The sequence below is a fragment of the Adhaeribacter sp. genome (assembly GCF_057359045.1).
This window is the reverse complement of the sequence record NZ_JBMQUD010000142.1, coordinates 1-40,430: the sequence shown is the minus strand read 5'-3', so window position 1 is coordinate 40,430 and position 40,430 is coordinate 1. Positions and strand designations below refer to the sequence as shown.

General features: G+C 42.8%; 30 protein-coding genes and 1 rRNA gene. 17 read left to right on the top strand and 14 right to left on the bottom strand.

What is annotated here, in order from left to right; translation table 11 throughout:
- On the top strand, positions 1-247 hold a 247-nt coding region (locus ACO1R6_RS22200), incomplete at its 5' end, for a hypothetical protein (RefSeq protein ID WP_486267431.1).
- 214 nt (positions 248-461) lie between these two features.
- Here the strand turns inward: ACO1R6_RS22200 and ACO1R6_RS22195 are convergent.
- The 4 genes from ACO1R6_RS22195 to ACO1R6_RS22180 all read right to left on the bottom strand — a co-directional run bounded on the left by ACO1R6_RS22195 (position 462) and on the right by ACO1R6_RS22180 (position 4,492).
- Entirely contained in the window at positions 462-896 is a 435-nt protein-coding gene (locus ACO1R6_RS22195) for a hypothetical protein (RefSeq protein WP_486267429.1), read from the bottom strand.
- Between the two features lie 419 nt (positions 897-1,315).
- Positions 1,316-2,068, bottom strand: a complete 753-nt coding sequence (locus ACO1R6_RS22190) for a ZIP family metal transporter (RefSeq protein WP_486267427.1) — start codon at positions 2,066-2,068, stop codon at positions 1,316-1,318.
- Between the two features lie 122 nt (positions 2,069-2,190).
- Positions 2,191-3,228: a chemotaxis protein CheB gene (locus ACO1R6_RS22185; protein WP_486267425.1), complete on the bottom strand. Its 1,038-nt coding sequence runs from the start codon at positions 3,226-3,228 to the stop codon at positions 2,191-2,193.
- Between the two features lie 232 nt (positions 3,229-3,460).
- Positions 3,461-4,492 (bottom strand): chemotaxis protein CheB, encoded by a 1,032-nt coding sequence (locus ACO1R6_RS22180; protein WP_486267423.1) that lies wholly within the window; start codon positions 4,490-4,492, stop codon positions 3,461-3,463.
- Positions 4,493-4,619: 127 nt separating this feature from the next.
- On the opposite strand from ACO1R6_RS22180, the gene ACO1R6_RS22175 reads away from it, so the two are divergent.
- The 3 genes from ACO1R6_RS22175 (at position 4,620) to ACO1R6_RS22165 (ending at position 10,572) form a co-directional block, all read left to right on the top strand.
- Positions 4,620-5,687, top strand: coding sequence for a chemotaxis protein CheB (locus ACO1R6_RS22175; protein ID WP_486267421.1), 1,068 nt, complete (start codon positions 4,620-4,622; stop codon positions 5,685-5,687).
- A gap of 205 nt (positions 5,688-5,892) precedes the next feature.
- Entirely contained in the window at positions 5,893-6,180 is a 288-nt protein-coding gene (locus tag ACO1R6_RS22170; RefSeq protein ID WP_486267419.1) for a hypothetical protein, read from the top strand.
- Between the two features lie 387 nt (positions 6,181-6,567).
- A complete protein-coding gene (locus ACO1R6_RS22165; RefSeq protein WP_486267417.1) occupies positions 6,568-10,572 on the top strand; it encodes a chemotaxis protein CheB in 4,005 nt (1,334 codons plus the stop codon).
- A gap of 308 nt (positions 10,573-10,880) precedes the next feature.
- On the opposite strand, the gene ACO1R6_RS22160 is transcribed toward ACO1R6_RS22165, so the two are convergent.
- Complete coding sequence (locus tag ACO1R6_RS22160) at positions 10,881-11,384, bottom strand: GAF domain-containing protein (protein ID WP_486267415.1); 504 nt, start codon at positions 11,382-11,384, stop codon at positions 10,881-10,883.
- Between the two features lie 1,177 nt (positions 11,385-12,561).
- On the opposite strand from ACO1R6_RS22160, the gene ACO1R6_RS22155 reads away from it, so the two are divergent.
- Both ACO1R6_RS22155 and ACO1R6_RS22150 read left to right on the top strand, forming a co-directional pair.
- Positions 12,562-13,362 (top strand): LuxR C-terminal-related transcriptional regulator, encoded by an 801-nt coding sequence (locus tag ACO1R6_RS22155; RefSeq protein ID WP_486267413.1) that lies wholly within the window; start codon positions 12,562-12,564, stop codon positions 13,360-13,362.
- A 391-nt stretch (positions 13,363-13,753) separates the two neighbouring features.
- Complete coding sequence (locus ACO1R6_RS22150; RefSeq protein WP_486267411.1) at positions 13,754-16,180, top strand: glycoside hydrolase family 2 TIM barrel-domain containing protein; 2,427 nt, start codon at positions 13,754-13,756, stop codon at positions 16,178-16,180.
- Between the two features lie 372 nt (positions 16,181-16,552).
- On the opposite strand, the gene ACO1R6_RS22145 is transcribed toward ACO1R6_RS22150, so the two are convergent.
- From ACO1R6_RS22145 to ACO1R6_RS22130, 4 genes are all read right to left on the bottom strand, one after another.
- Positions 16,553-17,761 (bottom strand): serine hydrolase, encoded by a 1,209-nt coding sequence (locus ACO1R6_RS22145; protein WP_486267409.1) that lies wholly within the window; start codon positions 17,759-17,761, stop codon positions 16,553-16,555.
- A 379-nt stretch (positions 17,762-18,140) separates the two neighbouring features.
- A complete protein-coding gene (locus ACO1R6_RS22140) occupies positions 18,141-19,127 on the bottom strand; it encodes a PorP/SprF family type IX secretion system membrane protein (protein WP_486267407.1) in 987 nt (328 codons plus the stop codon).
- 7 nt (positions 19,128-19,134) lie between these two features.
- Positions 19,135-23,178 carry a T9SS type B sorting domain-containing protein gene (locus tag ACO1R6_RS22135; RefSeq protein ID WP_486267405.1) on the bottom strand — a complete coding sequence of 1,348 codons (4,044 nt, stop codon included), beginning with the start codon at positions 23,176-23,178 and terminating at the stop codon, positions 19,135-19,137.
- A 3-nt stretch (positions 23,179-23,181) separates the two neighbouring features.
- Positions 23,182-23,622, bottom strand: coding sequence for a hypothetical protein (locus ACO1R6_RS22130; protein ID WP_486267403.1), 441 nt, complete (start codon positions 23,620-23,622; stop codon positions 23,182-23,184).
- A gap of 1,282 nt (positions 23,623-24,904) precedes the next feature.
- On the opposite strand from ACO1R6_RS22130, the gene ACO1R6_RS22125 reads away from it, so the two are divergent.
- Positions 24,905-25,264, top strand: coding sequence for a hypothetical protein (locus ACO1R6_RS22125; protein ID WP_486267401.1), 360 nt, complete (start codon positions 24,905-24,907; stop codon positions 25,262-25,264).
- Positions 25,265-25,406: 142 nt separating this feature from the next.
- Positions 25,407-25,934 (top strand): ferritin, encoded by a 528-nt coding sequence (locus ACO1R6_RS22120; RefSeq protein ID WP_486267399.1) that lies wholly within the window; start codon positions 25,407-25,409, stop codon positions 25,932-25,934.
- 29 nt (positions 25,935-25,963) lie between these two features.
- Here the strand turns inward: ACO1R6_RS22120 and ACO1R6_RS22115 are convergent, their stop codons facing one another.
- Entirely contained in the window at positions 25,964-26,266 is a 303-nt protein-coding gene (locus ACO1R6_RS22115) for a (2Fe-2S) ferredoxin domain-containing protein (protein WP_486267397.1), read from the bottom strand.
- Between the two features lie 114 nt (positions 26,267-26,380).
- Positions 26,381-26,893: a hypothetical protein gene (locus ACO1R6_RS22110; protein WP_486267395.1), complete on the bottom strand. Its 513-nt coding sequence runs from the start codon at positions 26,891-26,893 to the stop codon at positions 26,381-26,383.
- Between the two features lie 182 nt (positions 26,894-27,075).
- Here ACO1R6_RS22110 and ACO1R6_RS22105 point away from each other — a divergent pair, with 182 nt between their 5' ends.
- On the top strand, positions 27,076-29,307 hold the full coding sequence (locus ACO1R6_RS22105; protein ID WP_486267393.1) for a S9 family peptidase: 2,232 nt from the start codon (positions 27,076-27,078) through the stop codon (positions 29,305-29,307).
- A gap of 313 nt (positions 29,308-29,620) precedes the next feature.
- Complete coding sequence (locus ACO1R6_RS22100) at positions 29,621-30,367, top strand: ThuA domain-containing protein (protein WP_486267391.1); 747 nt, start codon at positions 29,621-29,623, stop codon at positions 30,365-30,367.
- 193 nt (positions 30,368-30,560) lie between these two features.
- On the opposite strand, the gene ctlX is transcribed toward ACO1R6_RS22100, so the two are convergent.
- Both ctlX and ACO1R6_RS22090 read right to left on the bottom strand, forming a co-directional pair.
- Positions 30,561-31,484, bottom strand: coding sequence for a citrulline utilization hydrolase CtlX (ctlX, locus tag ACO1R6_RS22095; protein ID WP_486267389.1), 924 nt, complete (start codon positions 31,482-31,484; stop codon positions 30,561-30,563).
- A 134-nt stretch (positions 31,485-31,618) separates the two neighbouring features.
- Positions 31,619-33,295 (bottom strand): arginine deiminase family protein, encoded by a 1,677-nt coding sequence (locus ACO1R6_RS22090; protein ID WP_486267387.1) that lies wholly within the window; start codon positions 33,293-33,295, stop codon positions 31,619-31,621.
- Between the two features lie 207 nt (positions 33,296-33,502).
- On the opposite strand from ACO1R6_RS22090, the gene ACO1R6_RS22085 reads away from it, so the two are divergent.
- Positions 33,503-33,778, top strand: coding sequence for a hypothetical protein (locus ACO1R6_RS22085; protein ID WP_486267385.1), 276 nt, complete (start codon positions 33,503-33,505; stop codon positions 33,776-33,778).
- Positions 33,779-33,839: 61 nt separating this feature from the next.
- Here the strand turns inward: ACO1R6_RS22085 and ACO1R6_RS22080 are convergent, their stop codons facing one another.
- Positions 33,840-35,564, bottom strand: coding sequence for a M61 family metallopeptidase (locus ACO1R6_RS22080; protein ID WP_486267384.1), 1,725 nt, complete (start codon positions 35,562-35,564; stop codon positions 33,840-33,842).
- 153 nt (positions 35,565-35,717) lie between these two features.
- Between ACO1R6_RS22080 and rpmH the strand changes: the two genes are divergently transcribed.
- The 6 genes from rpmH to ACO1R6_RS22050 all read left to right on the top strand — a co-directional run.
- Positions 35,718-35,876: a 50S ribosomal protein L34 gene (gene rpmH, locus ACO1R6_RS22075; RefSeq protein WP_007659000.1), complete on the top strand. Its 159-nt coding sequence runs from the start codon at positions 35,718-35,720 to the stop codon at positions 35,874-35,876.
- A gap of 42 nt (positions 35,877-35,918) precedes the next feature.
- Positions 35,919-36,323 (top strand): ribonuclease P protein component, encoded by a 405-nt coding sequence (rnpA, locus tag ACO1R6_RS22070; protein WP_486267381.1) that lies wholly within the window; start codon positions 35,919-35,921, stop codon positions 36,321-36,323.
- 27 nt (positions 36,324-36,350) lie between these two features.
- The gene (locus ACO1R6_RS22065) at positions 36,351-38,021 is read left to right on the top strand and encodes a S41 family peptidase (RefSeq protein WP_486267379.1); all 1,671 of its coding nucleotides are present in this window, start codon (positions 36,351-36,353) and stop codon (positions 38,019-38,021) included.
- Positions 38,022-38,106: 85 nt separating this feature from the next.
- Positions 38,107-38,793: a tRNA (adenosine(37)-N6)-threonylcarbamoyltransferase complex dimerization subunit type 1 TsaB gene (gene tsaB / locus ACO1R6_RS22060; protein ID WP_486267377.1), complete on the top strand. Its 687-nt coding sequence runs from the start codon at positions 38,107-38,109 to the stop codon at positions 38,791-38,793.
- A 14-nt stretch (positions 38,794-38,807) separates the two neighbouring features.
- A complete protein-coding gene (locus tag ACO1R6_RS22055) occupies positions 38,808-39,317 on the top strand; it encodes a DUF2480 family protein (RefSeq protein WP_486267375.1) in 510 nt (169 codons plus the stop codon).
- Between the two features lie 784 nt (positions 39,318-40,101).
- Positions 40,102-40,430 (top strand): 16S ribosomal RNA (locus ACO1R6_RS22050); the annotation flags it as partial.

The window sequence follows — 40,430 nt, the reverse complement described above, 5'->3', positions numbered from 1 at the left end:
TTTAACCGAATCGGCTAATAATTTAAGCAAAGTGTTTAAAGCTTCTAAAGGCGATAACGGTATTGATAATATTACTTTAAACTGGGCTTACCGGCACCTGGCCAAAGGTTTTGTACTGGAAGGCGATACCCAAACCGCCCAAGCCGTGGTTAAAGAAATGGAAGATACATTTAAAGCCAAAAACTTAAAACCTGCCGTGCAGCAAACCATTGCAGCCCAAGCCGATGCTGTTTTAAAAGTAAAATAGCTTTGGCTTACTACAGGTGCCCATAAAGTTTGTAGACTTGGTTTACCGGTAATTACAAGCATAATTTACGGGTACCTGGTGTATTAATCTGGAGCACATTTTAAAACTAAAGGCCGGGTAAGAGTTACTTTGCCAACCAAAGAAAAAGCCTTCCTGCACAGGAAGGCTTTTTTTTAGGAAATGGTAGGAATAGAGAAATATGCAGTAAGTAATATTAGCGTTGGTTCTGGCCTTGTCTTTGGCCGCCGCCGCCACCCTGACCACCACGGCCACCGCGGAACTGGGCCATGTTTGCCTCGTATTTGGTGTACTGCTCAGCGGTTAAAACGGCTTTGTACTCGGCACTATATTTTTCGTTCAGGGTTCGCATCTGGGCCATCATGGCTTCCCGATCGCCGCCGGCCTGCATTTTTTCGCGCATAGCCATTTGCTCGTTAATCCGCTTTAAATTTATAGCCTGAATTTTAGGGGTTTGTTCGGCCGTTAAGGTCAGTATTTCGTTCATGCGGTTAGTCATTTGCGTGGCCCGTTCTTCGGGGGTACCCTGCGGACCCTGACCTTGTTGCACATAAGGGGCAATATTAATATGCGCAGAGGCTACGCCGGTTCCCATAACCGCCAAAGCCAGGATTAAAATGGTTTTTTTCATGTTAAATGTTTTTAACGTTTGTGCTTGGAGCGAATAAATTACAAAAGGTTTAATTAAGTAGTTATATTTTTTATTTAAATTTTAAATTTTCAAATATTTAGCGCTAACCCGATTTTAAAGACGACTTTAGCTAGCCATCTCTGTAAATTGGATTAATTTGGAAAATACGGCTGCTTACAATCTGGCCAGGAATGCACCTGTAAATGATAATTATAATTGCAGTTGTAAGGTAAATATCAGCCAAAAAATAAAAGTAAGTAAGTAGTTGTTTTACCTTTTTATAGCGGATGTATCAACTAAATAGAGTTGAGCTATTTTGAAAAGGACAGCTTAGTTCCTGTCCTGGTTAAAGTTGCCATTAAGGCTGGTTATTTTAGCTTGCTTACCGATAAGTTTTAAACGGTTGGTATTTAACCCGTTTACCCAATTTTATTTAGAATAAAAGCCACCATAAAACCGGCTACGGTAATAAGGCCGGTAAAATCATGTACTTCTTCAAAGGCCTCAGGGAGCATGGTGTTGGCAATCATGGACAGAATAGCGCCGGCGGCTACGGCCGTGGTGCTGGCCATTACTTCCGCCGAAAAATTGCCGAAAACAGTGTATCCCAGCACCGCCGAAATACCCGAAACCAGGGCAATAATTCCCCAGAGTGTAAAAACGTAGCTGGCGGGGCGGCGCGCTTGTTTCATGCCGGCCGCACTCGATAAGCCCTCGGGCAGGTTAGATAAAAATATGGCTATAACGGTAGCTACACTAACGGCTCCGCCCGAAATCATGCCAATGCCAATTACTATCGATTCGGGAATGCCGTCTATTAATGCCCCAACGGCTAAAGCCAGGCCGCTGCCGCTGTGGTCTTGTTCAGAAGCCTGCAGGTTATTAGAGCGTTTGCGATGCTGTGCGCCCAGCCGGTTTAAGAGCCAATTGGCCCCGGTATAAATACCGGCTCCGCCAAAAAAGCCTATAGCCGTAGCCGCAAAACCACCTTGTTGGTAAGCTTCTTCTACCAGGTCAAAAGATAAAGCCGATATAAGTACGCCACTGCCAAACGCCATTATACTGGCTACTAAGCGGTTGGGTATTTGGGCGTAAAAGCCTATTGCGGCACCAAGTACCAATGCCGAGCCAGCCAGTAAACCCCAGCCGCCGGCTTGTAACCAAATGGGCATTTTTTATAAAAATATTGCTTTTGATTTTTTCAGGCAATGCAAAACAGTTTACCTGTAACACCTGGCGGTATGCACCTGCTAATTACTGGCCAGCTATAAAATATTACCCAGGGTTTTAAATATTAACCAGCCGCCTGGCGGTGCTCATTCTCTGATACGGTTGCCAATTCCAAAATATTGCGCAGCCGCTCAATATGAACTTTCATTTCCTCGGCCCGTTCCCGCTGTACGGCCGCCCATTTAGAATTACTTCTTTCGTTGTTGGCCATACTCATCAGCATACTCCGGCGTTCTTCCAGGGTGCGCATGGCTACGTACAAGGTTTCTTCTAAATTGGTGTTCATGCTGGCTAATAAACTTTCGTCGGTAAAAGCGTGGCCGGTATGGCATCGGAACCGGGGTACACGATCTTTTTCCTGGGTTAATTCCCAAAGCGTACCCCCGCAATCAGGGCAGGTGTAAGGCACCCGTTTGCCAAGTTTATCCATTTCGGCAATGCTGGCATTTGCACTATTAATCATAATACGTTGAGCAATTTGTGCTTCAAGTAAAATATCGGGGGGCACTGTTACCGAATCCTGCGAAGGCTGGTGCACCAGTGTGGTTAAAAGTTCTCCCATTTGGTTAATGGGCACCGTGTGGGTTACCTGTATATGGCGTAAAATATTCCGGGGTAAATCGGGGTACTCGGCATCGGCGGGATCTTGCACTACCGTAATACCGCCGCAACGTTGTACCGCATTCATGCCTACCAAGCCATCGGTCATAAACCCGGTTAAAATAACGCCTATGGTGTTGGAGCCATGAAAAGCCGCCGCCGACCGGAAAAGAGGATCAATAGATGGTCGGAATTGGTTCTCGCGCGGCCCTCGGGCAACTAAAATATGCTTTTCATCAATAAGTAAATGATGGTCGGGAGGGGCAATATAAATGGCGCTGGTTACAATATGAGCATGATGTTCGGCTACCACGCAACTTAATTTGGTATGATGCCTTAAGCGTTCTACCAGGTACTGAATATTTGAATCGGCCGATACGTGTTGCACCACAAAAATTGCAGCAGGCAAATCGGCCGGGAGCGGTTCCAGTAATTTTATCAGGGCTTCCATGCCGCCAGCCGATGTTCCGATTACAATAATATTACGACGCATTACCTGCATACCTCCGGGTTTAAGAGCCTAAATATATTCCCTTACGGGGTTAGGCCATTGCAGTTAAGCTGTAATGAAAGAATACGGTAATTTATATTTCAGGAAAGTCCCGAATATCCATCTTAAAACTTTATAATTTTTCGGCCACTTTATATTTTATCCAGCTACCTTTCTTTACCCTAACCAATTCTATCTAACTAATCCTATTTTTACCCCTAATTGCTAATTATTAATCACTAAATTACCAGTTTGCTGTACCGTTGCCACTTTCGCGGCCTAACAGCATAGACCGGAGCCGATCTATGTAGCGTTGGTTTTCGGCAATACGTTTTTCGAGGTTAGGTGTTTTTTCCAGCACCGCATACCCGTTTTGGGCCGGAAATTTTTGCAGCATCCGTTTTTGCTCTTCCAGCAGGCGCAGGGCGGCCCACATGGTTTCTTCTATTTCGGTACTTTTAAAAGCCATCAGCGAATCGGGGCTAAAAGCATGACCGGCATTGCAGCGGAAGCTATGCACCTGGTTGTCATGGTTTACATCCCATAAAACGCCACCGCAGGTGGGGCAGGTAAACCCCGTAGGGGTGCCTACTTCTTCTACTACTTCTATTCCGGTAAGTACGCGCTGGGCAATGGTAGCTTCCTGTAAAACATCTGTCGGAACCGGAACAACTTCTTGTTTGGCAGGCTGGTAAACCAAACCCGAAAGTACCAGGCCCATTTCCAGGGCTTTTACAATATGGTTTACCTGCATGTGCCCAATAACGGCCTGCGGTAAATCTGGGTAAGGTGCGTTTGCCGGGTCTTGTACCACCGTAATGCCCCCACTCCGGCCAATACTATTCAGGCCTTCAACCCCATCGTCGCGCATACCCGATAAAATAACTCCAATAACCTGGGAGCTAAAATTAGCCGCAGCCGACCGGAAAAGAGTATCGACCGAAGGCCGGAAGCCATTTTCCCGCGGGCCTTTGGTTATCCGGATATCTTCTTTCGTTAAAAATAAATGATAATCGGGTGGTGCCACATATACCCGGCCCGTCTGAATGGGTTCTTTATCTACGGCAAAGGCGCAGGGCAGCACACTTTTTTTATTTAACTGCCGGATAAAAGCTTCGCCCATGGTTTCGCTGGATAGGTGCTGTACCACAAAAATAGAAGCCGGTAAATCATCGGGTAAGTTCTCCAGAATAAGCGGCAATGCTTCCCAGCCGCCAGCCGAGGAGCCCATTACAATTATTGGGTGGGTAGGTTCGGGCATACGTTCGTTGGTCATGAAAATATTTGCTTCTTTACGGTAAAATCAGATTAGGGTAAACCAACTCAGGCCGGAAAATTAACTTCCTGCCCAACCCACCGTAAAACAACGTCTACGCACAACTCTACAATTAACACCAGCTACCATGCCCAGCAAAACAAAAGGTAATACCACCTCCTTAAAGCGCGATATTGTTGTTATCGGTTCGTCGGCGGGTGGAATATATGCTTTAATGGAATTTGTAAGAAGCTTACCGGTCGATTTTCCGGGCTCAATCTTTATTGTGCAGCACATTGCGCCCTACGCCGACAGCAAATTACCGCATATTTTAAACCACGAAGGCGTTTTGCCGGCGTTGCATCCGCAAGATGGCCAATCTATAGAACCCGGCCATATTTATATAGCGCCCCCTGATTACCATTTGCTGCTGGAGAAAGAAAAAATATTAATTAAACGGGGCCCTAAAGAAAACCGGTTCCGGCCTTCGGTAGATGCGCTTTTTAGGTCGGCGGCGTATGTATATGGCCCGCGGGTAATTGGGGTGGTACTTACCGGTTATCTAGACGACGGCACATCGGGTTTGTGGTCGGTAAAACGGATGGGCGGGGTAACGGTTGTACAAGACCCCACTGATGCAGCTTTTCCGGCTATGCCCACCAACGTGCTGGAATTTGTAGATGTAGACCACCAGGTACCCATTAGCCAACTGGCGGCACTTTTGGTAAAATTAACCACCGAGCCCGTGCCCCAACAGCCTAAGGTTAAAAACGATGAATTAGAAAAACTGGAAATAGAACTCGCCATTGCCCGCCACGACAATGCTTTCCGGATGGGAATTATTGAAAAAGGCGAACTTACCACGTTTACCTGCCCCGATTGCCACGGCGCCCTTACTAAATTAATTGAAGGCGATATGATCCGGTTCCGGTGCCATACCGGCCACGCTTATACCATCAGTGCCTTACTTTCCGAAGTTACCGAATCGGTAGAAAGTGCCATGTTCCAGGCCATGCGGGGTTTAGAAGAAACCACTATGCTGCTGCAGCAATTAGGTAAACATTTTAAAGAGAACGACCGGCAAAGTGTTGCCCAACTCTTTTTAACCAAAGCCCGGGAAGTAGATAAGCAAGCCCGCGTTATTCACGATTCTATTTTTCAGCACCAAATGCTGAGCGGCGATTTACAGTTTAGCGTCAAGCCCACCGACGAATAATATGCTGATTTAATTGCGCTAAAGACAGGTAAAATAATATCTTAGCGCTGTTTAAATTTTATTTCTACAACAACGTTTTTATAAAACAAAATGCAAAGAAAACAGTTAAAGATTGGGGTTGTTTAGTACCGGCCAAAACTAATTACAACTAGATAGGCCAGTAGCTCCAGCGCATATCTTTTTATCATTTTAGAGCTTTTAACTTATGGCAGGGCTGCTGGATTATATTTTTACCAACCTCGACACCAAGCCGCTTTCGCGGAATGAAATACTGGCACACCTGCGGTATTTGGAAGAAATTATTACCCCTACTATGCCGGTAACCGAAAAAGTAAAGTTTCTGGGCTACAAAATTAAACTGGGTCGTAAATTAAACGATCTCGATAAAAACAAACTCTATGAACTGGTTTACCGACCAGCCGTAAGGCAACGGCACCCATTGCTGCCCCTGGCCCGTAACTTTACCAGCAGCAGTTATCAGGCTTTTAGCTAATGCAGGTTAAAATATTATTTAAAACTATATTACATTTTAAAGCCTACTATTCCAAATTCCAGAATTTTCTCCGCTGCTTCGGGTGCTATCTTTCTAACACCACCTATAACTACTAAGTAAAAAGTAATACGGCCTTAATAAAGGTTAAGAATCTTTTTTTAAAATTACTGAAAATCAGTGTTATAATATTGGTGGTTTTGTTTTAAAAGATTTCCCCGTTTTATCATCAGGCAAGGAATAAATATATTCAGCACCCGCCCATAATTTTATACGTAGCGCGATATACGCAATTACACCAGATTCACTTCCTTTTCTTTTATATGTAAAAAAGAAATAGGTAATTTACAATTTATCTCGAAAGGCAAATGCCTTCCCACTAAGCAGCACATGAACAAAGAAGATAATCCGGGCACAAACAAAGAGAAGCAGGGCAAGAAAAAAAGTGCTGGCATTGCGCCTTTTGTGGTGGGCATTGGTGCTTCGGCGGGCGGTTTGCAAGCCTTAGATGCAATGTTCCAGAATGTGCCGCGCGACAGCGTAAGCTACGTAATTGTGCAGCACCTGGCCCCCGAACAACGCAATATGCTGGCCGAATTATTAAGCCGGAACTCGGTATTGCGTTTTCGCGAAGCCGAACAAGACCAGGCTCTGGAAACAAATACGGTCTACATTATTCCAACCGGTAAATATTTAACCCTGAAACAAGGACGGCTGCAACTCTCTGACCGTTCGCCGGACAATGTAGGTACCCGCACCATCGATACGTTTTTTAAATCGCTGGCCAAAGAAATGGGCGCAAAAGCCATTGGTATTATTTTATCCGGCACCGGCACCGACGGCACCGACGGCATTATCTCTATAAAAAAACACGGCGGGCTGGTATTGGTGCAAGACCCCGATACCGCCAAATTCGACGGTATGCCCCGCAACGCCATTAGCACCGGCCTTGCCGACCAGGTGTTGCCGCCCGAAATGATGCCGGACGAAATATTTAATTACGTAAAGGTAATTCCGCTTACCAACGAGGTTAACGAACTGCTGGCGCAAAACGAACCGTCTTTTAACAATATTCTGCACATTGTGCGGGAGCGCACCGGTATTGATTTTACGTATTACAAACGACCCACGCTTATCCGGCGCATTAGCCGGCGCATGGCCATTTGCAACGTGTATTCGCTTGTAAATTATTTAGATTACCTGCAACTGCACCCCACCGAAATTGAAATCCTGAGCAAAGAATTTTTAATTAGCGTTACCAAATTTTTCCGCGACCCCGAAGCCTTTGAAGTACTAAAAACCGACGTAGTGCCGGCATTGGTAGGCGAAAAAAGCCTGCACGACCAGTTACGCATTTGGGTAACGGCCTGCGCTACCGGCGAAGAAGCTTACTCGCTGGCCATACTGGTACGCGAATATTTAGACGAAATAAAAAAAGAGATTGAAGTAAAAATATTTGCTTCGGATATTGATCGCGATGCGCTGGATTTTGGCGGCACCGGCCTGTACCCCGAAGCCGCCCTTGCCGAAATACCGGAAACTTACCGCGAGAAATATTTTACCCCCGAAGAAGACAAGTTCCGGGTAACGGCCCGCATCCGGCGCATGGTTATTTTTGCCCAGCACAATGTTATCAACGACCCGCCTTTTAGTAAAATGGATTTGATAACCTGCCGCAATATGCTTATTTATTTAAGCCCGATGCTGCAGAAAAAAGTAATAACCAAATTTCATTATTCGCTGCAAGTAGGCGGTTATTTGTTTTTAGGCCCTTCCGAAAACCTGCACGACAACGCCGCTTTTACAGAGGTTAATAAAAAATGGAAAATATTCCGGAGCCACACGCAGGCCCGCGCTTTAGGTATCGAAAATTTTGTAAGCTCAGGTGCAGGCTATAAAAAGCCCGAAATAGAAGTACCTTCCCGCACCCGCGAATTTAATCCGCGCCACAAAATGCACCACCGCCTGGCCGAAATATTAAACGATGCGGTACTGGAAGAATTTGCGTACGCCGCCGTTTACATCGACGAAAATTACGAACTGCTACATGGCTTTGGCAATTACACCCAATATTTAACCTTACCCGACCGTCAGTTTACCTTTAATATTTTAAAACTCGTTCCGCACGATTTAGCCATGAATTTAGGTTCTATGCTGCGCAAAGCCGTACGGGATAAGGAAAAGCTGATAGCCCAGGGCATACAGGTACGCGACGGCGAAACCGTGCGCCACATAAACGTAGTAATAAAGCCTTACCTGAGCGATAAAAAACTGCACGACCGTTTTATTCTGGTTTTATTTAGCGAAGATGCCGAACAAGCCATTTCGGTAAACGAGCCCCAGATATTCCGGAGCGAAATTCATTACGAAACGCGCGTAAACGAACTGGAAATAGAGCTGCAGCACACCAAAGAAGATTTGCAGAGCGTGGTAGAAGAGCTGGAAACCGCCAACGAAGAACTTCAGAGCACCAACGAAGAATTATTATCGTCGAACGAAGAATTGCAAAGCGCCAACGAAGAGCTGCAATCTTTAAACGAAGAACTAAATACCATTAACGCCGAGCATCAGTACAAAATAAAAATGCTGATTGAACTCGACGACGACCTGAATAATTTTTTCCGGAGTACCGATATCGGGCAAATATATGTAGACCGTCATTTGATCATCCGGAAATTTACCCCGGCCACTACCGGGCAAATAAATTTAATAAACGGCGATATTGGCCGCTCTATTCTGCAAATTACCCACAATATTGAGCATCCCGGATTTATCGACGATATCCGGCAGTGTATTAACCAAACCGTTACCATTGAACGCGAAGTGCAGGACATAAATGGTACCTGGTATTTAATGCGCATATTGCCTTATGTTACCCAGGAGCGCATTATTGAAGGGGCCATTATTTTATTTGTAAATATTCATGAGCTTAAAAATATGCACCTGATTCAGGCCAGCATTTTAAATAGCTCGCCCAACGCCATTCTGGCTTTAAAAGCTATTCGCAACAGCTTGCAAATTATTGTAGATTTTGAATGCATTTTGCTCAATAACCAGGCCGAAGCTTTATTAGGTGTAGCCGAAACCGATATCCTGAACAAGCCTTTAAGCCGCGCTTACCCGCACCTGCTGCACCACGAATTAATGCAGCAATATATAAAAGTAGTAACGCTGGGCACCGTATTAAATATGGAAGAGAACCAGCAGGTTGCGGAGGACCAAAACCGCTGGATACACTTAATTGGGGTAAAACTAAACGATGGCCTGGTGCTTACCCTCCAGGAAATTACAGAACGAAAAAACTACGAACAACAACTGTTACAGCAGCAAACCGAAATAAAAGCCAGTGCCGAGCGGTTCCAGACTTTATTGGAAGCGGTGCCCCACATTACCTGGACAAACAAACCAACCGGCGAAAACGAATCGTTTAACCAGATCTGGAAAGATATTACCGGCCTGACAACGGAAGAATCGGTTGGTTGGGGCTGGACAAATGCCATCCATCCGGATGATCGGGATAGATTAATTGCGCATTACCAAGAATGTTTGGCTACCGGTAAGGTGTACCTGATAGAAGCCCGCCTTTACCGGAAAGCAGATAACACCTTTCGCTGGCATATAATAAAAGCCGTGCCTATCCGGGACGAGAATCAAAATATTTATTTATGGATTGGTACGGCCATTGATGTACAGGACCAGAAAGATGCCCAGGATGCTTACATGAACCTGCGTTTGGCCCAGCAAAAAGAACTGCTTACTACCGTATTAAAAACCCAGGAAGCCGAACGCAAGCGAATTTCCGAAGCCTTGCACAACGGCCTGGGCCAGATTTTGTACGCGGCCAAACTTAACATCGACGACCTGAAACCCCGCACCGATAACAACAAACTGGTAAAAGAACGGGTAGATAATTTACTTAAAGAAGCTATTGCCACTACCCGCCAGATTTCGTTTGAGTTAACACCCTCGGTACTGCGCGATTTTGGCCTGAAAGCAGCTATAGAAGAATTAACGCGGCGTTTCAGTCAAAGCCTGGTAGTAACCTGCGACCTGGAAGGGCTGGACGAACGTTTTTCGGATTTAATAGAAATATCGCTTTACCGGGTTATTCAGGAATTAATGAATAACATCATAAAGCATGCGCAAGCTACCCAGGCCCACATAGAACTGATTAACGACAAAGAGTTTATTAATTTACGGGTACAAGACAACGGCACCGGCTTTAAAGAAGGCGAAGCCACGCGTAAAAACGGCATTGGGTTAAGCAGTATCCGTAACCGGGTGAAATTATTAGATGGCGTACTTAAAATAGATTCGCGGCCGGGCAAAGGCACCAGCGTAGAAATAAAAGTGGCTACCCAGGCTACCCAAACGCCATCTTCCGCCATAATTTAATACCAGACTGAGGCCATTTATTTGCCTAAGCCAGGCTATTGCGTGTGTTCTCGCTGGTAATGGTAAACCCGAAAGGCCTTATTTTTCCGGCCGTTGGCCGCTATAAACTTGCCAGTGAGTTACTTTTTAAGAAAAATGGTGGCCAGCAGAAAACCTCACTCACCAGCGGGACACAGGCTAGCGCTATTAATTTAAGCGTACTTGCAATTTGATAGTGAAGGACCCGGAATATTTTTTGGTATAAGTATATTCCGGCTGCTTTACGGGCCATTTAGCAGCCCAAAGCAGCAGCTGGCGTTATGCGACAGTTAAAGCTGTTTTTTTAGGCGTTCTTCCATTTTGGCCACAATTTTTTCCGATAACTCTGCCAAAGCCATTTTTTGTTTTTCGGTAAGTTCGCGGGGTTCCGTATCAATAACGCATAAAGTACCTAATCGGTAACCATCTCCGGTTACCAGCGGGGCACCGGCATAAAACCGGATATTGGGGTCGCCGGTTACCAGCGGGTTGTTAAAAAAACGCAAATCAATCGAAGCATCGGGTATTTCCAGTACATCGTCCGTTTCAATAGCGTACTGGCAAAAAGAGGCCGAGCGGGGTGTTTCCTGTACTTTCATGCCAATTCTGGCTTTAAACCATTGCCGGTCTTCGGTAACTAAGGTAATAAGCGAAATAGGCGTTTGGCAAATAGCGGCGGCCTCGGTTACCAAAGCATCAAACTGCGGTTCGTGGGGCGTATCTAATATATTCAGATTAAGGATTGCTTGTAAACGTTCTGCTTCGGTTGAGTTATTGGTTGTAGTTGTATTCATGTTGGAATAAAAGTACGCGTAATTTAAAGCTGTAATTAAAGTAAATCTACTCACTACTGGGTGGTAAATTTTTATATTATTCACAAATGTGTCTTACATTAAAAATTTTGGTTTGATTTAGTTATTAAAGTAAAAATTATATTTGTAAAATCAAACTGTTGTCAGAATTAGTTTTACCAGCATATTTTAAATTAAGTAGTCCTATTTTTATTTAAAGCAAAAGATAAGTATTTATACGGGGTGTTTTTGGATGTTTTTCGGAAACGTTTACCAATCCTTTTAGTAACCAAAACTATTTATTGCCCCAAATGTTTTTTGTATTTACCAGAAAATAGTAACCAGTAAGTTTTTAAAGTTAGCCTTAACTTACCACCGCAATCCTGTTCGGGCCAGAGCAGTAATTATTGAGCACTTTACGTTTTTTCTAAGAGTTTAAAGGCTAACTTTTTAAGCAGTTAAAAGAATTACTCCAGGCACAGAAAAGGCTTTTTAGCATTCAAGAACAAGAATAATTTTTCCAGCTATTAACCATTAATGGGGTAAATATTTATTTGTCCGGATAAGTATTTGCTTACATAACCAGGTATTTTGCAATAGCAATTTTGGTGTGTGTTTGCTGCTTATTTAAGGTGAAATAAAATAAAGGGTAAAATAAACGCGATGTTTATTTTAAATGTACAAAAATAATGTCTCCTTTTATAGCTTAATTTCTTGATTAACAAGTTGTTGGTGTTGTTTGTTGGCAATGAAAATATTCAGTTTAATGATTTAAAATGATAGATGAGTTTAAGCTGAGTAGATAGGATTTTATATATGATTAATTTAATATTTTGGCTTTATATTGTTTAATAGAATATTTATTTTGTCATAAATATTTTATTTATGTTTTAACTTTTTATATATTTAGTTGAAATTAGAAGCGAATTTAATTCTAAGCTAAAATTTTCCCGATAAAAAGTACAAATCAAACGAAGTTAAGAAATTTTAACTGCTGGTTAGTGACTGGTGGTTAATTGTATCTGCAACCATAATCCTTACTTTAATACATCTCTTCCCCTCAAGGTAAGTTTATGCGCTTACGCTTGAACTGCCTTTACCTAATCAGTAACCTGAACTAAAAAAACACTGTTATTTTAAACCAACCTGAGTAATTAAAGTCAACTTTATGCAGGCAAGAATGGAAACTCGCATCTCGAACGAGGACATATTAAGTCAGTCTGGGCCACCGGTTTATCAGGAACTGTGCCAGTTATGGCGCAGCCAAACGTACGGTGCTGTATCCATAGACTATAATTATTACCTCGAAGAAAACCCCATATTAGCGCGCTTTTTAAATCACGGCCCTTGCATTACCTGGATTTTAGACGTTCGTACCCAAATGTTTACTTATGTAAGCCAAAATATTAAAGAAATATTAGGTTACGAGGCCCAGGAATTCAAAGAAAAAGGGTTGGCTTTTTTTAACCAGATTGCCCACCCCGGCGATATAAACAAACTCTGGAGCCTCGTAAAAAGCCTTTGGGACTTTATAGAGGTATTGTCGCCGCACCAACGTAAGCAGCAAAAGTTACATAATAGCTACCGCGTTCTACACGCCAATGGAACTTACATAAAAGTACTGGAGCAAAATTCGGTTTTACAACTCGACGACAAAGGTAATGTTACCCATATTATGGGCGTGTGCTCCGATATTACTTACCTGAAAAAGAATCAGGAGCCAAAATTGCCCGAAATGGATATTGCCGCTGCCCAAGCGGTAGATAAAAATACGCCCATGCCGCCCCAGGTTAAATTAAGCAAACGCGAATTAGAAATTTTAAAATTATTAGCGGCCGGCTACAAGAGCAAAGACATTGCAAATAACCTGTTTATTAGTTTCCATACCGTAAACACCCACCGCCAGAATATTATCGAAAAAACCAATACTAAAAATACCGGCGAACTAATTCAATACGCCATGTACCGACGATTAATTTAGGTCACCAGGTGCTTTGTTTAAGCTTTACCGGCTAGCCAATCTGGTTTAGTCCGGGCTTTACTTTTGTATTAGCGCTGTTAAAAGTATCCGGACAAAATTAGATGGCTATATTTTAATTCGAACTCTTCGTCATTCCGGCAAGAATCATCTGGTTAAAATGTAGGTAGCTCGCCAGATGCGCCCAGCGGAACACGGGCAGATTGTTTAATCTATATTGGCTCACTTTCTTAAAAATTATTTGGTTAAGGTACATCCGGCTAAGAAAAAAAGCTAAATAGCAACTTGCTAAAAGTGTATTCCGGAAAAGTAGATTTCCTTAACCAGATTAATATGCTTTTAGTATTTTGCAGTAACATCACTTTTTCCCCTGGCTAATTAAATTCCGGTATTTATGAACAGCAAATGGCTACTCTGCTTACTCTTGGGTTTTTGGTTTTTATTACCCATTCAGGCCCGGAGCCAAAACACCCGGCAAAAAATAATATTTAACGCCAACTGGAAGTTTTACCGGGGCGACGTACCCAACGGTGCCGATGTGAATTTAAACGATAAAACCTGGCGTAAGTTAAATTTGCCACACGACTGGAGCATAGAAGGTCCGTTTAGTAAAGAGTGGGCCAGTGGTACCGGCTATTTGCCCGGCGGCATTGGCTGGTACCGGAAAAGCTTTAGCCTGCCAACCAATTTACAGGGTAAAAAAGTATTTCTTTATTTCGATGGCGTTTATAAGAACAGCGAAGTTTGGGTTAACGGCCATTTGTTGGGCAAGCGGCCCAACGGGTATATCGCTTTCCAGTACGAAATTACGCCACATCTACTTAAGAATGGCCCTAATACCCTAGCCGTTAAAGTAGACCATACCGACTTTGCCGATTCGCGGTGGTACCCGGGTTCAGGAATTTACCGCAACGTGTACCTGATTGTTACCGAACCGGTGCACATAGATGTATGGGGCGTAGCTTTTACTACGCCGGAAGTAACTACCAGCCAGGCAACCGCCCAAATAGCAGTTTCGGTAAATAACCAAACCGCCCAGAACAGCCAGGTACAAGTAAAAACCGAATTGCGGAATCAGCAGAATAAAATAGTAGCTACGGCACAAAACCAGGTTAATGTAAAAGCCAATGCCGTTACAGATGCTAATTTAACTTTTCCGGTTGCTAATCCGGAGTTGTGGTCTATAGAGCAGCCTAACTTGTATAAATTACAGGTTTCGCTTTGGATAAAAGGTAAGCAAACCGATTTTTACGAGGAGCAGGTGGGTTTCAGAAGTTTCCGGTTCGATGCCCAGGCCGGCTTTTTTCTGAATAACCAAAACCTGAAACTAAAAGGTATTTGTGTGCACCACGATGCCGGCGCTTTGGGTGCTGCCGTACCGCCCGAAGTTTGGGAACGGCGGTTAAAGGCCTTAAAAGAAGTAGGTTGCAATGCCATCCGGATGAGCCATTACCCGCACCAGGATTATTTGTACGCGCTCTGCGATAAATTAGGTTTTCTGGTAATAGACGAAGCTTTTGACGAATGGGAGATAGGTAAAAACAAATGGATTGAAGGCTGGAATGTAGGCAAGCCCGGGAAAGATGGCTACAACCAGTATTTTAAAGAATGGGCCGACCGCGATTTGCGCGATATGATTTTGCGTAACCGTAACCGGCCGTCTATTATTATGTGGAGTATTGGTAACGAAATAGATTATCCCAACGATCCTTATTCGCACGAAGTATTAAGTACCGGCCGCAATCCCCAGATTTACGGCCGGGGCTACCAACCCAATAATCCGCCCGCCAGTCGTTTAGGCGAACTGGCCCGGCATTTAGTAGCCGTAGCAAAAAAATACGATACCTCGCGCCCCATTACCGCCGCTCTGGCCGGAGTAGTTATGTCTAATTTTACCGATTACCCCAAGGTGCTGGATGTGGTAGGCTACAATTACCAGGAATATAGGTATCCCGAAGACCACGAAAAATATCCCGAGCGCATTATTTACGGCAGCGAAAACGGTAAAAACCTGGATGCCTGGCAAGCCGTAGCGAATAACCCGTATATTTCGGGGCAATTTTTATGGACCGGCTTTGATTTTATGGGCGAAGCCCGAAGCTGGCCGGCTCGTAGTAGTGGCGCTGGTATTCTGGACTTAGCCGGTTTCCCGAAACCAGAATATTATTTTCGCCAGAGCTTATGGACTGATAAACCCATGGTTTATATGACGGCGAGCAAAATAGCGGAAGGGCAAAACCATCGCAACCCACCTGGTCGTGCCACGTGGAACTGGGCTCCCGGCGATAAATTGAAGATTAGCTGTTTTACCAATACCGATGCAGCGGAGTTATTCTTAAACGGTCAGTCGTTGGGTAAGCAAATAGTAGCTGCGGCAACAGGCCGCGTTCTTTCCTGGGAAGTGCCTTACCAGCCCGGCGAATTGGTAGTAAAAGGTTATAAAAACGGCCTGGTAGCCAGCCAGTATAAGTTAAAAACCACGGGCGCCCCGGCGGCCATTCAGGTTATTACCGATAAAAAAGTATTATCTGCAGCAAGCCAGGGTTTGGCGCACCTCGAAATTAATATTATAGACGAGAACGGAAATTTAGTACCGGAAGCCGAAATCCAGGTTACGGTAAACATAGAAGGCCCGGCTACTTTGTTGGGTTTAGAAAGTGGTAGTTTAACCAGCCACGAAGATTACAAAGCTCCGCAGCGCAAAGCCTATAGAGGTAAATTATTGGCTTACATTCAGGCCCAACCTAAAGCTGGTAATATTAAGATTACGCTGGCCGCACCAGGTTTAAAAACAAATATTTTGCAAATGAAAGCTGAGTAAAATTAGCGACCGGGGCTGCCTGAACCTAAGCTACTACTTATTCCAATATTAAATCATGAGTGCGCTTCAGCCAATGCTCTCGCCAGCGTCTGGCTGGTGAGGTTTTCTGCCGGCCTCTGGCCGTTATTATTCTTGAAGATATTCAGTCGGCAAGGTTAAATCTTGTACCAATATGCTACAGGCTTACAATCGTTATTTAGAAAGACCTATGGATTAAGCACTATTACCAGTTAATGCGTAGTAACTTTTTTGTCTAATTTCTAAATAATAGCAGCTATCGGAAATCTTCTAAAAGCAAGCTTCTCTAATTCTTCCGCAGGGCAGGAGGAGCGTGCTTCTGATAGCAACAGGTTTGATACAATTCCATAAGAATTAATAATCAAATTTAAATTCAGAAAGATTAGGCCGGTGCTTTTGCCGTCGTACCAGTTCGTGCTGGTAAATAAGGTTGCCTAACCGTTGCATAAACGGCAGGCCAATTGTTTTATAATCGTACTGATCGTCGTTTAAAATCTGGTCTTCGTTGGCCGATATTACGGCGGTTAATAAAAATTCTACCTGGTTTTCAAAATCTACGATGTACGCATTGTCAATCAGGTAACCGTAAGCCCAGCCGGCTTTGCTAAATATTCGGAGATTAGGTGGCAATTTTTCTTTGGAGTCGCCGAGGAGTAAAAATTTGCCGTAGCTATCGGGGTAGGTCTGCGGGTTATAAGTAGGATATTTGCTCTCGCGGGGCAGCATCGAGAGGTACTTGCGGACAAAGCTATAATCTTGGGGCGTTAAGTTAAAACGCTTGCCCGCCGGAACCGCATCTGGGAAAATAACCGATTTAAGAACATCCTGTAAGGTTTGCAATGAAATATTATTCCGTTCCGAAAAATCCATGGGTTGCTTAATCAACTGTCCGTCCTGGTAATAGCCGTTACCCAAAGCAGTAGTTTTAAGCTGGTTGGGGTAAGTTTCGGGATTAAACTGCAAAGGTTGCTCGTAAATAGGTTTATTGTTCTGGTAAAACGTAAACGGGTTGGTGTAGCGCCCCAGTTCAGAGTTGTCGCCGACCGAGAGCCGGTGCAGCAACCGGACTTCTTTGTAGCCTTTTTGGTGCAGGGTTTGATTTAAAGTTTGTTGTCCTACAAATTCATACAGCCGGTTATAAGCGTCGTTGTCGCTTACCAGAAATATCTTTTTTATATAATGCCCGATACTGGGTTTGCCGTTGGCCGCCGAAGTATCTGTTATTACCGCCGTTTGCTTTTGGTAAGCACTATCAATTTTTAAAGGAGAATCTTTGGTTAAACCGGGTATTTGCAGGTTGTTTATTTTTTCTAAAGCGGCTAATGCGCCGGGTAGTTTTACCGAGCTGGCCGGGTAGAAATAATTATTGGCATTAACCCGGAAAGGATAAGAAGTAAACTTGGGTTTATTGTTCTTGTCGCGGTTAATCTGGGTATACAAAATTTGTACCTGGTACTTCTCCGGGTTTTGTACAATCTTTTGTAATAAGGAATCGGTAGACTGCCGCAGGATTTTTTGAAGTAAATTTTTACGGTTTTGGGCCTGAACGGAAGCAGTAGACATAATTAAAAGAACCAGACAATAAAGCGGGCAAGAAAAAGATAATATTGTCTTAAGCCTTTTTACCATGAAATATTTTAAAAGTGTGTGCCGGATCAGCGTAATAATTAATTATGTATTAGCTGTACGTTTGCAACGGGCACATAAGTTTTAACCGAACCGGTTAATATTTAAATATAATTTTCTTACGTGGTTAAAGCAAATGCTTTTACTTACAAAGGCCTTTCTCTCCACTTTATTCTCCTGGCCAGAAATGAAGCAGGTAAAATATTGCTTTCGTGTATAACTGGTTTTTATTTCTGGTTTATGAACCCCAAAAGAAAAGGCCCGCTCATTTAGCGGGCCTTTTACAAATATGAAAGAGTGGGCAAAATCTTACTGATTACCAGATGGTAATTTTGCGGCCTAAATCTTTGTGCTGTGCCGGAATAAGGTTGTAGGTTAAGGTAATTTCGTTGCTGCTCCGGTTCATGCTTTTGGCACTGCCGGCAGTTGCCTCGTATAAATAACCTACTTTTACTTGGTTTAAGCGCAAGCCAGCCGTAAAGCTGTAAGCCAAATCCTGGCGGTAGCCCATGCCGGCCCAAAAGGTATTGTAAAATACGCCTTTTAACTGCCCTTCTACGGTTTCTTTTAGTTTATTGTCGTAGCGGTATATACCGTTGGCTACCAGGCCAAAACCATCCGATAATGCTGCACGGTAACCTGCTTGCACAATGTGCTGTTGTTTGAAAGAATTAACCAGGTATTCGCCGCTGGTCATGAATTTGCTTTTAGTCGCATCACCTAAAGCGTAACCCAGGTAAAAATCTTCGCCGGTTAAAAGTAAACCAACGTTAAAATCTAAACGGTAGATGCGGTTATTGTTCCGGAGCAGATCTTGGTACTCCGGATCGGTTTCATCATCAACGGTTATTTTTTGGGAATTTAGTTTGGTAGTGCTGTAATTGGTGGCAATACCAGCTCTTAAACTCAGTTTTTCGGACAGCCGGATGCGGGAACTATAACTTAACAGTACCTGGCTTTCTTTATACGGGCCAAAAGTGTCGTGGAGCAAAGACAAACCAATGGCATTGGTGGCTGCCAAAGCTGTGGCACTTTCGCGCGGCTCAGAAGATAGGCCACCGCGGCGCCAGGCTGCTAAATCGGCAAAGTCCAGCTCGCCCGATAAGAAAAGAGTACGTGGTGCATCTTCAAAACCGGTCCATTGGTTGCGGTACAAACTCCGGATAATACTGCCATCCTGGCCGGTAAAAGCCGGGTTAAAATAAGGTTGAAAGGTGGCGAAATTGCCGATGTATTTTCTGCTTTGGGCTTGTACACCCAAAGCAGCTATTACGAATAAAAGTATGAAGGAAATCTTTTTCATTTTAAAATTATTTTTTAAGCACGGTTAAAACACCTTTTTGCGTCAGTTTTATATCTTCTATCTGAACCACGTAGAAGTAAGCGCCTTTTAATACCTGGCCGTTTTTGTCTTTGCCATTCCAGCCTTTTTCGGGGTTGGTGGTTTGGAATAACCGCACGCCAGACCGGTCGAATACTTCTACCGATATTTTGTTGTAGAATTTAAGTTCCGGTATAGTCCACTCGTCGTTTACACCGTCGCCGTTAGGGGTAAAGGTGTTCACAATCTTGAGTTGTTCCGGTGCTTTGGCGTAAGCCGATTTGGTCAGCTTAAATTCTTTCTCCAGGATATTCAGATACGGATCGGTAGTTCTTACGCGCACGGTAAACTGGGTTTTACCAGATAAGCCTTTATTTGATTTCAGGAATAATTTATCTTCTTTAATCTCGAATAAATTGTTATCAGCATCGCCGGCACCGGTTACCAACGTGTACACAAATTCAGTATCGTCGGGGTCGGTGGTGTTAAAATTGCCTACAGCTTCTTCTGCGGTAATATTCGGGCTGAAAGAGTTCTTGCTGAAGGCCAGTGCGGTTGGTACTTTATTGGGCTCAACGGTTACCGAAATCTTGGCGGCTAGATTGCTCAGGTTGGTAGTTTCGGAAGCTAAGGTTAAAGTACCGGTTAGCTCATAATCACTTGCCACCAAACCATTATAGCTACCTGTAGCCCAGGTAACCGGTCTATCCTGTTTGGTATTATCAGAATATGTTACCTCAACGGTGGTTGGCAACTTGCTGTTCAGCTGGGCAAAAGTAGTGCGGATAGGTACGTTTACCTTAACCGGCGTTTTTACCGAGATAATATTCTGCCGTACAGTAACTATTTGGGTAGCAGTAGTGGTATTGCCGGCAGCGTCGGTTGCAGTCCAAGTTACGGTGGTATTACCAGTCGGGAATTCAGCCGGAGCATTGTTGGTTACACTGGTTACAGCGCAATTGTCGGCGGTAACGGGGTTGCCCAAGGTTACGTTTGAGGCGGTATTTTTATTTGCATCAACATTAACAGTTACAGTTGCCGGTGCCGCAATGCTCGGAGCGGTTTTGTCTTCTACGGTTACCGTTGCGGTGGCAGTAGAAACATTGCCATGATTATCGGTTACGGTTAAGGTTACTTCGTTGGCACCGGTGTTGCTGCAATCGAAAGTAGTTTGGGAGAGAGCCAGTGAGGCAATGCCACAAATATCAGAGCTGCCGTTGTTTACATCGGCGGCAGCAATGGTTACCTGACCAGCGGCATCTAACGCAACAGTAATGTTCTTAGCTAGCGCAACGGGAGCTATTTTGTCTTCTACGGTTACGGTTGCGGTAGCAGTAGAAACATTGCCATGATTATCGGTTACGGTTAAGGTTACTTCATTGGCACCAACATTACTGCAATCAAAAGTTGTTTTGGAAAGCTCTATAGAAGCAATGCCACAGGCATCGGAGCTGCCGTTGTTTACATCGGCGGCTGTAATGGTTGCCTGACCAGCAGCATCTAACGCAATGGTAATATTTTTAGCCAGCGCAACTGGGGCAACTTTATCTTCTACTGTTACAATAGCAGTAGCGGTAGCGCTATTACCACTGTTATCAAGCACAGTTAAGGTAACTTCATTTTCGCCGATATTATTGCAATCAAAGGTGATTTTAGACAAAGCTAGTGAATCAATGCCACAAATATCGGAACTGCCATTATTTACATCGGCGGCAGCAATGGTTACCTGACCAGCGGCATTTAACGAAACAGTAATGTTTCTAGCCAGTGCTATAGGTGCAATGGTATCCTGTACGGTTATAGTTGCGGTAGCAGTAGCAACATTGCCATGTACATCGGTTACCGTTAAAGTAACGGTGTTCTGGCCTGCATTGCTGCAATTAAACGTAGTTTGAGATAACGTTAATGTATCAATGCCACAGGCATCAGAGCTGCTATTATTAACATCGGCGGCCGTAATGGTTGCCTGACCAGTAGCATCTAACGCAATGGTTACATTTTTAGCCAGCGCAACTGGGGCAATTTTATCTTCTACTGTTACGGTTGCAGTGGCGGTGGCCACATTGCTGTAATTATCAGTTACCGTTAAGGTAACTTCATTTTCGCCAACGTTGCTGCAATCAAAAGTAGTTCTGGATAAAGTAAATGAATCAATGCCCGATGCATCAGAACTGCCGTTGTTAACATCAGCGGCGGTAATGGTAGCCTGGCCGGCGGCATTTAAAGAAACAGTAATGTTTCTGGTCCGCACTGTGGGGGCTATATTGTCTGCTATGGTTACCTTAATTTTAGCCCGTCCGGAAGTACAGCCACTAATGGTTTGCGATACCCAATATTCTTGTACGCCAAACTGGGTAGTAGTTGGGGTAGGAGCCATAGCAGAACCAGTACCGCCGGTGGCCGCTGTGTACCATAATAAATTAGTGCCGGTAGCCTGAGCCGCTAAGCTGGTAGCCTGAGCATTCTGGTTGTAGGTAACATCGGTTACCACTGGGGCTACAACATCGTTGTAAGAAACGGTTACCGCCAGGTCAGTAGATCTCGAATCACCATCGGCATCGGTTACGGTAATAGTTAAGGTAGCCGAACCGTATTGGCCGGTGGCTGGGGTAAAGGTAAGCGTACGGTTAGCACCAGCGCCACCAAAAACTACGCTGGCCGCCGGAACTAAATTTGCATTAGACGACGTAACCGTTACGGTTAAAGCATTAGCGGCAGTTTCGGTATCACCCACGGTAAAAGGAATAGCTGGGGTAGTTGTATTCTGGCAAACTGTAACCGGGCTTATATTGCTTATAGTAGGTAAAGCTTTGGTCGCGAATTGGGTTCTGTATATATCCGAGAATTGCGGAGTATTATCTTCGTTTACAAAATGAAAATCGTAGTTTGTTGCCGAATTAAGACCGGTTAAGTTAAATATTTTTTCTACGTTGGCAGCCATACTGCCCGAACCATGGGCTGCAATAACAACACTACCGTAATTGGTACCGGCTTTAATTTGAGCAGCAGTTGGGGCTTGGGCACCACGTGGGGTAACTAACCAATAACCGGTTGCGGCCACACTAGAAGTTGCTTTAAACTTAGCCTGGCTCGAAGTAATATCTGAAATGCTACCGCTTACCTGGGCTACATCTTTAATAATATCGTTTAAATCGGCTAACTCACCGGCGGCATAATACCAGGTAAATTCATCACTGGCACCTGCGGGCAAGTCGTTCATGCGTACGTAAAAACCGTAAGAATTATCACTGGTTATGTCTATTATGCTGGTTTGAGGATTCTGGTTGATTACGTTTCGGAATCCGCAGCAGCCTTGCACAACCGTGTTGGCACGCGGAGAGTTGGTATAAAAAAGTATGCCTTCATCGCCGGTAGAAACCTTAAGAGCCGAGGCTTTTGTGCTGGCATTAGTTATCTGGGTAAATTCGCCGTTAACCAAATTGCCTTTTTGTTTCCGGGGGCTATCTGAGCCGCCGACATAATCATCGCGGGTACCCATCCACAAGCGCACATTTTCGGCTAAAACAGTGCCTACGTTCTTGATTTTTACTTTAACCTCAATAAAAGCACTATTTTGTGGTAAGGTATAGGTGTTTTCTATTTCCAGTAAAGAGTTGTCAATGGCAACTCTACCTCTCGAAACAATAATGCCATAGCCTGTGTTTGCGGCGGTGCTCACATAACGAGATTTATCGATAACCTGGTCGGTGAGAATTGGATTTTCTACGATGGTTCCGTTAATGTTCCATTCGTTTACTTTAGCACCACCTACCGCAATGGCATTATCTAACGGATAAGTGCTATAAGTTAATTTGCGCCAGAGATTTTGTACACTATTATAATAAAATAGCTGCTCTAAATTACCCGAATTATTAACTGAGTTCTGTTGCCCATTGCCAGCTCGTAGTTTACCGTTATCGAGCACGGTAATGTTTTGGGCCTGTAAGGCGGTAGGCGTAAATAGTAAGCCTGCCGGTAATAGGCATAAGGCTACTAATAAAAATTTATTAAGTTTTGTACTTATTATCTTCATAAATTATCTTTTTTCTACGGTCGATTTTTTTATTTCCCAGGTGTCGCCGGCTTTTTCTAATTCCAGGTTTACCACCATAGTACCCTCCGGCGCAGCTTGCTTGTTATAGTAGTAACTGTAAGCAACCGTGGCCTTATTGGGAGTCAGGTTAAAAGTCCAGAAAAGAAAATAGGTGTTTACATTATTTTCTTTAATGCCGGCTTTAGATAAGAATGCCACTCTTTTGCCTCCTTTCGAAACATTAGTGATTTCGGGAAACGATACGCCGTGCTGCATTACATACAATTGTGCCGGCGAGCCATTGGCTTGTTTGGGGTAATAAGTTTGTAGCGCTGGCAGGTCAATACATTTCTGTAACACCGCAGTGCGGTCGTTCTGAGACTGCGCCAGCATGGGCAATGTGCAGCCAAAAACGAGTAAGGTAAATAGAATGATTTTTTTCATAAATAATCTGTTTTCTGGGTTTGGGATTAAAACCCGCTTTAAATCCCTGCTTGTACTGGTTTAAGGTTTAGGATAAAATTGATTTAAATAAGAAGTTGAGTCTTTTTAGTACTGCTTACTGCTGCTGTAATAGTCCGGGCAAAACTGGCTGGACCAAACCAGTTTTGGTGTAAAGCAGAACTGCGGCTATAAATTTTGGGCAGTCAAGAAATATATAAGCTTGGTTTTTGGATATTTTATTGGCTGTTTTATTTAGGTTATAATATTTTATGGCCTTTTATCTTAAATAAGTACTGCTGTTAAGAAATTTGGCAATGCTAATGTATAAACTCATTTTAAAGATTTGATTTTCCAAGTATTTGCTTTGTAATTGTATATATTAAAGAGTTTGTAAAGTAGCTTTTTTAAATTTATTTATTAAATATTGTATTATGTAACGATAAAGCAAGACATAGATATTACTGAGTAGCGTGTATTGGCTACTTAAATACTGCTTTGTAGATAAATTGTGGAGTGTAATTATATTGTCATAAGCCTCTTTCTTTTCTTTTCTATAATTTGGAATAAATTACGAGTGTAAATGTATTTTTAAATTTTTGTAATTCAAATAAAATGCAATTTATTTTTTTAATTTAAAACGTTTAAGGTTGATTTTAGCAATTTTGCTGCTTATTTAATTTATAAAGTTCAATTTGATTTGTTTTCTTGGGTGCGTTGGTTTAGGTTCTATAATCTGGAATTGAGTTGAATATATGTTTGTAAAATTAGGAGTTTATTAAATATTAAGAATGTTCTTTCTGATTGTGAGTATAATGCAGAGGTGCGGAATGTTGCGTTATGGTTAAATTGTAATTTATGATAGTAGGTTGTTAAGATCTAATAAAGTGGATTGTACTAAAGTATTGAATAGGGTTTTGAATATTATGCTGTATTTGTTTTTGGAATTCTTATATTTTTAATGATTGCAGATTTTTAATAGTAAAGCAAACTGGTTTATTTACAATTGTCAGTTTCTGCTTTTTAAATATTACTTTTAAAATAAGCTGCGCAAATAATCTTTTAATCCGTTTAAAAATATCCAATGAGGTAAGTGCCCTGTTTACTTGCCTCCTGATTAACCTCTATAATGGTAATATAATGTAATATAATAAGAAGTAGAGCACAGGTGCGCACAAGCCAAAAAGGAAGAAAATGATTTTTATCAGGAGAATTTATTTGGACTAATTCTAAATTGCTTCTATATTTGCCCTAAGTAAGATGTATTAAACCAAAAATATTTGCTTTGTTAACTAAGCCAACTTGTCAGTTTCTGGAAGAAGTATTTAGCACCTCCGCCGGCAGCGTTTACCAGTGCAACCGTAAAAATTGTTTTTGGCTCCAGTTTGGCGGTAGCGCCACAGCGTTTAAGATTAACGATTTTTTGCAGCTGGTAAAGCAAGTAGAGCAGGTAGATGTTTTAGAAATGGTACAAAATGCGGCGCGGGTAGCCGATGTGGTTATTATTAACCCCTACCGCTCGGAGCGTATATTTGTGCTTACTTTAACCGAGGTACTTAGCCTGCGGGAGTTGTTGCAAGGGGCCAAAGTTATGCTGGAACTAAACAGCTTAATTTACGAGTGCCTGCACGGCATGGCGGTTTAAGAACCCATCTGACCGCTTTTAATTAATTTAGACTGAATATGTATTAGTCTGATTTTAGCTTCTATCTCAACCATTTTAAAAAATATCAGTTATATTTAGTTACAGTATTTTATTTTTTTGACCTGTATTAACTAAATATACCATGAAAGATTTACTTCGTTTAAGAACCTCCTTAACAGAAGAAATAGAAACTTTATTAAATGAACAAATAAAGGTAGAAGCCCATTCTTCGGCGGTTTACCTGGCTATGTCGGCTTGGTGTAACCGCAATGGCTTCGACAACAGTGCCAAATATTTTCAGAAGCAATCCGGCGAAGAAAGAGAACACATGCTTAAATTATTTGAGTTTGTAAACGATATGGGCGGCCGGGCCATATCGCCGGAAGTAACCAATATTCCGCAGGAGTTTGAAACTTTCCGGAGCGTTTTTGAAGCAGCCCTGCAGCAAGAGATTTACGTTACCCAGCAATTTAACCGTATTGCCGACCGCTGCTTTAAAGCCAAAGACTTTATGTCATTCCAGTTTATTCAGTGGTTTTTGAAAGAACAAATTGAGGAAGAATATGTAGCCCGCCGCGCTTTAGAGTTATTTGAAGTAATTGGCGAAGAAGGTACCGGCCGTTGGGAAATTGACAAAGCCGTTACCAAAGTTAAATACGACAACGAATAATTTAAATAATAAAGTAAACGCAAAATCCATCAGGTTTCCGGACCTGATGGATTTTGCGTTTTAGGGCCGGTAATATATTGGTTAAATATTTGTTGAGCCATGCTTTCGTTCACGTCGTGCAGCCAAATATTTTGCGGTTGTATGCTCATAACCGGGGCAAATTTACAGCGGTCGGTACAATCGGTTTTTATAATTTCAACGGTATCTTTTAAACCGGCTGTTTTAGCCATACCTCTTAACAGCTTACCAATTTCTTTGCCGCCTCTTTTTTTACATTTACTTCCTGTACAAACGTATATTACTTGCTGCGGCGTTTTAAATACTTTACTCATTTTATTTTAAGTAGGGATATCGGTCTTGTACGTACGCCAGCATATAATGCTGCTGTTGGTTTTAATTTTAATACCTGGCCTCTCATTATTATCTGCAAAACTTCTTTTATAAAATCACCTGCTTAAAGCCGGCCATATTTTCTCGGCCCGAACACGTAAGGCGGGTTTGGCTAAAGGTAATTGGGCTTCCAGGCATAAACGTATTTCATTTTTAAGATCCGGTTCGGCTTGGCTCAGGTTAAATAAAATAGTTAGGGCAAAAGCTTTTATGGCCACCGGTGCATTCCCGGATAAGTAAGAAAAACAATTGTTGGCTAAAATGCCTTGCAGTTCTAAAGGAATAAATTTGTTTTGTAAAATACGCAAGGTCAGGCGTATAATGGCGGGCCGGGTTGTTGCCTCTAAATTATAGATTAAGGCAGGTAAGTGCGGTACTAATAATGCCGGGTTTTTATCGTCTATAAACGAAAGTACCCAAGCCGCCCGGTCGCCAGATTTATTATCTGATTCTAAAACAATATTTACGAGTTGGGCTAACTGCGCCGGGTTGGTACCAATAGTATCGGCTATTTCTTGGATTTTGGTTTTAGAACTTACCTGTTGCAATAACTGGGTTATGTCCATCATAAATAATTGAAAAGGGTAGAAATTTATTAAAAATTTACCGCACGTGCATTTTACATAGCTTCAAAGAAAAATAATCTACCTAAAAAGCTAAAACCGCAATACCTAAAAAATTAGTTAAATCTAATTTAGAACTTGCTAAACCGAAAAACAGTTAACTTTGAAGATTCAAATACAAAAACAATATGCCTTATAAATTTAACCTGTGTATTTTGGCGGGGTTGCTTTATTTTGTCGCCTTTACCGGCCAGGCCCAGCAAAAAAAACAAATTACCCTCGAAGATATTTACCGCGATTATACGTTCTCTGCTAAAACCGTGAGCGGTGTAAACTGGATGCAAAATAGCAGATATTATACTGCCCAGGCTACCGATGCGCAAAATAAAGTAACTGATATTATTAAATACGATGTTACCACCGGCCAAGCCGTGGCTACCGTTATCGAAGGTGAAGATTTAAAACCAGCCGGCAGCAACCAACCCATCCGGTTCGATGCCTACACCTTTAGCTCCGACGAACAAAAGGTTTTGTTTGCTACGGAGCGGGAACAAATTTACCGGCGCTCTTCTAAAGCCGATTTTTACGTGTACGACATCGGCACCAAAAAATTAAACCGCGTAAGCCAGGGCGGCAAGCAAATGTATACCAGTTTTTCGCCGGACGGTAGCAAAGTGGCTTTTGCCCGCGACAATAATTTATTTTTTGTAGATTTAGCTACCCAGCAGGAAACCCAGGTTACGCAAAATGGCCAGTACAACCAAATCATAAACGGCTTTGCCGATTGGGTGTACGAAGAAGAGTTTAGTTTTGCCCAAGCCTTTTTCTGGTCGCCGGACGGTAAAAAAATTGCCTTTTATACTTTTGATGAAAGCCGGGTACCCGAATACAACATGCAAATTTGGGGTAAACTTTATCCGCAGGATTATAAATTTAAATACCCAAAAGCCGGCGAAGCCAATTCCAACGTTACTATTTCGGTTTACGACTTAGCGGGCCAGAAAATTATCCGGATGGATACCGGCACCGAAACCGATAATTACATTCCGCGGGTACAATGGACCCAAAACCCCAATCTGCTTTCTATTCAGCGGCTAAACCGGCTGCAGAATACCCTCGAAATATTGCACGCCAATGCAACTACCGGCCAAAGCGAAGTAATATTAAAAGAAACCGACAAAGCTTATGTTGATATTACCGACGATTTAACGTACCTCGACAACGGCAAAGAATTTATTTTTTCTTCAGAGAAAGATGGCTACAACCACTTGTACCTGTACAATATGCAAGGCAAACTGGTGCGGCAGGTAACCAAAGGCAACTGGGAAGTAAGCCAGTTTATCGGCCTCGATGCTAAAAGTAAAACTCTTTATTATATGTCTACGGAGGTATCGCCGTTAGAGCGCCACTTGTATCGGATAAGCACCACTGGTAAAGACAAACAACGCCTGACCCAGGCCGCTGGCAACCATACCATAAACATGAGCCGCGATTTTAAATATTATTTAGATTATGCTGCCGCCGCCAATGTGCCTACCACCGTAAGCCTGAATCAGGCGCCATCCGGTAAAATAATTAAGGTGCTCGAAAATAATGCGGCTTTAAAAGAAAAATTAGCGCAGTACCAGATATCGCCGCAGGAGTTTTTTGATTTTAAAACCCAGGACGGAACTCCCCTGAATGGCTGGACGATTAAACCGGCCAATTTTGACCCCAACAAAAAATATCCGGTCCTGATGTTTGTTTACGGCGGCCCCGGTTCGCAACAGGTACTAAACCAATGGGCCGGCAATTACCTGTGGTTCCAGCACTTGGCCAGCAAAGGCATTCTAATAGCTTGTATCGATAACCGGGGTACCGGCGGGCGCGGAGCGGCTTTTAAAAAAGTAACTTACGCCAATTTAGGCAAATATGAGGTTGCCGACCAGATAGAAGGTGCCAAATATTTGGGTAACCTCCCGTACGTAGATAAAAACCGGATTGGTATCTTTGGGCACAGCTTTGGCGGATACATGACCTTACTGGCCTTAACCAAAGGCAATGGTATCTTTAAAGTAGGTATTTCGGCGGCCCCGGTAACCAACTGGCGTTTTTACGATACTGTTTATACCGAGCGTTACCTGAAAACGCCCCAGGAAAACGCCGCCGGTTACGATGATAATTCGCCGTTGTTTTTTGCGGATAAACTGCAGGGTGAGTTGCTACTGCTGCACGGCACCGGCGACGATAATGTCCATTTTCAGAATGCTGTAGCCATGCAAGATGCTTTGATTAAAGCCAATAAACAGTTCGAAAGTTTTTATTATCCTAATCGGGCCCACGGCATTAGCGGAGGCAATACCTTAATGCACCGTTTCACCCTCATGACCGATTTTCTGGAACGCAAGCTGGTAAATACTAAAAGCTCTAATAATCAATAATAAATATTTATTCATTTTTAAGTTAAACAAAGCCCATCTGATCCGGTGGGCTTTGTTATTTTCCGGGCACTACAAATATTTTTAAATTAATCAGGAGATCTGTTACTAAAATGCTCGTATTAACCTTGAACTTGTTTAGTGTTTTGTAAAATAGCAGGAACAGCTGCCATTGGTGGTGTTATCACCGCCAATATTTTAGCTTCTGCCGGACTACTTGCTGGTGAAAACATGCGGCAAGGGCAAATGCTAATACCATTTCCAAAACCCTAAACAGCTTCCTTACCATAATTATTTAATTCTGTAAAGTATTCAGATGCGCTTAAATTGGGTTATACTATTTATTTGTGTATGCTGGCTGGGCTGTACTGCCAGCGATAACGAAGATACCGTACCGGATAAAGATGATACCGTTAAGGTTTTAGTTTTTTACAAAACTACTGGCTTTTACCATACGTCTATTCCGGTGGGCATTGCGGCTATCCAAAAGCTGGGGCAGGAAAATAAATTTAAAGTTGATTCTACAAAAAATGCCGATTTATTCCGGGAAGAAAATTTAAGTAAATACCGGGCAGTAATATTCTTAAGCACGACCAACGATGTGCTAAACCCCACACAACAAACTGCTTTTGAAAATTATATTAAAAAGGGAGGCGGCTTTGTGGGTATTCATGCGGCTACCGATACCGAGTACGACTGGCCTTGGTACAACCAACTGGTAGGGGCATATTTCGAAAGCCATCCGGCCGTGCAACGGGCCAATATTTTGGTTAAAGATAAAACACATCCCGCTACTGCATTTTTGCCGGACACCTGGACCCGCACCGACGAGTGGTATAATTTTAAAAGCATTTCGCCGGATATTAAAATATTAGCTACCCTCGACGAAAATAGTTACAGCGGCGGCAGCCACGGCGCAAACCACCCAATTATCTGGTACCACAATTTTGATGGCGGCAGGGCTTTTTATACTGCCGGTGGCCACACGCCCGAAAGTTTTAGTGAGCCGTTGTTTTTACAGCATTTGCTGGGTGGTATCCGGTACGCTGCCGGAGAGGAATAATTACACATCCCGTTTTAAAAACACGTCTCTGAATTTAAAGCCAGAATAGCTTTTACCTGATGGTGCTGCGGCAGGTCTGATGCATTTATTCCGATAATGCTCCGTTATACCGCCGCGAGTAATTGAACTAATTAAGGTTGCCCTTGTAGGGATTTTGCATTTAATGGGCTTACCCGTTTACCCGAGAATAACTTTATTCCTTTTCCGGCAAAAAAATCTCGGCCATCATGCAGCGGGCGCTGCCGCCGCCAACATGCTCAATGGTATTGATAGGCACGGCTATTATTTGTGCATATTTTTCTAAGGTTTGTATCTGGGCCGGTGTTAAAGCATTTTGCGCTTGTTCCGACATAATAACAAAATATTGACCAGCCGGGTTACTTACTTCCAGCATATTGCCGGCGTATTGGCGTAACTGTTCTTCGGTAATTTCTATCACTTCGTGGCCGGTGCGGGTAAGGGTATCTATTACAAATTTACGGTCTTGCAGGTCATGAATGGCAGCAGCGCACAAAACAGCAAACCGGTGCCCAATACACAACATAACATTGGTGTGGTAAATTAAACTGCCTTTGTGGTCGTACGCATGAAAAACAATGGGTTGGTAGCCAAAATGCTGGCAAAATTCTTCGAGCAGATCGGGGTCGGTACGCGGCGAAAGGCAAGCGTAAACAATTTTATTTTCGTGGTCCAGAATCATGCTGCCGGTACCTTCCAGAAACTTTTCTTTTTCTTCGTGCTGGCTAAAGTCTACTACTTTTTTAACCTCAAATTTTTGCTGCAGGGTTTGAATAATATCTTCCCGTCTTTCCAGTCGCCGGTTAGGTGCTTGCAGGGGGTATAACGCTACACTGCCATTGCGGTGCAGGGTAATCCAGTTATTCGGGAAAATGGCATCGGGTTTGGCCGGGGCTGCGGTATCATCAACTACCACTACGTTAACTCCTTTTTCCCGTAGTCTTTGAACAAAATTATCAAATTCAGCCAGGGCTTTTTCTCTTATCTGGGTAGGCGTATGCTGTTGCAGTTCCCGCTGGTAGGCATTGGTAGCTGCCGTTTCGGAATTAAAGCCAAACGTTGATGGCCGTACCATTAAAATATTATTGGTAGTTTGCATTTGGTTTTGCGGTTAGCTCTAAGGTTAATTTATGTTTGGGTAAGGGCGGCTACTGTTTACAACCCGGTTTATACCTGCAAAAGTAGAGATTATCAATTATTAACCCTAGTTAAATAACAACAGATAATTACTCTTTAAAAAGAAAATGGTTCGCGGAGCAACGGCTGGCTCAGGCAACGGGAACCGCCACGAGCCCGGGATAATTCGTCGGACGATAATTCAATTAAAGTGTCTTTTATATCGGTGGGGGTTGTTTCGCCGCTTTTAAAGCGCCTTAATAATTCGCCGGCCGATACTACTTCAAAGCCGGCGGCCATACCGGCCGGTAAATCTTTGCCCTGCCGGCGATAATGATGCTGGTAAGCCGTCCGGAACTCCTGGTTGGTTACGGTATTGCGATCGTAGCCAATAACCACGCCTTCGCGCAAGGCCAGTAAATTACAGCCATCCGTCCATTGTTCGCGGTCATCGTCGGGGAAATTGCCACTGCCGCAATAAATAATAATAACGTCTTCGGGCGCAACTTTAAATTCAATGATGCTTAGCTGGCGGAGCAAATGTTCCAGGCCTTTGGGCGGTTCGGCTACCGGCGGCAAATTTTCGGCGGCCAAATCCTGGTTTAAAATAGCGTAATCTTCTTCGGTTTGTAATAAGTAATTGTGTTCGGGGTGGTAGGGTTGGTGGTATTTGTGCTTGTAAAACTGAAATATTTGCGTTTCCTGAATCATGCTATCGGACGGGTGGTGGTAAAGTTTATCGAGGTAATTTACTTGTTTAGACTCCTGCTGTTCTTTTAAGGCTTCCGAAAACTTACCGTACATGACCCACATATTACGCTTTATTTGGGTGAAAACTGTATCGATGTGCATTTGCTCGCGCCGCTGCGGAATTTTAATTATTGTAACTTGGGCTACCTGTATATCGGGTAAAGCAAATATTTTATGAATAAAGCCGTTCACGGCGCTGGCCGAGGTGCGTTCGCTGCAACCAATAAGTACGTGCCGTGGACTTATCATCATTACATCGCCGCCTTCCAGGGTTACCCGGTTTTTTTTCTGCTCGTCTTCGTTCAGCAAAAAATAAGCACTGTCTTCAATAATTTCTATCACCTTGTCCTGATTATGCGGGAAGAAGCTATAATTGGCAATAAATTTTATTAGCAGCGATTCGCGTTTGCGGGCATTTTTACACGCTTTGCTCAATAAATAATAATCCTGAATTACGGCGCCAATGTCGCGGGTAAAAACCAGGTTTGGTATAGGCGGAAAAAGAAATTTATTTACATCGGGTTGGCTTATATCCTGCGGTAATAAGCCGGTAATAAATGTTTTGGCCAACTCGTTGGGGGGGAGTTGGGTAAGTTGCTGCTCAATTTTAAAACTACAGGCTTCTATGGCACAAATAGCCGCAATAATTTTAGTGCGTACCAGGTTAGGTTGGCCATCGGGTAATTGTTCAGCCAATAAGGTGCTCAAGACTTTCTGCACATCCAGCACCTTATCGGAGTTAAAATATTGTGGATGAATGGGGTTTAAACAATCGTTGCTTTCAGGTGAATTTTTAATTGTTTCTTCTGCTTGATGAATAGCTGGTATTTTATCAGGGTCTAAAAAGTACAATAAGATTTTTATGTATTCGTCGTATTCTTTTTTCATGGAGTTCAGGTGCACAATATCGTCGTACATCCAATCCTGAAACTTAGTAGGAATAATTTTGCCGATACCAATATCCGGGCGATGAATAAGAATGCGTTTTAAAACCCCAATTTCGGAATTGACATTAATATTTTCTGGTGCAGTTTGCGGGTTCATATAAGTGGTGGTGGCTTAAATTTATCTTCTTAAAAAAACTAGCTGCTTAGCCAGTAAAGGTTTTGGCAGTAATAAATAACGGCCTAATTACCCTTTATACGAAAAAAAGAAGCTGTGTTGGCCCTACATAAAAATGCAATTGCCTAATCTTTCTGGCAATACTAACCGTATAGAAGCGGGTAAATAAACTTAAGAGGAGGATATTTTATGAACAAAAATAAAAGAGGCGTAGAAGATCATCATATTCCACCATCTGGTAATACCAAAGTAGAAAAAGATGAAAATGGAAAAATTAAGATTCATACGGAAGGGCCCACTACCCAGGCCGATGACACCAAGGTACAAGATGTAAACCGGGCCTTACCGCAAGGTGGTAACCAAGTGGGGCGGGGCACTTCACAGCATAATTCCGTTTCGGGGGGTAAATCGTTGCAGGGAAATAACGCCCGCAGCAATCCGCCCAGCGATAAAAATCACAATTAATATTTATTAGCCTGATAAGGCCAAAACAAAAGAGCCGGTATTTAAAACCGGCTCTTTTGTTTTAAAAAGGTTGTTTTAACCACAAAAAGAAATTAGCCCGGTTGGGTAGCCTTGCCTCGGGTTGTTTCTGAATTTTAAACTTCGGGAAAAAATTGCTGCCGCTGGCTGTTAACGTTACCTGCCGTAATTGTTTGTTCCTAAACAAGGTTAAATTTATTTCTGATTGGTTAGCGATTAAACTGCTTAAGTTGCCTTCAATTTTGCGGCCATTAACGGCAATTAATTCGTCCTGTATACTTAGGCCTGTATAAGCCGGCGAGTTGGGTGCGATGGCGGTTACCTGTACGTTGGTGTCGTTGGTTAAGGCGGTTTTAAATCCCCAGGTATTCTCGGTGCTATTGGCATTTTGTTCGGTAAGCAAGGTGCAGCCAACAAAATCCAGGGCTTTATTTAAATAAGGCTGGAGCGGAGCAGTACCGTAAATAAGCGCGTTAAAATATTCTTCGAAACTAGCTTTGCCTACTTCTTGCACAATATGGCGGTAATCTTCTTCGGTGTAGCCGATTCCTTTTTGGCCAAAATTGGTGTACAGGCGCTGCATTACGGTATCCAGGCTATGAATGTGGTTGGTGTTCCGGCGAATTTCCAAATCCAGAATAAGGGCCAGCAAAGCGCCTTTGTGGTAAATAGATACTTTGCGGTCGGGCACACCCGGTTTATACCCATCCAGCCATAAATCAAACGAAGAATCAGCTACCGAATAATTTTCGTGACCGTAATCGCTAAAGTGTTTGCTTAATACGCCGTTCAGTTCATCAAAATATTCCTCAGCGGTAAATACACCCGACCTAGCCAACATATAATCGCCGTAATAAGTGGTAAGTCCTTCGGCTACAAATCCCGTACGGAAATAGTTTTCCTGGGTGTAATCGTAGGGCATCATTTCGGCGGGCCGTATTTTTTTAATGTTCCAGGTATGGAACAGCTCGTGCGAGCTAACGCCAATAAATTCTTTGTACAGGTTTTTGCTCATGAGCAACTCCGCGGGGCCCAAAGTTATAACCGTAGAATTGCCGTGTTCTACTCCGTGGTAATGCTTATACGGCACCAACTGGTTCAGGAAATGATAATCGCTTACCGGAAAATCACCGAATAAATTTATTTGCTCCTGGGTAAAAGCGGTAAAATGCTGCACAATACGCGGCCAATCGGGCTGACAATTGCCTTGTAGCCAAATGTAGAAGGGCGTGCCGTTTACCTCGTAACTAGCTAATTTTAAGGTGGGGCTGGCAATAAACGGCGAATCTACCAGTTGCTCGTAGTTGGGCGCCGTAATAGTATTGTTGTTTTTTACCGGTAATCCGCAGGCAATTTGCCAGTTGTCCGGAATATTTAATTTAAGTTCGCAGGGTTCCTGTTCCCGGCCAACTACTGCCAAAATCAGGTTAACCGGGTTTACGTAAAGTTGAGTTTCGTCGGTCCAGGAGCCGCCGGCATCCATTTGGCGGGCATAAAAATTGTAAATAACTTTAATCTCACCGGCGGAGGGTATTTTAATTTCCCAGCGATCTTTGGTTAATTTCCGGAACGGTACCGGGTTGTTTTGGGCATCTAATATTCTAAACTGTTGTATTTTCTGGGCGAAATTCTGGAGTTCGTACCGGCCGGGGCGCCAGGCAGCTAGTTGCAGTTGTAACGGTTGGTTAGGTTCCGGTACAGTTATATGGGTTTTAACCTGTAAGTAAGCGTCTAAAGGGTTAAGAACTGAAATTTCGTATAAAATCATGGGCAATTAGGGCAGATACAAAAACTAAAGTTACGCTATTCTGAATATTAAGGCTAAGTTATGCAGATTATTTAGGAATAAACTGTAAAGTGTTTTTGATTTTTAAGAAAACATTTCTAATTTTGCAGGCCATATTAAAACCTTAGGTGTAAGATGAAAAGAACATTCCAACCGTCTCAGAGAAAAAGAAGAAATAAGCATGGTTTCCGCTCCAGAATGGAAACCGCGAACGGCAGAAGAGTATTAGCCAGCAGAAGAGCCAAAGGCCGCAAAAAACTGACTGTTTCTGACGAAAGAAGACATAAGGCTTAATCTTTTAAGGTGCTTTTGCTAGCAGCAGAGCATACTAATGGAATGAGCGCTGCACCTAACCGACCTGAAGAAGATAAAATTTCCTATAGTTTTTCCCGGGAAGAACGCTTACGAAGTAAGAAGCTAATAGCTGAACTCTTCGCTAAGGGTTCTTCTTTTAATTTATATCCCCTGCGGTTTGTGTTTATCCGGCACCCGCAACCCGAGGCCACTGCGCCCCAAATATTGGTATCGGTCTCGAAAAAACACTTTAAAAAAGCCGTAGATCGTAACCGCCTTAAACGCCAAATGCGCGAAGCTTATCGGCAAAGCCGGCACAAGTTACAAGTAGAAGGAGCTTACCCGATAAAATTATTAGGAATTATTTACATCGGGAAAGAAAAAAGTGCTTTTGATTTAATTCTGAAAAAACTAAATTTAGGTTTAGAACGTTCTGTAACCGAATAGATTCTATTTCTTTTAAATCTCAGAATTATGATGAAGAAATACCTCGCCGGCGCTGTGGCAGCCATTTTTCTTTTGCTTTTAGTTTCTTTTAAAAGCGATAGTGGCCGCTTTTTTGAGATTGCCAAAAACCTTGATATTTTCGCTACCCTTTATAAAGAAGTTAATACTTACTACGTAGATGATGTAGCTCCTACGAAGCTCATGAAAACGGGCATCGATGCCATGCTTAAATCTTTGGACCCCTACACTAATTATATTGCTGAGGATGATATTGAAGATTTCCGGACCATGACTACCGGGCAGTACGGCGGTATTGGGGCCAATATTGGTAAGCGCGAAGGAAAAACCATTGTGCAGTTACCTTACGAAGGCTATCCCGCCCAAAAAGCCGGTTTGCTGGCCGGCGACGAAATTATTAAAATAGACGGCGTAAATATTGATAAAAAAAGTGCTACCGAAGTAAATAAATTACTGCGGGGCCAAGCTAACACGCCCATTAAATTGGAAGTTAAGCGCTACGGCTCAGATAAACCGCTTACCATTGATATTGTGCGGGATAAAATCCAGATCGACAATGTGCCTTACTACGGCATGGTTACCAACGATATTGGGTATTTCCAGTTAGCTGGTTTTACCATTGATGCTGGCCGGGAAGTACGCACCGCCGTAATGAAATTAAGAGAAATGGGCGCCAAAAAAATAATATTTGACTTACGCGATAACCCAGGTGGTTTACTAAACGAAGCCGTTAATATTTCTAATTTATTTGTGCCCAAAGGTAAAGATATTGTAAGCACCAAAGGTAAACTGCCCGAACGCAACCGCATGTACAAAGCCATCGACGAGCCCATCGATACCGAAGTTCCTTTGGTTGTATTAACCAGCAGCACCAGCGCTTCGGCTTCCGAAATTGTATCGGGTGTTATGCAGGATTATGACCGTGCAGTATTGGTTGGTTCCCGTACTTACGGCAAAGGTTTGGTGCAGGAAACCCGCCCCTTATCTTATAACTCGCAGTTAAAAGTTACTACCGCTAAATATTATATTCCCAGCGGCCGCTGTATACAAGCTATCGATTATGCTCACCGCAACGATGATGGCAGCGTTGGCAAAATATCGGACTCTTTGCGGGTAGCCTTTAAAACGGCTACTGGCCGGGTGGTTTACGATGGCGGCGGTATTAGTCCTGACATAGAGGTTAAAGAAAAACAATATTCAGATATTACAAAGACCCTCTCCAACAAAGGTTATTTCTTTGATTATGCCACCAAGTTCCGGGCCGAAAACCCGAGTATTAGCAAACCCAAAGATTTCCATTTATCTGATGCCGAATACCAGAAATTTGTTTCTTTCCTGAGTAATAAAGATATTTCTTATTTTACGAGTGTAGAGCAAGCTGTAGAAGACTTAATTAAGAAAGCCAAAGACGATAAGCACTTCGATGATATTAAAAACGACATTGAAGTGATGAAGAAGCGCATTTATACAAACAAAGCCAATGACCTGGCGCGGTTTAAAGATGAAATACGTGAAATGCTGGAGCAGGAAATTATTTCGCGCTATTATTTCCAGAAAGGCATGATTGAAGCCACCTTCGACGACGATGAGGATATTCTTACCGCCATTAGCATTTTAAATGCGCCCGATAAATATTATGCTTATTTAAAACCAGCCGGTATAAAAAAAGCGAGCCGTTAATAATAAAAAAGACCAGCTAAACTGGTCTTTTTTTATCTCCGGTTGTTCCTGTGTATCTTTGCATCGGTTTAAATAATTTATCAGAATGGCCTATTTACTGGCACTCGAAACTTCTTCTTCCCTTTGTTCAGTTGCCCTGTATAACCAGGAACAAATATTAGGCGTTTCGGAGCTGCAGATCGAAAAATCCCACTCATCTCACATAACTATCTTAATTCAGCAGTTGCTGCAAAATTGCCGCATTACTCTGGCCGATTTAGCTGCAGTAGCCATATCAGGTGGTCCGGGTTCTTATACCGGTTTACGTATTGGCAGTGCTACCGCCAAAGGGATGTGCTATGCTTTGGATATACCATTAATAGAAGTGTCTACGCTGGAAGCTCTGGCCTTTGAAGCCATAAGCAAAACGCCCCGGCCGCATGAATATTTATTTTGCCCCATGATAGATGCCCGCCGAATGGAAGTTTATGCTTATCTGACGAATAGCAACCTGGAAGCCATTTTACCGGTAGCGCCCGTAATTTTGCAACCAGATAGCTTTCAGGAATATGTAGCGCAAAATAAAATAATATTTGTAGGCAATGGAAGTGTTAAATATGCGCAGTTAATTAATGGAAGTGACAATGCTTTATTTTTACCAGAGTTGAAACCAACGGCCAGCACTGTTGGAAAATTAGCTTTACCAAAACTTGAGAAAAAAGAATTTCAAAATTTAGCTTATTATGAACCGTTTTATTTAAAAGAGGTTTATATAACAAGTAGTACCAAATAATCACTGAATTATTTATGGAAGAATTAATAAACAAAGTAGCCCAAAGTGCTTTGGTTACTTTAAACCTGGAAGAATTAATGCATCCGGGCGAGCGGGTTGTTTATGATATAAAAGATAACCTGTTTATGGGACTGATATTAAAAGAAAAAGATTTTCGGGCTTTTATAAAGGAAAATGATTGGTCGGTTTATACGGGCAAAAATGTAGCTATTATAAATTCTGCCGATGCTATTGTGCCAACCTGGGCTTACATGCTGCTCGCTACTAAATTGCAGGCCTATGTGCACCGGTATGTATTTGGCAATTTAGAAGCTCTTGAACAAGCACTATTTCAGGAAGCTATTGCCAAAATAAATCCTTCAGATTACCAGGATGCGAAAGTGGTAATAAAAGGTTGCGGTAATATTCCGGTACCAACTTTTGCTTATGTAGAAATTATGCGTTTATTGCTGCCAGTAGTTAGTAGCATTATGTACGGAGAGCCGTGCAGCACGGTGCCGCTATATAAAAGGCCAAAAAATTAAATAATCATCAAAAAAAAGGGGCTCTAATGGGGCTCTTTTCTTTTGATAATGGATAATCGATTTCCTTAAAGAGGGCCATGAAAAAATAATTTTGTTGATATAGAGGTGGTTAGTACAAGAGGAGAGGATATTTAGTTTGTAGTAGTAGGAAAAAGGAAAAAGGTTAGTACTTTTGCACTCCCAAATGACGGGGCTGTTCTGGACGAGAGCAGAGGGCAGGCGAGAGTAGAAAATAAAGTTACTTTAAAGTTTGCTGGTTTTTAAAAAAGCTTTTACTTTTGTCGTCTGCTTCGTTAAAAAAAAGCCGGACAGCGGTTAAAAAAAAGCAGAAAAAAGTTGCACAGTTAAAAAGGAATAACGACCTTTGTGCCTCGAAAAAAAAGAAACGATTAGCAACAGGCTAACGGTTGAAAATAGCAGAAGTTTAAAGTGGTATAGAATTATAAACCTGGTATTTGGTTTTGAAATTTAGCCCGCTACTTTAAAAAAAACTTTTGAAAATATTTGGGAATATTAAAAAGGTTTATTACTTTTGCACTCCCAAAACGACAGAAGGGAAAAAGAGTAGAGAAGGGGAGGGAGAGAGTGAGATACTACAACGGCAGGTTGTAGCGCTTAAACTGGGAAAGCCGGTTTAAAAAGTTCTTTGAATAAGTGAGAATAAGAATAGCAAACCGCATAAGTGCTATATCTAACCTGCGGGTTAGAGGGTCTTATGTTAAAAAAAAGAGCGTTGCGGTCAGACTACACACATTTGGGTTAACACCCGAAAATCTATTATTATACAATGGAGAGTTTGATCCTGGCTCAGGATGAACGCTAGCGGCAGGCCTAATACATGCAAGTCGAACGGGCTGGAGTAGCAATACTCTAGTTAGTGGCGCACGGGTGCGTAACGCGTATGCAACCTACCTTTTATTGGGGGATAGCCCGGAGAAATCCGGATTAATACCGCATAACACTATTTGAGGGCATCTGAGGATAGTTAAAGCTGAGGCGATAAAAGATGGGCATGCGTGACATTAGCTAGTTGGTTGAGGTAACGGCTCACCAAGGCGACGATGTCTAGGGGTTCTGAGAGGATGATCCCCCACACTGGTACTGAGATACGGA

Bases quoted from the DNA above. Each gene is read 5' to 3' on its own strand.
- ACO1R6_RS22195 (WP_486267429.1), bottom strand. From the start codon at position 896: ATGAAAAAAACCATTTTAATCCTGGCTTTGGCGGTTATGGGAACCGGC.
- ACO1R6_RS22190 (WP_486267427.1), bottom strand. From the start codon at position 2,068: ATGCCCATTTGGTTACAAGCCGGCGGCTGGGGTTTACTGGCTGGCTCG.
- ACO1R6_RS22185 (WP_486267425.1), bottom strand. From the start codon at position 3,228: ATGCAGGTAATGCGTCGTAATATTATTGTAATCGGAACATCGGCTGGC.
- ACO1R6_RS22180 (WP_486267423.1), bottom strand. From the start codon at position 4,492: ATGACCAACGAACGTATGCCCGAACCTACCCACCCAATAATTGTAATG.
- ACO1R6_RS22175 (WP_486267421.1), top strand. From the start codon at position 4,620: ATGCCCAGCAAAACAAAAGGTAATACCACCTCCTTAAAGCGCGATATT.
- ACO1R6_RS22170 (WP_486267419.1), top strand. From the start codon at position 5,893: ATGGCAGGGCTGCTGGATTATATTTTTACCAACCTCGACACCAAGCCG.
- ACO1R6_RS22165 (WP_486267417.1), top strand. From the start codon at position 6,568: ATGAACAAAGAAGATAATCCGGGCACAAACAAAGAGAAGCAGGGCAAG.
- ACO1R6_RS22160 (WP_486267415.1), bottom strand. From the start codon at position 11,384: ATGAATACAACTACAACCAATAACTCAACCGAAGCAGAACGTTTACAA.
- ACO1R6_RS22155 (WP_486267413.1), top strand. From the start codon at position 12,562: ATGGAAACTCGCATCTCGAACGAGGACATATTAAGTCAGTCTGGGCCA.
- ACO1R6_RS22150 (WP_486267411.1), top strand. From the start codon at position 13,754: ATGAACAGCAAATGGCTACTCTGCTTACTCTTGGGTTTTTGGTTTTTA.
- ACO1R6_RS22145 (WP_486267409.1), bottom strand. From the start codon at position 17,761: ATGTCTACTGCTTCCGTTCAGGCCCAAAACCGTAAAAATTTACTTCAA.
- ACO1R6_RS22140 (WP_486267407.1), bottom strand. From the start codon at position 19,127: ATGAAAAAGATTTCCTTCATACTTTTATTCGTAATAGCTGCTTTGGGT.
- ACO1R6_RS22135 (WP_486267405.1), bottom strand. From the start codon at position 23,178: ATGAAGATAATAAGTACAAAACTTAATAAATTTTTATTAGTAGCCTTA.
- ACO1R6_RS22130 (WP_486267403.1), bottom strand. From the start codon at position 23,622: ATGAAAAAAATCATTCTATTTACCTTACTCGTTTTTGGCTGCACATTG.
- ACO1R6_RS22120 (WP_486267399.1), top strand. From the start codon at position 25,407: ATGAAAGATTTACTTCGTTTAAGAACCTCCTTAACAGAAGAAATAGAA.
- ACO1R6_RS22115 (WP_486267397.1), bottom strand. From the start codon at position 26,266: ATGAGTAAAGTATTTAAAACGCCGCAGCAAGTAATATACGTTTGTACA.
- ACO1R6_RS22110 (WP_486267395.1), bottom strand. From the start codon at position 26,893: ATGATGGACATAACCCAGTTATTGCAACAGGTAAGTTCTAAAACCAAA.
- ACO1R6_RS22105 (WP_486267393.1), top strand. From the start codon at position 27,076: ATGCCTTATAAATTTAACCTGTGTATTTTGGCGGGGTTGCTTTATTTT.
- ACO1R6_RS22100 (WP_486267391.1), top strand. From the start codon at position 29,621: ATGCGCTTAAATTGGGTTATACTATTTATTTGTGTATGCTGGCTGGGC.
- ctlX (WP_486267389.1), bottom strand. From the start codon at position 31,484: ATGCAAACTACCAATAATATTTTAATGGTACGGCCATCAACGTTTGGC.
- ACO1R6_RS22090 (WP_486267387.1), bottom strand. From the start codon at position 33,295: ATGAACCCGCAAACTGCACCAGAAAATATTAATGTCAATTCCGAAATT.
- ACO1R6_RS22085 (WP_486267385.1), top strand. From the start codon at position 33,503: ATGAACAAAAATAAAAGAGGCGTAGAAGATCATCATATTCCACCATCT.
- ACO1R6_RS22080 (WP_486267384.1), bottom strand. From the start codon at position 35,564: ATGATTTTATACGAAATTTCAGTTCTTAACCCTTTAGACGCTTACTTA.
- rpmH (WP_007659000.1), top strand. From the start codon at position 35,718: ATGAAAAGAACATTCCAACCGTCTCAGAGAAAAAGAAGAAATAAGCAT.
- rnpA (WP_486267381.1), top strand. From the start codon at position 35,919: ATGAGCGCTGCACCTAACCGACCTGAAGAAGATAAAATTTCCTATAGT.
- ACO1R6_RS22065 (WP_486267379.1), top strand. From the start codon at position 36,351: ATGATGAAGAAATACCTCGCCGGCGCTGTGGCAGCCATTTTTCTTTTG.
- tsaB (WP_486267377.1), top strand. From the start codon at position 38,107: ATGGCCTATTTACTGGCACTCGAAACTTCTTCTTCCCTTTGTTCAGTT.
- ACO1R6_RS22055 (WP_486267375.1), top strand. From the start codon at position 38,808: ATGGAAGAATTAATAAACAAAGTAGCCCAAAGTGCTTTGGTTACTTTA.